Origin of the sequence: Kitasatospora indigofera (genome assembly GCF_014655955.1) — a bacterium.
Classification (GTDB): Bacteria; Actinomycetota; Actinomycetes; order Streptomycetales; family Streptomycetaceae; genus Kitasatospora; species Kitasatospora indigofera.
Window position 1 is genome coordinate 1 of record NZ_BNBO01000002.1, and the last position, 57,671, is coordinate 57,671.

The 57,671-nt window shown below is 73.6% G+C and carries 45 protein-coding genes, 1 tRNA gene and 1 pseudogene (1 of these 47 running past the window's edge); 35 read left to right on the plus strand and 12 right to left on the minus strand.

What is annotated here, in order from left to right; all coding sequences use genetic code 11:
* Nucleotides 1-383: 383 nt before the first annotated feature.
* The 22 genes from IE329_RS02030 (at nt 384) to IE329_RS02135 (ending at nt 28,029) form a co-directional block, all read left to right on the plus strand.
* Nucleotides 384-1,469 carry an alpha/beta fold hydrolase gene (locus IE329_RS02030; RefSeq protein WP_373311042.1) on the plus strand — a complete coding sequence of 362 codons (1,086 nt, stop codon included), beginning with the start codon at nt 384-386 and terminating at the stop codon, nt 1,467-1,469.
* A gap of 132 nt (nt 1,470-1,601) precedes the next feature.
* Nucleotides 1,602-2,402 (plus strand): thioesterase II family protein, encoded by an 801-nt coding sequence (locus tag IE329_RS02035; RefSeq protein WP_229927106.1) that lies wholly within the window; start codon nt 1,602-1,604, stop codon nt 2,400-2,402.
* A 5-nt stretch (nt 2,403-2,407) separates the two neighbouring features.
* A complete protein-coding gene (locus IE329_RS02040; protein ID WP_190209324.1) occupies nt 2,408-3,637 on the plus strand; it encodes a cytochrome P450 in 1,230 nt (409 codons plus the stop codon).
* A 145-nt stretch (nt 3,638-3,782) separates the two neighbouring features.
* Entirely contained in the window at nt 3,783-4,829 is a 1,047-nt protein-coding gene (locus IE329_RS02045; RefSeq protein ID WP_190209029.1) for a ketoacyl-ACP synthase III family protein, read from the plus strand.
* 92 nt (nt 4,830-4,921) lie between these two features.
* Nucleotides 4,922-6,850, plus strand: a complete 1,929-nt coding sequence (locus IE329_RS02050) for an HAD-IIIC family phosphatase (protein WP_190209030.1) — start codon at nt 4,922-4,924, stop codon at nt 6,848-6,850.
* Between the two features lie 91 nt (nt 6,851-6,941).
* Nucleotides 6,942-7,166 (plus strand): acyl carrier protein, encoded by a 225-nt coding sequence (locus IE329_RS02055; protein WP_190209031.1) that lies wholly within the window; start codon nt 6,942-6,944, stop codon nt 7,164-7,166.
* Between the two features lie 366 nt (nt 7,167-7,532).
* Nucleotides 7,533-9,749: an MMPL family transporter gene (locus IE329_RS02060; protein ID WP_190209032.1), complete on the plus strand. Its 2,217-nt coding sequence runs from the start codon at nt 7,533-7,535 to the stop codon at nt 9,747-9,749.
* Nucleotides 9,750-10,227: 478 nt separating this feature from the next.
* Entirely contained in the window at nt 10,228-10,434 is a 207-nt protein-coding gene (locus tag IE329_RS02065) for a DUF6059 family protein (RefSeq protein ID WP_190209033.1), read from the plus strand.
* Between the two features lie 173 nt (nt 10,435-10,607).
* Complete coding sequence (locus tag IE329_RS02070; protein WP_190209034.1) at nt 10,608-12,407, plus strand: fatty acyl-AMP ligase; 1,800 nt, start codon at nt 10,608-10,610, stop codon at nt 12,405-12,407.
* 1 nt (nt 12,408) lies between these two features.
* Complete coding sequence (locus IE329_RS02075) at nt 12,409-14,187, plus strand: acyl-CoA dehydrogenase (protein WP_190209035.1); 1,779 nt, start codon at nt 12,409-12,411, stop codon at nt 14,185-14,187.
* Nucleotides 14,181-15,944: an acyl-CoA dehydrogenase gene (locus IE329_RS02080; RefSeq protein WP_190209036.1), complete on the plus strand. Its 1,764-nt coding sequence runs from the start codon at nt 14,181-14,183 to the stop codon at nt 15,942-15,944. The genes IE329_RS02075 and IE329_RS02080 overlap by 7 nt, the downstream gene beginning before the upstream one ends.
* A gap of 83 nt (nt 15,945-16,027) precedes the next feature.
* A complete protein-coding gene (locus IE329_RS02085) occupies nt 16,028-16,327 on the plus strand; it encodes an acyl carrier protein (protein WP_073925013.1) in 300 nt (99 codons plus the stop codon).
* Nucleotides 16,324-19,368 (plus strand): type I polyketide synthase, encoded by a 3,045-nt coding sequence (locus tag IE329_RS02090; RefSeq protein WP_190209037.1) that lies wholly within the window; start codon nt 16,324-16,326, stop codon nt 19,366-19,368. The genes IE329_RS02085 and IE329_RS02090 overlap by 4 nt, the downstream gene beginning before the upstream one ends.
* Nucleotides 19,369-19,558: 190 nt before the next feature.
* Nucleotides 19,559-20,581 carry a 3-oxoacyl-ACP synthase III family protein gene (locus IE329_RS02095; protein ID WP_190209038.1) on the plus strand — a complete coding sequence of 341 codons (1,023 nt, stop codon included), beginning with the start codon at nt 19,559-19,561 and terminating at the stop codon, nt 20,579-20,581.
* A 76-nt stretch (nt 20,582-20,657) separates the two neighbouring features.
* Nucleotides 20,658-20,894: an acyl carrier protein gene (locus tag IE329_RS02100; RefSeq protein WP_229912177.1), complete on the plus strand. Its 237-nt coding sequence runs from the start codon at nt 20,658-20,660 to the stop codon at nt 20,892-20,894.
* A complete protein-coding gene (locus IE329_RS02105; protein WP_190209039.1) occupies nt 20,891-21,766 on the plus strand; it encodes a 2-oxo acid dehydrogenase subunit E2 in 876 nt (291 codons plus the stop codon). The genes IE329_RS02100 and IE329_RS02105 overlap by 4 nt, the downstream gene beginning before the upstream one ends.
* Nucleotides 21,678-22,553, plus strand: a complete 876-nt coding sequence (locus tag IE329_RS02110) for a 4'-phosphopantetheinyl transferase family protein (RefSeq protein WP_190209040.1) — start codon at nt 21,678-21,680, stop codon at nt 22,551-22,553. The genes IE329_RS02105 and IE329_RS02110 overlap by 89 nt, the downstream gene beginning before the upstream one ends.
* 195 nt (nt 22,554-22,748) lie before the next feature.
* Nucleotides 22,749-23,999, plus strand: a complete 1,251-nt coding sequence (locus IE329_RS02115) for an FAD-dependent oxidoreductase (RefSeq protein WP_229927107.1) — start codon at nt 22,749-22,751, stop codon at nt 23,997-23,999.
* A gap of 28 nt (nt 24,000-24,027) precedes the next feature.
* A complete protein-coding gene (locus tag IE329_RS02120; RefSeq protein ID WP_079197913.1) occupies nt 24,028-24,501 on the plus strand; it encodes a DUF4260 family protein in 474 nt (157 codons plus the stop codon).
* A gap of 69 nt (nt 24,502-24,570) precedes the next feature.
* Nucleotides 24,571-25,686, plus strand: coding sequence for an alpha/beta hydrolase (locus IE329_RS02125; RefSeq protein WP_190209042.1), 1,116 nt, complete (start codon nt 24,571-24,573; stop codon nt 25,684-25,686).
* A 167-nt stretch (nt 25,687-25,853) separates the two neighbouring features.
* Nucleotides 25,854-26,204: a hypothetical protein gene (locus IE329_RS02130; RefSeq protein ID WP_073925018.1), complete on the plus strand. Its 351-nt coding sequence runs from the start codon at nt 25,854-25,856 to the stop codon at nt 26,202-26,204.
* A gap of 283 nt (nt 26,205-26,487) precedes the next feature.
* Nucleotides 26,488-28,029 carry a DHA2 family efflux MFS transporter permease subunit gene (locus IE329_RS02135; protein ID WP_190209043.1) on the plus strand — a complete coding sequence of 514 codons (1,542 nt, stop codon included), beginning with the start codon at nt 26,488-26,490 and terminating at the stop codon, nt 28,027-28,029.
* 91 nt (nt 28,030-28,120) lie between these two features.
* Here IE329_RS02135 and IE329_RS02140 read toward each other — a convergent pair whose 3' ends face one another.
* Both IE329_RS02140 and IE329_RS02145 read right to left on the minus strand, forming a co-directional pair.
* Nucleotides 28,121-29,080, minus strand: coding sequence for a hypothetical protein (locus IE329_RS02140; RefSeq protein WP_190209044.1), 960 nt, complete (start codon nt 29,078-29,080; stop codon nt 28,121-28,123).
* Nucleotides 29,077-29,598, minus strand: a complete 522-nt coding sequence (locus tag IE329_RS02145; RefSeq protein WP_190209045.1) for a SigE family RNA polymerase sigma factor — start codon at nt 29,596-29,598, stop codon at nt 29,077-29,079. The genes IE329_RS02140 and IE329_RS02145 overlap by 4 nt, the downstream gene beginning before the upstream one ends.
* 269 nt (nt 29,599-29,867) lie before the next feature.
* Between IE329_RS02145 and hrpA the strand changes: the two genes are divergently transcribed.
* Together hrpA and IE329_RS02155 are read left to right on the plus strand one after the other, a co-directional pair.
* A complete protein-coding gene (hrpA, locus tag IE329_RS02150) occupies nt 29,868-33,920 on the plus strand; it encodes an ATP-dependent RNA helicase HrpA (protein WP_190209046.1) in 4,053 nt (1,350 codons plus the stop codon).
* A gap of 102 nt (nt 33,921-34,022) precedes the next feature.
* Nucleotides 34,023-34,096: transfer RNA gene (locus IE329_RS02155), tRNA-Asp, on the plus strand.
* A gap of 482 nt (nt 34,097-34,578) precedes the next feature.
* Here the strand turns inward: IE329_RS02155 and bldC are convergent.
* Together bldC and IE329_RS02165 are read right to left on the minus strand one after the other, a co-directional pair.
* Nucleotides 34,579-34,785: a developmental transcriptional regulator BldC gene (gene bldC, locus IE329_RS02160; RefSeq protein ID WP_014137253.1), complete on the minus strand. Its 207-nt coding sequence runs from the start codon at nt 34,783-34,785 to the stop codon at nt 34,579-34,581.
* Nucleotides 34,786-35,413: 628 nt separating this feature from the next.
* Nucleotides 35,414-36,322 (minus strand): hypothetical protein, encoded by a 909-nt coding sequence (locus IE329_RS02165; protein ID WP_190209047.1) that lies wholly within the window; start codon nt 36,320-36,322, stop codon nt 35,414-35,416.
* Between the two features lie 209 nt (nt 36,323-36,531).
* Here IE329_RS02165 and IE329_RS02170 point away from each other — a divergent pair, with 209 nt between their 5' ends.
* On the plus strand, nt 36,532-37,692 hold the full coding sequence (locus IE329_RS02170; protein WP_373311044.1) for a Glu/Leu/Phe/Val dehydrogenase dimerization domain-containing protein: 1,161 nt from the start codon (nt 36,532-36,534) through the stop codon (nt 37,690-37,692).
* A gap of 380 nt (nt 37,693-38,072) precedes the next feature.
* Nucleotides 38,073-38,327, plus strand: a complete 255-nt coding sequence (locus IE329_RS02175) for a DUF3073 domain-containing protein (protein WP_190209048.1) — start codon at nt 38,073-38,075, stop codon at nt 38,325-38,327.
* 197 nt (nt 38,328-38,524) lie between these two features.
* On the opposite strand, the gene purM is transcribed toward IE329_RS02175, so the two are convergent.
* The 3 genes from purM to IE329_RS02190 form a co-directional block, all read right to left on the minus strand.
* On the minus strand, nt 38,525-39,610 hold the full coding sequence (gene purM / locus IE329_RS02180) for a phosphoribosylformylglycinamidine cyclo-ligase (RefSeq protein WP_190209049.1): 1,086 nt from the start codon (nt 39,608-39,610) through the stop codon (nt 38,525-38,527).
* 71 nt (nt 39,611-39,681) lie between these two features.
* On the minus strand, nt 39,682-41,265 hold the full coding sequence (gene purF, locus IE329_RS02185; protein ID WP_190209050.1) for an amidophosphoribosyltransferase: 1,584 nt from the start codon (nt 41,263-41,265) through the stop codon (nt 39,682-39,684).
* A 328-nt stretch (nt 41,266-41,593) separates the two neighbouring features.
* Nucleotides 41,594-42,445, minus strand: a complete 852-nt coding sequence (locus tag IE329_RS02190) for a diacylglycerol kinase family protein (protein WP_308438322.1) — start codon at nt 42,443-42,445, stop codon at nt 41,594-41,596.
* Between the two features lie 126 nt (nt 42,446-42,571).
* On the opposite strand from IE329_RS02190, the gene IE329_RS02195 reads away from it, so the two are divergent.
* Nucleotides 42,572-43,855 carry an adenylosuccinate synthase gene (locus IE329_RS02195; protein WP_190209051.1) on the plus strand — a complete coding sequence of 428 codons (1,284 nt, stop codon included), beginning with the start codon at nt 42,572-42,574 and terminating at the stop codon, nt 43,853-43,855.
* A 145-nt stretch (nt 43,856-44,000) separates the two neighbouring features.
* Entirely contained in the window at nt 44,001-44,603 is a 603-nt protein-coding gene (locus IE329_RS02200) for a GNAT family N-acetyltransferase (protein ID WP_190209052.1), read from the plus strand.
* A 183-nt stretch (nt 44,604-44,786) separates the two neighbouring features.
* Here IE329_RS02200 and IE329_RS02205 read toward each other — a convergent pair whose 3' ends face one another.
* Nucleotides 44,787-45,209, minus strand: coding sequence for a DUF350 domain-containing protein (locus tag IE329_RS02205; RefSeq protein ID WP_190209053.1), 423 nt, complete (start codon nt 45,207-45,209; stop codon nt 44,787-44,789).
* Nucleotides 45,210-45,389: 180 nt separating this feature from the next.
* Complete coding sequence (locus IE329_RS02210) at nt 45,390-45,878, minus strand: LURP-one-related/scramblase family protein (protein ID WP_190209054.1); 489 nt, start codon at nt 45,876-45,878, stop codon at nt 45,390-45,392.
* 91 nt (nt 45,879-45,969) lie between these two features.
* Here IE329_RS02210 and IE329_RS02215 point away from each other — a divergent pair, with 91 nt between their 5' ends.
* Nucleotides 45,970-46,491, plus strand: coding sequence for a GNAT family N-acetyltransferase (locus IE329_RS02215; RefSeq protein WP_190209055.1), 522 nt, complete (start codon nt 45,970-45,972; stop codon nt 46,489-46,491).
* A gap of 68 nt (nt 46,492-46,559) precedes the next feature.
* Complete coding sequence (locus IE329_RS02220; RefSeq protein ID WP_190209056.1) at nt 46,560-48,395, plus strand: NHL domain-containing thioredoxin family protein; 1,836 nt, start codon at nt 46,560-46,562, stop codon at nt 48,393-48,395.
* A gap of 71 nt (nt 48,396-48,466) precedes the next feature.
* Here IE329_RS02220 and IE329_RS02225 read toward each other — a convergent pair whose 3' ends face one another.
* Complete coding sequence (locus tag IE329_RS02225; RefSeq protein WP_073925032.1) at nt 48,467-49,777, minus strand: M18 family aminopeptidase; 1,311 nt, start codon at nt 49,775-49,777, stop codon at nt 48,467-48,469.
* A gap of 405 nt (nt 49,778-50,182) precedes the next feature.
* Between IE329_RS02225 and IE329_RS02230 the strand changes: the two genes are divergently transcribed.
* Genes IE329_RS02230 through IE329_RS02240 form a run of 3 tightly spaced genes read left to right on the plus strand, consistent with a single transcriptional unit; the run spans nt 50,183 to nt 53,780 of the window.
* The gene (locus IE329_RS02230) at nt 50,183-51,796 is read left to right on the plus strand and encodes a peptidoglycan-binding protein (protein ID WP_190209368.1); all 1,614 of its coding nucleotides are present in this window, start codon (nt 50,183-50,185) and stop codon (nt 51,794-51,796) included.
* Nucleotides 51,793-52,533, plus strand: coding sequence for an ABC transporter ATP-binding protein (locus IE329_RS02235; RefSeq protein ID WP_190209057.1), 741 nt, complete (start codon nt 51,793-51,795; stop codon nt 52,531-52,533). The genes IE329_RS02230 and IE329_RS02235 overlap by 4 nt, the downstream gene beginning before the upstream one ends.
* The gene (locus IE329_RS02240; protein WP_190209058.1) at nt 52,533-53,780 is read left to right on the plus strand and encodes an ABC transporter permease; all 1,248 of its coding nucleotides are present in this window, start codon (nt 52,533-52,535) and stop codon (nt 53,778-53,780) included. Before IE329_RS02235 ends, IE329_RS02240 begins: the two co-directional genes overlap by 1 nt.
* A gap of 169 nt (nt 53,781-53,949) precedes the next feature.
* Here the strand turns inward: IE329_RS02240 and IE329_RS02245 are convergent, their stop codons facing one another.
* Nucleotides 53,950-55,779, minus strand: a complete 1,830-nt coding sequence (locus IE329_RS02245; RefSeq protein ID WP_190209059.1) for an acyl-CoA dehydrogenase — start codon at nt 55,777-55,779, stop codon at nt 53,950-53,952.
* Between the two features lie 253 nt (nt 55,780-56,032).
* Between IE329_RS02245 and IE329_RS02250 the strand changes: the two genes are divergently transcribed.
* A complete protein-coding gene (locus IE329_RS02250) occupies nt 56,033-56,536 on the plus strand; it encodes an SseB family protein (protein WP_073925035.1) in 504 nt (167 codons plus the stop codon).
* A 120-nt stretch (nt 56,537-56,656) separates the two neighbouring features.
* Nucleotides 56,657-57,497: pseudogene (locus IE329_RS02255) on the plus strand (pirin family protein).
* Between the two features lie 103 nt (nt 57,498-57,600).
* Here IE329_RS02255 and IE329_RS02260 read toward each other — a convergent pair.
* A protein-coding gene (locus IE329_RS02260) for a protein phosphatase 2C domain-containing protein (protein ID WP_190209060.1) crosses the window boundary here: on the minus strand, nt 57,601-57,671 show its 3' end. The gene runs 751 nt beyond the window's last position; only the last 71 of its 822 coding nucleotides appear in the window; its start codon lies beyond the right edge, outside the window; it ends in the stop codon at nt 57,601-57,603.

The following is a 57,671-nucleotide window of genomic DNA, read 5'->3' on the forward strand; positions in this document are numbered from 1 at the left end:
AACCGGTCACCCGTCAGCTGCATCCCGTCACCCGAGTCACCCGCGAAACGGATGACCACCCGGTCCAGCTGCTTCACCGGCTTGGCGGGCGCAACGGCCCGTACCGCCTCTGTAGTCATGCTCGAAGACCCGCTCTCCGCTCGGCACTTCCGGTCGTCACGTCCCGGTCGCGTGCTTCCTCCGGCCTGGGCACGGAGCAAACAGCCGCACCCCTGTCGGCCACTTGTGCGGCACTGAGCGCGCACTAAAGCCCGGCGCCGGAGCCCCCGTTGCTTTAGGGGGCCGCAAGCCTGCGGCAACACCCTGGGCCGGCGGCGCCCGGCAACCCAGCCGACCCGGCCGGCCGCAGGAGGCTCCGACCGGGGGCCAGGAACGGAGGCGACGTGGCAACCAGGATCACGGCCGGCACGACGACGGCCACCCGGACGGGGCCGGGGACGGGCCAGGCCGCCCGGCTGCGCTACCGCACCATCCACGGCTACCGGCGGGCGTTCCGGATGGCGGGCAAGGGGCCGGCCGTCCTGCTGATCCACGGCATCGGCGACTCCTCCGAGACCTGGAACGACATCGTCCCGGGCCTCGCGCAGCGCCACCGGGTGATCGTGCCCGACCTGCTCGGCCACGGCGCCTCGGACAAGCCGCGCGCGGACTACTCGGTCGGCGGCTACGCCAACGGGATGCGCGACCTGCTGTCGGTGCTCGGCGTCGAGCGGGTCACCCTGGTCGGCCACTCGCTGGGCGGCGGGGTCGCGATGCAGTTCGCGTACCAGTTCCCCGAGCGGACCGAGCGGCTGGTGCTGGTGAGCAGCGGCGGGGTCGGCCGGCAGGTCACCCCGGTGCTCCGGGCCGCCTCCCTGCCGGGTGCCGAACTCGCGCTCGCGGCGCTGCGGCTGCCCACCATGCGCTGGCAGCTCGGGGCCTTCGTGAAGGTCATGCAGACCCTGGACACCGGGCTCGGCCTGGACGCCCCCGACCTGCTGCGGGTGGTGGACGCGCTGCCCGACGCCCGGGCCCGCAGTGCCTTCATCCGCACCCTGCGGGCGGTGGTCGACTGGCGCGGCCAGGTCGGGACGCTGATGGACCGCTGCTACCTCGCCCAGGGCATGCCGAGCATGCTCGTCTGGGGCGAGCGGGACCAGGTGGTGCCGGCCATCCACGGCGGGATGGCGCACGTGTCGATGCCCGGCAGCCGGCTCGAACTCTTCGAGAACGCGGGGCACTTCCCGTTCCGCACCGACCCGCAGCGGTTCGTGTCGGTGCTGCACGACTTCATCGCCTCCACCGAGCCGGCGCACTTCAGCGCGGAGGAGTGGCGCCAGATGCTGCGCACCCGCCGCCCGCACGCCCGGGTGAGCGGCGCACGGCCAACCCCGGCGCCGGCCGCGGCCCCCGCCGCAGCGTCCGCCGCCGCACCCGCCGCGGCCCCGGCGGCCGGCACCCGGCTGCCGGCACCGCCCGCCGCCGCCTGAACCACCGCCGCCCGGACCACCGGGCCGCCGGCCCGCGACCGGGCCGGCGGCCCCGCACGCACAGACGAACGACAGCGACAGGAAGCAACCACAGCACAGGGGCCCCGGCCCCGGGTTAGAGGGGGAGCACCAATGACGCGCTATCTGTCGGACCGGCACATCGACCTGCCCACGGGCGCCCTGCGGATGTTCTGCTTCCCCTTCGCGGGCGGCGGCGCATCCTCCTACGTCGGCTGGCAGCGCAGGCTCGGGCCCGAGGTGCAGGTCGTCCCGGTGCGGCTGCCCGGCCGGGAGGACCGGCTCGCCGAGCCGCGGTTCACCGACCTGGACGCCCTGGTGACCGAGCTGGACGAGCAACTCGGCCCCGAACTGGACCATCCGCACGTCTTCTTCGGCCACAGCATGGGCGCGCTGATCGCCTTCTCGCTCGCCGAGCGCCGGCACGCCCGGGGGCAGGAGCTGCCGGAGGCGCTGCTGCTCAGCGGCTACCGGGCCCGGCACCTGCCGGCCCCGCGGATCGCCGACCGGAACGCCTCCGACGAGGAGCTGGCCGCGGTGCTGGCCGCGCTCGGCGGCATCCCGCAGCGGCTGCTGGAGCACCCCGAGTGGCTCTCCGCGCTGCTGCCGGTCGCCCGCGACGACCTGCTGCTCTGCGCCGGCCCGCTGAGCCGGGCGATCGCCCCGCTGCCGGTGCCGCTGTACGTCTTCGCGGGCTCCGAGGACCGGCTGGTGGCACCGGAGGCGATCCGGCTCTGGGAGCAGCACACCACCGGCCCGTTCGAGATGGACACCTTCGCCGGTGGCCACTTCTTCATCCGGGACTGCGACACCGAGTTCCTCGCCCGGGTGGCGCAGCTGCTGCGCCGCCACGGAGCGGCGGGCACGGCGTCCGGGGCCCGGCCGCCGCGACTGCTGGAAGGCGTCTCCTCGTGACCGACATGCTGCCCGTGGACACCGTCACCGCGCCCGGACCGGAGCCCGAGGAGCCGCCCGCGCTGCCCTTCCACCGGCCCGGGCCGCTGGAGCCCGCCCCCGAGTACGCCCGGATGCGCGCCGGGTGCCCGGTCGCGCCGGTCCGGCTGCCGAGCGGCGACCGGGCGTACCTGGCCGCCTCCTACGAGGCCGCGAGGACGGTGCTCTCGGACCCGCGGTTCAGCCGGGCCGCGACCACCAGGCCGGGCGCGCCCCGGGTGGGGCCCGCGCCGCAGACCTTCCCCAGCCTGCTCAACATGGACCCGCCCGAGCACACCAGGGTCCGCCGGATCATCTCCCGGGAGTTCACCGCCCGCCGGGTGGAGGCGCTGCGCCCGCTGATCCAGCAGCACACCGACGCGCTGCTGGACCGGCTGGACACCCGCAACCCGCCGGTGGACCTGGTGCCGGAGTTCACCCTGCGGCTGCCCGTCCTGGTGATCTGCGACCTGCTCGGCGTCCCCAGCTCCGACCAGGACCGCTTCGCCGCGTTCTCCAGCGGCTGGCTGTCCACCGGCGCCGGTTCGGCCGCGGAGATGCTGGCCGCCCAGGCCGGGCTGCGCGGCTACCTGGTGGAGCTGGTGGCGGCCAAGCGGGAGCGGCCGGGCGACGACCTGCTGTCGGCGCTGGTCGCCGTCGGCGACGCCGAGGACGGCCGGCTGTCGGAGGAGGAGCTGCTCTTCCTCGGCGTGAGCCTGCTGGTCAACGGCCACGAGACGACCGCCAAGCAGATCGCCAACGGCCTGCTGGCGCTGCTCACCCACCCGCGCGGGAAGGACTGGGCCGCACAGGGGCCCGAGGTGCTGAACCGGACGGTCGAGGAGCTGCTGCGGCTCTACCCGCCGGGCGACGAGGGGCTGCTGCGGATCGCCCTGGAGGACGTCGAGCTGGACGGCACCCGGATCCCGGCCGGCAGTGCGGTGCTGCCGGGCATCGGCTCGGCCAACCGGGACGGCTGCCCGTTCCCGAGCCCGGAGCAGCTCGACCCGGAGCGCCCGGCCAACCCGCACCTGACCTTCGGGCACGGCGCCCACTACTGCCTGGGCGGCTCGCTGGCCCGGGCCGAGCTGCAGATCGCGCTGGGTTCGCTGCTGCGGCGGTTCCCGGGGCTGCGGCTGACCGTGCCGCCGGCCGAGATCCCCCGGGCCGCCGGGCTGCTGGTGCACGGCGTCAGCGCGCTGCCGGTGACCTGGTGAGGTCGGCGACGGCGGGCGCGGGCCGGCCGCCCGGTGGCCGGCCCGGGGCCGGGACGCGCCCGGAAGCCAGCACAAGAAGGCCTTTAGCGCCGGCTGGAAACCTCGGCAGGGAAGTCAAAATCGTTTCTCATCAGGGGAGTTGAAGATGCGCTGGGACAATCTGTACCTGGCGGGCCTGGGGGCCTACCTGCCCGAGGCCGTCGAGACCGCCGAGCAGGCGATCGAGGCCGGCCGCTACACCCTGGACGAGCACCTCGCCAACGGCATCCGCGGCGTGCACGTCGCCCGCCTGGAGGACGAGAGCCCGGTGCAGATGGCCTCGGCCGCCGCCCGGCAGGCCTTCGAGCGCTCGGGCCACACCACCGAGGAGATCGGCCTGGTCGTCCACGGCCACAACAGCCACCAGGGCCAGGAGTTCTGGACCCCGGCCTCCTACGTCCAGAACAACTCGGTCGGCGGCAACGGCGCCACCGCCGAGATCCGCCAGGGCTCCAACAGCGGCCTGGCCGCCTTCGAGCTGGCGGCCTCCTGGGTGGCGGCCCGGACCGACACCGCCGCGCTGGTCAGCGCCGGCGACTCCTTCCACCTGCCGTACTTCGACCGCTGGAACACCGACGACCAGCAGGTCTTCGGCGACGGCGCCGGCGCGCTGATCCTGTCCAGCCGGACCGGCTTCGCCAAGGTGGTCGCCAGCGCCTCCTTCTCGGACTCCACCCTGGAGCCGATCTACCGCGGCGGCGCCTGGACGACCGGCCCGTTCGCGGAGGGCAAGACCGTCTCCCTGCGGGCCCGCAAGCGCGCCTACCTGCAGACCGGCGAGAACCTCTACGAGGAGACCGTCGAGCGGATGACCAAGAGCCTGTTCGCGGTGGTCGGCCAGGTCTTCGACGACGCCGGCACCGACATCAGCAAGATCAAGTACCTGATCCACGCCAACACCGGCCAGACCATCGTCGACTGGGGCTTCTACCACCCGCTGGGCGTGGACGTCTCGCAGACCGTCTACGACTGGGGCCGCGACTACGGCCACATGGGCGCCGCCGACCACCTGGTCAACCTGAACCACCTGGTGGAGACCCGGCCGCTGAGCCCGGGCGACAAGGTCCTGACCATCGGCGTCGGCACCGGCTTCATGTGGACCGCCTTCATCATCGAGATCCTCGAAACCCCCTCCTGGAACACCGCCTCCTGACCCCCGCGCCCCCGCGCACCGCGCAGCACCCCACCCGCGCCCGCGCCCGCCCGGCCGTACCGGTGAACGGACCCCCCGAGGAGAGAAGAACGATGTCCACGGTCGTGAACACCCCGCGCCCCCAGGGCGTGGCAGGCCCGTCGGGGCCGGCCGCGCCGCTGGACCGGCTGCGCGCCCTGCAGTCCGAGGGCCGGCTCGTCACCGAGTACCCGTCCGTCGCGCCGCTGCTCGCCGAGCTCCCGTACGGCGACAAGGGCGCGGCCGACCTCGTCCGGGCCGGGCAGCTGCTGTCCCGGCTCGACCCCGACGAGGTCGCCGCCGCCAACCCCGGGACGCTCACCGTGTCGGTGGCGGTGGCCGGCCACTCCACCGTCGGGGCGCTGGCCGCCCCGCTGACCGCCGAACTGGCCCGGCACGGCATCCTGCTCCGGCTCACCCTCGGCGACTTCGACGGCTACCTGCGCGAGCTGCAGGACACCGGCAGCCAGCTCTACGCCCCCGGGCTGGACCTGGCGCTGGTCGTCCTGGACGCGCAGGCGGTCTTCGACGAACTGCCCGTCGTCTGGCGGGTGGAGGACCTGGAGAAGGCGGCCGCCACCAAGCTCGCCCAGCTCGGCAAGCTGGTCGAGCGGTACGTCGGGCACGGCACCGGCACCCTGGTGCTGAACACCCTGCCGCTGCACCGGCTGCACACCCACCAGCTGGTCGACCTCCGCTCGCGGGCCGCGCTCGGCGTCGCCTGGCGCGAGTTCAACGCCGGCCTGCTCCGGCTGGCGGCCGCCCACGAGCGGGTCGTGGTGATCGACCTGGACCCGCTGGTGGCCCTCGGCGGGGCGCTCAACGAGCCCCGGATGGCGTCCTACGCCAAGGCCAACCTGGGTGACGAGCTGCTGGGCCGCTACGCCCGGGAGATCGGCCACCTGGCCCGCACCCTGCGTGGGCGGGCCAAGAAGGTCCTGGTGCTGGACCTCGACAACACCCTCTGGGACGGCGTCCTCGGCGACGACGGCGCGGACGGCATCGCCGCCGCGACCACCTTCCGCGGCGAGGCCTTCGGGAACTTCCAGAAGATCGCGAAGCAGATCGGCTCGCAGGGCGTGCTGCTCGCCGTGAGCAGCAAGAACGACCAGGAGCCGGTGCTCGAAGTCCTGCGCACCCACCCGGACATGGTGCTCCGCGACACCGACTTCGTCCGGGTGAACGCCAACTGGAACCCCAAGGACGGCAACCTGCGGGACATCGCGGCGAAGCTCAACCTCGGGGTGGACAGCTTCGTGTTCGCCGACGACTCGCCCTTCGAGACGGGCCTGGTGGCGGCCGGCCTGCCCGAGGTCGCGGTGGTCCGCCTCGACGAGGAGCCGGCCCTGCACGTCGAGCGGCTGCTCGCCGACGGCTGGTTCGACGTCCGCGAGCTGACCGCGGAGGACCGCGCCCGGGCCGCGCTCTACCGGGTCGAGTCCGACCGGCAGGACCTGCTGGACAGCAGCGGGTCGCTGGAGGAGTACCTGGAGCAGCTGGGCGTCCAGGTGAAGGTGGCCGCCGTGGGCGAGGCCGACCTCGCCCGGGTCGCCCAACTGACCCTGCGGACGAACCAGTTCAACCTGACCACCGAGCGGCTGCAGCCGGCCGAGGTCCGGGAGCGGATCGAGGACCCGGACCACCTGGTGCTCTCCGTCCGCTCCGGCGACCGGTTCGGCGACAACGGGGTGGTCGGCGCCCTGTTCGCCCACCGCACCCCGCAGGGCCTGCACATCGACAACCTGCTGCTGAGCTGCCGGGTGTTCTCCCGCGGCATCGAGCAGGCGGCGGTGACCTCGGTGCTGGCGTACGCCGTCGCCCAGGGCCTGGGGCCGGTGACGGCCGCGTACCGCCCGACCAAGAAGAACCACCGGGTCCGGGACTTCTGGCCCTCGCTGGGCTTCGAGCCGAGCGGCGGCGACGAGGAGGAGCTCTCCTTCTCGCACCCGCTGGCCGAGCTGCCCGCCGTCCCGTCCCACCTCCGGCTCGACACCGACTTCTGAGCCGCCCCGCGGGGCCCGGACCTCCCGGGCGGGCCCCGCGGCCGGCGCCCCACCGCGACGCGAACCCCGACACCCGAAAGAGGCCCCAGGCATGATCACCGAGACCGCCTTCATCCAGATCGTCCGCGACGAGCTCGCCCTCCCGCTGGCCGAGACCGACCTTGAGAACGACTTCGACAAGGTCGTCTCCTGGGACTCCCTGCACCTGCTGCGCCTGATCGCCGCGGTGGAGAAGGAGACCGGCAAGCGGGTGTCGGTCGGCAAGCTGCTCTCCGAGCGCAGCCTGCGCGGCATCTACACGCTGCTGGCCGCCTGAGACCGGCCCGGGTGTGCGGCGCTCCCCCTCGCCGCGCACCCGGGCCCGTACGTCCCCGCCGCGCCGCCGCTCCCCGGAGCCCGGCCGGCCACCGTCGGCCGGCCCCGCCACCCCCGGGCCGGCCGGCCGGCTGCCGTTGCGGGCCGCGGCTCCCCCCGACTGTCATGCACCGAACATCAACTGCCCCGGGAAGCCCCACCCTTCCCACGCCCCGCACCACCAGCCCGCCGCCGGGCGCCACCCCCCGGGACCCGGCACCCGGACCCGGTCACCTCCCCGGAGCCCGGCAGCCCGCACCGCAGCGTCGCGGCCGGCCTGCCGCACCACCGCCGGACCACCAGACCCACCGACGAAAGCGCTGAGGCCATGTTCAAAGCACTCGCATCCCTCCTCCACCAGAGGCGGCGGCTGGTCCTGCTGGCATCACTGGTGCTGCTGGTCGTCGCTGGAGCCATCGGTTCCTCGCTCCAGCAGCACCTGACCAACGGGGCCTCCGACTACGACGACCCCGGAGGCGGCAACGTCACCGCCCGCAAGGTGATCCAGCAGGCCACCGGGATCGACCCGCAGCAGGGCTACGTCCTGCTGGTCCGGACCGACGCGCCGCTGACCGCCGACGCGCCCGTCCCGCCGGAGGTCACCGCCGCGGTCAACCTGCTCAAGGCCAGGTCCGAGGTCAAGCGGGTGCTGGACTACTCCGGCGCCCACCTGCCCGCGCTGATCGCCGAGGACGGCCGCAGCACCGTCGTGCTGGCCGACCTGGGCACCCTCAGCTCGCCCTCCGACGTCGACGCGGTGAAGGCGCTGGAGCACGACGTCGCCGCCGACCCGCTGCTGAAGGACCGCACGCTGCTCGGCGGCGCGACCGTCGGCCACGTCCAGGTCGGCGAGGTGTCCGAGAAGGACCTGGGGATGGCCGAGACGCTCTCGCTGCCGATCCTGCTGGTCCTGCTGGTGATCGTCTTCCGCGGCCTGATCGCCGGCCTGATCCCGCTGCTCGGCGGCGTCTTCGCGATGATGCTGGCGATGCTCGGCACCCGGGTGCTCACGCTGTTCACCAACGTCTCCACCAGCGCGATGAACCTGATCTTCGCGCTCGGGCTCGGGCTCTGCATCGACTTCAGCCTGCTGATGGTCTCGCGCTTCCGCGAGGAGTACGCGGCCGGCGTCGAGGCCGGGGCCGAGGGCACCGCCCGGGCCGTTCGCCGCACGGTGCTGACCGCCGGGCGCACCGTCGCGTTCAGCGCCTTCACCGTCGCAGTGGCGCTCTCCGCGCTGCTCATCTTCCCGTTGCCGTACCTGCGTTCGCTCGGCAGCTCGGGCATCCTCACCGTGCTGTCGGCCGCCTTCTTCGCGCTGGTCGTGCTGCCCGCCGTGCTCGCGGTGCTCGGCCCGAAGATCGACGCGCTGTCCTTCCGCCGCGGCCGCGCCGAGGGCGCGGCCCGGGTGGTCCGCCGCTGGGAGCGCCTGGCGTACGGCGTGATGCGCCGGCCGATGCTGTACGCGGTGGCCGGCGTGGTCGTCCTGCTCGGCATCGCGGCCCCGGTGACCGGCATCAAGTTCACCGGCGTCGACCAGTCGGTGCTGCCGCGCTCGGTCTCCGCCGGGCAGGTCGCCGAGGAGCTCGGCACCAAGTACGCCCAGCAGCCCGCCTCGGTGCGGATCGTGCTGGACGCCCCGGCCGACGCCGGCGCCGCGCTCGGCGAGTACGGCACCCGGGTCGGCCAGGTACCCGGCGTCCAGCGCGTCGGCGCCCCCGTCCAACTGGACGCCGGCCACTGGCAGATCGACGCCTCGGTGGCGGGCGAGCCGCTGCAGGCCGCGGCCCTGGACACGGTCCAGCAGGTGCAGCGGACGGCGGCGCCGTTCCAGGCCCGGTTCACCGGCGCCAGCGCCGACTTCCTGGCCCAGCGCGCCAGCATCGGCGACCACCTGCTGCCGGCCGGCCTGGTGCTGGCCGGACTGACCGTCCTGCTGCTCTTCCTGTTCACCGGCTCCGTCTGGCTGGCCTTCCAGGGCCTGCTGATGAACGCGCTGTCGGTCGCCGCCGCGTTCGGCATGCTGGTCTGGGTCTTCCAGCAGGGCCACCTCTCCGGCCTGCTGGACTTCACCGCCACCGGCGCGCTGGAGGAGACCTCGCCGGTGGTGCTGTTCGCGCTCGCCTTCGGGCTCTCCACCGACTACAACGTCTTCCTGCTGGGCCGGATCAAGGAGGCCCGCGGCACCGGCCTGGACGAGCGCTCGGCCGTCGCGGTCGGCATCTCCCGCACCGGCGGCATCGTCACCTCGGCCGCCCTGCTGTTCTTCGTCGCGATCGGCGCGCTCGGCCTGTCCCGGCTGGCCTTCATCAAGGAGCTCGGCCTGGGCGCCGCCTTCGCGGTGCTGATCGACGCGGCCGTGGTGCGCACCCTGCTCGTCCCGGCCGTGATGGCCATGCTCGGCAAGGCCGCCTGGTGGGCCCCGGGCCCGCTGAAGCGGCTGCACGAGCGGTTCGGCGTGGACGAGGGCGGCGCCGGGGACGAGGAGGAGCCGGCCCCGGGCGGCGCCCGGGCGGCGGCACCGAAGCTGGTCACCACCGCCTGACCCGCGGCGCGGCACCACCGGCCCGGTCGGCGACGACCGGGCCCGGACAACCGAGCAGTACGCGGACCGGGACCTCCCGGGGCGGCGTCCCGCCGGGCCACCACGGCCCGGCGGGACGCCCTGCCTCGTTCCCCGGGCCGATCCGCGGGCTCCCCGGCCTGGCCGGCCTCCGTCCCCGTTCCCCCGGCCGGGCGCTCATGGAACGGCGCCCGGAGGCCGACAGCCAGGACGGGCGGACGGACGGGCGGAGGTCCGGGGCCGCGCCACCCGAAAAGCGCCCGGCAGCGCCGGGCAACACCCGGCAACACCCGGCAGCCCCAGCAGCACCCAGCAGCACCCAGCAGCACCCAGCAGCACCCAGCAGCACCCGACGAGCAGTGCCCGGCGGAACGCGCGTACGGAACACCCACGGATCAAGCGGGAGGACGAGATGGCCGATCGGCTGTGGTGGCGGGTACCCAGATTGCTCCACCTGTTGATGCATCAGATCTGGGCGGGCCTGGTGGCGACGGGCAGCATGGCCGGGCTGGTGCCGCCGGCCCGCGCCCTGGAGCTCATCATCGAGGGCGAACGCCCGCCGGAGCTGCCCACCGGGCACCCCGAACGGCTCGTCCCCGACCTGCCGCCGACCGCCCAGGAGGCGGAACTGTGGCGGCAGTTGGAGTTCCTCGACCGCCTGGTCTGACTCCGTCCGGCCTCGCCCGGCCTCGCCCCGTCGCCCCCGGGCACCCCGGGCGGCCCCGCCCGGGGGCGCACCGGCGGCGCGCAAGAGCCGCTAAAGCGCCCCCGGTCACGATGGCCTCATCCCATCGACCGGCCCCTCGGGTCCAGGTCCACGATCGAGGCGAGGGAAAGACGTTGACGAGGTTCGAGACCTTCACGGAACTGGTTCTCGCGCGCACCGGCGCCCTGGGGGCCAAGGACGCGTTCATCTTCCTGCGGGACGGCGCGACCGGCTCCGAGGCCGACCACCTGACCTACGCCGACCTCGACACCGAGGCCAAGCGGGTGGCGTCCTGGCTGCAGAGCAAGGGCACCTTCGGCAAGCAGGTGCTGCTGCTGTTCCCGTCCAGCATGGCGTTCGTCAAGGCGTTCGTCGGCTGCCTGTACGCCGGCGCGGTGGCCGTTCCCGCGCCGCTGCCCGGCGACCAGGGCCACCACTTCCAGCGGGTGGCCGGCATCCTGCACGACGCCGAGGTGCGCGCGGTGCTCACCGACGCCGCCAACGAGCCGCAGATCTCGGCCTGGCTGGCCGCCGAGGGGCTCGACCACATCTCCTGCCTCGCCGTCGACGGCGTGGACGAGCACGGCGAGCCGGCCTACGGCGACCCCGAGGCGTGGACCAGGCCGAGCTTCGGCCCCGACCACCTGGCCTTCCTGCAGTACACCTCCGGCTCGACCAGCGCCCCCAAGGGCGTGATGGTCTCGCACCGCAACCTGCTCGCCAACGAGGCCGCCATCCAGCGCTCGGTCGGCTCCGACTCCGAGTCCCGGTTCGGCGGTTGGCTGCCCTTCTACCACGACATGGGCCTGATCGGGCACATCCTGCAGCCGCTCTGGCTGGGCGGCTCGGCGGTGCTGATGTCCCCGGTGTCCTTCCTGAAGCGGCCGTTCCGCTGGCTGCAGATGATCGACCAGTACAAGGTCACCGTCGGCGGCGGCCCCAACTTCGCCTACGACCTCTGCCTGCGCCGGGTCACCGACGAGCAGCTCGCCACCCTGGACCTCTCCAGCTGGGTGGCCGCCTGCAACGGCGCCGAGCCGATCCGGGCCGAGACCCTGCGCGCCTTCGCCGAGCGCTTCGCCCCGGCCGGGTTCCGCGCCGAGTCCTTCTTCCCCTGCTACGGCATGGCGGAGACCACCCTGCTGGTCTCCGGGACCCCGCTCGGCCAGGCCCCGGTCGAACGGACCGCCGACGCGGTGGCGCTGGAGCGCGGCGAGCTGCTCGCCGCCGGCCCGGACGCCCCGGCCCGCACCCTGGTCAGCAGCGGGATCATCGAGGACTTCGACGTCCGGATCGTCGAGCCGCAGTCGCTCGCCCAGCAGCCGGACGGCCACGTCGGCGAGATCTGGATCAAGGGCGACAGCGTGGCCCCCGGCTACTGGGCCCGCCCGGAGACCAACAAGGAGATCTTCGACGCCGGCATCGCGGGCACCGAGGGCCCGGACGCCGCCGGCTGGCTGCGCACCGGCGACCTGGGCGTGCTCGACGAGGGCCAGCTCTACGTCACCGGCCGGCTCAAGGAAATGGTCATCATCAACGGCCGCAACCTCTACCCGCACGACGTGGAGCGCGCCGTCCAGGCGATGGACCCGGCGCTGGGCGCCGGCGCCGGCTCGGTCTTCGCGGTGGACACCGACCGCGAGCACCTGGTGGTCGTCCAGGAGGTGCGCGCCACCGCCGTGAGCACCGACCTGCCGACCCTGCTGGCCGGCATCCGGCAGCTGGTCGGCAAGGAGTTCAACGTCCCGGCGGGCAACGTGCTGCTGGTGCGCCCCGGCACCATCCGCAAGACCACCTCCGGCAAGATCCAGCGGACCCTGATGCGCAAGCTGTTCCTGGACGGCGCCATCACCGCGCTGCACTCCTCGCTGGACACCGAGGTCGCCGCGCTGCTCCGGGCCTCCGCCGAGCCCGTGCTGGAACCGGTGGCCTGACATGGACCACGCCCCCTACCGGCTCGCCGAGCGCCTGGAGGCCCACCTCGGCGACCCGGCCGACCCCGCCACCCTGTTCTCCGCGGCCCGCTGCGTGGAGCTGGACGAGCGGGAGCAGTTCCCGGCCGAGCTGTGCGAGCAGCTGGAGGCCTGGGGCATCCAGGACTACTACGTCCCCGTCGCGCACGGCGGCCGGCTGGAGAGCTACGAGCAACTGCTCCAGCTGATCCGCACGGTCGCCCGGCGCGACCTCACGGTGGCGATCGGGCACGGCAAGACGTACCTCGGGGGCGTCTGCGTCTGGACCTCCGGCTCGGCCGGCCAGGCCGCCGCGCTCGCGGCGGACATCGAGGCCTGCGTCCCCGTCTCGCTCGGCCTGACCGAACGCGCGCACGGGAGCGACCTGCTGGCCGGCGAGCTGGTGGCCGAGCCGGACGGCGCCGGCGGCTACCTGGTCTCGGGCGAGAAGTGGCTGATCAACAACGCCACCCGGGGCAGCGTGCTGTCCCTGCTCACCCGGACCGCCGAGGCCGGCGGCCCGCGCGGGTTCAGCGTGCTGCTGGTCGACAAGCGGACCCTCGGCCCGGAGCACTACCGCTGCCTGGACAAGATCCCCACCCACGGCATCCGGGGCGCCGACATCAGCGGCATCGCCTTCGACCGCGCCCCGGTGCCCGCCTCGGCCGTGGTCGGCACCGTGGGCGGCGGCGTGGAGACCGTCCTCAAGGCGCTCCAGCTGACCCGGACGATGTGCGCCGCGCTCTCGCTCGGCGCCGCCGACCACGCGCTCACCCTGGCGCTGGACTTCGCCGAGCAGCGCGAGCTGTACGGCCGCCGGCTGATCGACCTGCCCAAGGCCCGCCGCACCCTGGCGGACGCCGCCGCCGACGTCCTGGTCGGCGAGGCGCTCGCGCTGGTCGCCTCCCGCTCGGTGCACACCCTGACCGGCGAGCTGAGCATCACCGCGGCGGTCACCAAGTACCTGGTGCCGACCGGCACCGAGGGCGTGATCGCCGAGCTGACCAAGCTGCTCGGCGCCCGGGCCTTCCTCAAGGACGTGTACGCGGGCGGCATGTTCCAGAAGATCGACCGCGACCACCGGATCGTCGGCCTGTTCGACGGCAACACCCTGGTCAACCTGAACTCGCTGATCAGCCAGTTCCGTTCGCTGGTCCGGGCGTACCGCCGCGGGCTCGGCGACCCGGCCGGCGCCGAGGCCGCCTTCCGGCTGGCCGCCCCGCAGCCCGAGCTGGACCCGGGGCGCCTCTCGCTGGTCGCCCGGCACGGCAGCTCGGTGATCGCCTCGCTGCCCGGCACCGTGGCGGCGCTGCGCGCGGCCGCCGCCACCGAGCCCGCGCTGAAGGCCGCGCTGGCCACGGCCGAGCGGCTGCTGGCCCGCACCGCCGAGGTGCACGACGCCATGGAGCTGCACCAGAACGCCGTCGGCGACGTCCCGGTGGAGGCCTTCGAGACGGCGAAGCGGTACGCGCTCTGCTTCGCCGGCGCGGCCTGCCTCGGCCTGTGGGCGCACAACCGCGAGCAGGGCGCGGCCGGCCGCACCGGCCGGCTCTGGCAGGACGGCCGCTGGCTGCGGCCCGCGCTGGACCGGGTGCTGCGCCGGCTCGGCGAGACCACCCCGGACGACCCCGAGGGCTACGAGGAACTCCTCGTCCTGCTCCGGGAGTCGAGAGCGGGCGGCGAACTCTTCTCGCTGCTCCCGCTCGCCCTGGCCGGGGCCCGCACCACCGCCGGTACCACCACTGAGGGGGCGTCATGCTGAGCGAGACCGTCGACCCGGCCCGGCCGGCCACGGCGGCCACCGGCCAGGAGCAGGAGGCCCGGGCCCGGGTCGCCGAGCTGGAGGCCCGGTTCGGGGACCCGTACGACCCGGCCAACCCGATGGGCCAGCACCAGTTGCTGGCCGCCGACGAGGCGGGCGAGATCTCGGCGGCCGGCGAGGCCGTGCTGGACGGGCTCAACCTCAACGCGGACTTCGTGCCGCGCGCGCTCGGCGGCCGGCTGGACCGGCTGGACACGCTGGTCCGGGTGATGCGCCAGGTCTTCCGCCGGGACGTCACCCTCGGGCTCGGCTACGGCGCCACCACCTTCATGGCCGCCGTCAACGTCTGGACCACCGGCGACGCCGGGCAGCAGCGCCGGCTCGCCGAGGTGCTGCTCGCCAACCGCAAGGCCGCGGTGGCGTACCACGAGCTGGCGCACGGCAACGACTTCGTCCGCAACGAGTTCGCGGCCACCCCGGACGGCGCCGGCGGGTTCCGGCTGAACGGCAGCAAGCAGGTGATCAACAACGCCGGACGGGCGGACGTGCTCACCCTCTTCAGCCGCACCTCCGACGCGCCCGGCAGCCGCAGCCACTCCGTCCTGATGGTCGAGCGCGAACTCCTCGACCAGGCCCGGGTGGAGGTGCTGCCCCGCTACAGCAGCGTCGGCGTGCGCGGCTGCCACCTGGCCGGGCTCTCGTTCACCGACTGCCCGGTGCCCGGCTCCGCGCTGGTCGGCGAACTCGGCCAGGGCGTCGAACTCGCCCTGCGGTCCTTCCAGATGACCCGCAGCGCGGTCCCCGGGATGGCGATGGGGGCGGCCGACACCGCCCTGCGCACGGTGGTGCGCTTCGCGCTCGGCCGGCAGCTCTACAAGCGCTCGGTGATGGACATCCCGCACGCCCGGGAGACCCTGTCGGCGGCCTTCCTGGACCTGCTGATCTCCGACAGCCTCTCGCTGACCGCGACCCGCGCCGTGCACCTGCTGCCCGAGGAGACCAGCGTCTACGCCTCCGCGGTGAAGTACCTGGTGCCGCGGATGCTCAACGACGCGATGCACGACCTGTCGATCGTGCTGGGCGCCCGGTTCTACGTCCGCGAGGGCGAGTTCGGCGTCTTCCAGAAGCACGTCCGGGACCTCCCGGTGCTGAGCCTCGGCCACGCCGGGTCGGCCGCCTGCCAGGCGACCATCATCCCGCAGCTGCCCCGGCTGGCCCGGCGGGCCTGGTTCAGCGGCGACCCCGCCCCGGACACCCTGTTCCGCCCCGGCGACGACCTGCCCGAGCTGCCCTTCGGCCGGCTCACCCTGGCCAGCGGCCGGGACGGCCTGAGCGCCTCGCTGGTCGCCGCCGTGGACCAGCTCCCGAGCGGCACCCCGGTGGAGCTCTCGGTGCACGGCGCCGCCCTGCGCTTCATGGACGAGCTGCGCCAGCTGCAGGAGGACGCCCTGTCGCTCTCCCCGCAGGACCGCACCGCGCTCGCCAGCCCGGCCAGCTTCGCGCTCGCCGACCGCTACGCCGTGCTGCTCGCCGCCGCCTCCGTGATCGGGGTCTGGCGGCAGGCCCGCGGCGGCGAGGACTCCTTCCTGGCGGACCCGTCCTGGGCCGCCGCCGCCCTGCACCGGCTCGGCCGGCGGCTCGGCATGCGCCAGCCGGACCTGCCGGACGGCTGCGAGGAGCGGGTGCGCGAGGAGGTGCTCCGGCGCTTCCACGACCGGCGCAGCTACGACCTGTACGACAGCCCGCTCGCGGGCTGAGGGCCCAGCCCCTCGCGGGCCGGCGGCCCGCCGAGGCGCCCCGGCCCCGAACCGTCCCGACCACTGTTCACGAGGAGTCAGCCATGACCACCGAGATCCACGACCTCCCGGCCGAGTCGGCCGTGCACACCTCCGAGAGCCTCACCGTCTGGCTCGTCGACCGGATCGCCGTGTACCTGCGCCGCTCGCCGGGCGAGATCGACCCGACGGTGCCGCTCGCCGAGTACGGCCTGGACTCGGTCGCCGCGCTCAGCCTCTGCGGTGACGTCGAGGAGGACTTCGACCTGGTGCTGGAGCCCACCGTCGCGTGGGACTACCCGACCGTCGAGGCCCTCGCCGCGCACCTGCTGGAGGATCTGGCCGGGGAGGTCGGCCGTCGATGAAGCCGATCGCCATCGTCGGCCTGGACTGCCGGTTCCCCGGCGCGCCCGACCCGGGCGCGTACTGGGACCTGCTCACCAGGTCGGCCGACGGAGTCCGGCAGGTGCCGGAACTGCGCTGGAGAGCCTCCGACTTCTACGACCGGGCGGGCGGTGAGGGACGCAGCAACACCACCCAGGGCGGCTTCATCGACGACGTGGACGCCTTCGACAACGAGTTCTTCACCGTCTCGCCGCGCGAGGCCGCCGCCCTGGACCCGCAGCAGCGGCTGCTGCTGCAGACCTCCTGGCGGGCCCTGGAGGACGCCGGGATCTCCCCCAAGCAGCTGGCCGGCAGCAACACCGGCGTGTTCGTCGGCATCATGGGCAACGAGTGGGCCCAGGTGCACATGACCGACTACCCGAACGTCACCGCCCAGGTCGGCTCCGGCAACGGCTACTGCATGACCGCCAACCGGGTGTCCTACCACCTCGACCTCAAGGGCCCCAGCCTGGCGGTCGACACCGCCTGCTCGTCCTCGCTGGTCGCCGTCCACCTGGCCTGCAACGCGCTGCTCGCCGAGGAGTGCGACTACGCGTTGGCGGGCGGCGTCAACGTGGCCGTCACGCCGGGGCTGAGCATCTTCTACACCCAGGCCGGGCTCTCCGCGCCGGACGGCCGCTGCAAGCCGTTCAGCGCGGACGCCGACGGCATCGGCCGGGCCGAGGGCGTCGGCGTGGTGGTGCTGCGCCGGCTGGAGGACGCGATAGCCGACGGCCAGCAGGTGTACGCGGTGATCCGCGGCAGCGCCGTCAACCAGGACGGGCGCAGCAACGGCATCACCGCGCCCAACCGCTGGTCCCAGCAGGAGGTGCTGGCCGCCGCCTACCGCCGGGCCGGCGTGGAGCCGGCCGAGGTCTCCTTCATGGAGGCGCACGGCACCGGCACGGCGCTCGGCGACATGATCGAGGTCAAGGCGCTCGGGCACCTGCACGCGGGCCGGACCGGGCAGCCGCTGGCGATCGGCTCGGTCAAGGGCAACCTGGGCCACGCCGAGGGCGCGGCGGGCATCGCCGGCCTGATCAAGGTCGCGCTGTCGCTGCACCACCGGGTGGTGCCGGCCAGCCGGTTCGCCGCCAAGGAGAACCCCAAGCTGCAGCTGGCCAGGAACGGCCTGCGGCTGCTCAAGGCCCCGCTGCGGCTGCCCGCCGGGGCCACCGTGGCCGGGCTGAGCAGCTTCGGCATGGGCGGCACCAATGTGCACACCGTGCTGGAGTCCGCTCCCGGCTCGGGCGCCCGGACGGCCGCCGGGCGCGGCCGGGGCGCGGCGCACGGCGGCGGCGTCTTCACGCTGACCGCGCCCTCCCCGGAGGCGCTGCGCCGCAACCTGCTCGCGCAGGCCGGCGCGCTGCCGCGCGGGCGCGGCCCGGCGGCGGGCCTGTGCCGGGCCAGCAACCAGGTGAAGACCGGCCACCGGTACCGGTTCGCGCTGCCCGCCCGGGACGTGCGGGAGCTGGAGGAGGGCCTGCGCTCCGCGGTGGCCGACGGCGAGCTGCTCGCCGGGCTGGCCGAGGAGCCGGTGGCCCGTCCGCGGATCGCCTTCCTGTTCACCGGCCAGGGCGCCCAGTTCGAGGGCATGACGGCCGGCCTGTACCGGGACTGGCCGCTGTACCGCCGGTTCCTGGACGAGGCGGACGAGGCCCTGGCGCCGCACCTCGGCGAGTCGATCCGGGACCTGGTCCTCGGCGGTGACCCGCGGATCCACCGCACCGCCTTCGCCCAGCCGGCCCTGTTCGCGGTCGGCTACGCGCAGGCCCGCGCCCTGGACGTGCTCGGGGTCCGGCCGGACGTCCTGCTCGGCCACAGCGTCGGGGAGTTCGCCGCGGCCGTGGTCGCGGGCGTGCTCAGCCTGGCCGACGCCGCCCGGCTGATCACCGCCCGCGGCGCGCTGATGCAGGAGCTCCCGGCCGGCGGCGGCATGCTGTCCGCCCGGGCCACCCCGCAGGAGCTGGCGGAACTGCTGGCGGCCGAGCCGCTGGTCGGCGTGGCGGCCCTGAACGGCCCCCGGGCCACCGTGCTCTCCGGTGACCTGGCGGCGCTCGGGCGGATCGCCGACACACTGGCGGGCCGCGGCACGGCGGTGCGCCGGCTGCAGGTCTCGCACGCCTTCCACTCGCCGCTGATGGCGCCGATGCTGGACCGCTTCGCCGAGGTGGCGCGGCAGGCCGCGACGGGCCGGGCCGGCGTCCCGCTGCTCTCCACGGTGACCGGCGGCGAGCCGGCCACGCTGGACGCCGACTACTGGGTGCGGCACGTGAGCGCCCCGGTGCGGTTCGCCGAGGCCGCCGAACGGCTGATCGCGAGCGGCCCGACCCACCTGGTGGAGATCGGCCCGCGGCCGGTGCTGACCTCGCTGGTACGGCGGCTGCGTCCGCCGGCCGGGGTCCGCTCGGTGCACCTGACGCCGACCGAGGAGAGCGGCGGCCCCGAGCTGGACGCGGCGGTCGCCGAGCTGTTCCGCGGCGGCGTCGACCCGGTCTGGGAGGCGCTGTACGAGGGCCGGGAGCCGGCTCCGCAGCGGCTCTCCCCGTACGCCTTCTCCACCGCGCACCGCTACTGGAGCCGCAACCCGGTGGCCGCTCCCGGGCAGGCCGCACCGGCCCGCCCCGCGGTCTCCGCGGTCGCGGCGGCCGCGACGGCCGACCCGGCGCCCGCGCCGGAGGGCAGCGCCCGCGTGGTCGACATCGACCGCTCGGCGAAGACGCCGGACGCGCTCGCGCACGCGGTGCTGGGCGCGGTCGCCGGGGTGGGCGGGTACCCGCCCGAGGAGATCTCGGTGCGCTCCCGGCTCTACCAGGACCTGGGCTTCGACTCCGTGATGGTGATGGAGCTGAAGAGCCGGATCGAGGCCCAGCTGCCGGCCGTCGGCGAACTGTCCGTGCAGGAGTTGCTGCCCCGGCTGTCGACCGTCGGCGAGCTGGTCGGCCACCTGCGGGAGCTGGCCGGCGGCGCGTGCGGCCCGGCCGCCGTGGCCGAGGAGCAGCGGCGGATGACCTCCGCCTGAGCCGGCCGGGGGCCGGTCCCACCCCCGGCCCCGCCGGCCGCCCGGCCGGTGCACCCCACCCGTACCGCCCGCACCGCCCGCACCGCCCGCACCGCCCGCACTGCACCGCACTGCACCGCCCGCAGCACTCGTACCGCCCGAGCCGCACCGCCCGAGAACCGCGTCCGACGAGCGCACCCAAGGAGTAGAGATGGCATCGACCGAGGCGTACCTCACGGGAGTCGGCACCTTCCTGCCCGGCCCGCCCGTGGACAACGCGACGCTGGCCAAGATGCTCGGCGTCAGCGAGGAGTGGATCGAGGTCTTCATCGGCACCCGGACCAGGCACTTCGCCCGCGACGTCGGCACCGGCGAGATCCAGTGGTCGCTGGCCGACCTGTGCGCCCAGGCGGCGGAGCAGGCGCTGGCGGACGCGGGGGTGGACCGGTCCGAGATCGAGTTCATCGTGATGGGCACGGCCACCCCCGACACCCTGATGCCGGCCACCGTCAACCACGTCGCCGACCAGCTCGGCCTCAACCACCTGCCCACCTACCAGCTGCAGTCCGGCTGCGCGGGCGCCGTCCAGGCCCTCGACCTGGGCCGCACCCTCGTGCTGGCCGGCCGCCACCGCACCGGCCTGGTGATCGGCGGGGACGTCAGCAGCAAGCACCTCGACCCCAGCCTGGACTTCAGCGGCAAGGCCCCCAGCGAGCTGGTCAACTTCGTCCTCTTCGGGGACGGCGCGGGCGCCGCCGTGATCAGCGCCGAGCCGGCCGGGCGCCGGCTGGCGCTGGTCCGGGTGCTGAACCAGCTGACCGGCCTCGGCCGGGAGCCGGGCCAGGTGATCGAGTGGTTCGGCATGGCCGACCGGGACAGCGACCGGCAGGCCCTGGTGGAGGACTACAAGGCGATCGAGGAGGGCGTCCCGGTGATGGCCGTGGAGATCCTCTGGGAGCTGCTCGGCGACCTCGGCTGGTCGGCCGAGGACCTGGACTTCCTGCTGCCGCCGCAGCTCTCCGGCCGGATGACCGCCAAGATCACCGCACAGCTGGACGTCCCCGGCGCCGAGGAGATCTCCTGCGTCGCCGAGACCGGCAACAACGGGAACGCGCTGCCGTTCCTGCAGCTGGAGCGGCTCGCCGAGCGGATCGAACCGGGCCAGCGCGCACTCGCCGTCGCGGTCGAGTCCAGCAAGTGGATCAAGGCCGGCTTCGCCGTCGAGGCCTTCTGACCCGCCCTCGCCCCGTCCTGCCCGCGCCGCCGCGCAGCAGCGCCACCTCACCGATCAGATACCGGAAGGGCCCCTCATGACCGCCGTGCTGACCCTGGAAGACTTCACCGTCCTGGTCCGCGACGAGCTCGGACTGCCGCTCACCGACAGCGAGCTCGACCACGACCTGGACCGCGTCCCCGGCTGGGACTCGCTGCAACTGCTCCGACTGGTCAGCGCGCTGGAGCGGCACACCGGGCAGCGGGTGGCGCTCGGCAGCCTGCTGGAGGCCCGCAGCCTGAGCGCGATCCACCGGCTGGCGGCGCAATCATGACCAAGGCACCCGACCTGCCCGGCGCCACCGTCCTGGTCGAGCGCCGCCGCCGGCACACCCTGTACTTCCTGGAGTACGCCGAGGCGCTGCGCCCGGTCCACCTGGACACCGAGATCGACATGACCCGGGTGCTGGCCCACCGCGCCGCGGCCCGCGAGCGGGGCGTGCGCTACTCGGTGGTCAGCTACCTGCTGCACAGCGCCGGCCGGGCGCTGGCCCGCCACCCCGAGGCCAACGCCGTCACCCTGCCGAGCTGGCCGAGCCGGTGGCGGGCCCCGCGCACCGCCCGCTTCGACGGCGTCACCGCCAAACTGGCCCTGGACCGCACGGTGGACGGCGAGCGCACCGTGCTCTCCGCCCTGCTGCCCGGCCTCCAGGACGCCGCGATGGACGACATCCAGCGGCAGATCGACCGCTACCGCGACGGCGACCTCTCGGACCTGCCGGAGTTCCGCGGCCCGCGGCTGCTCGGCCGGCTGCCCGTCCCGCTCGGCCGGCTGCTGTTCGGCGCCGTGCTGCGCAGCCCGGCCCGCCGGCCGGGGATCTTCGGCACGGTGTCGGTCAGCTCGCTCGGCCACCGGCCGGTGGACGGCTTCTACTCCACCGGCGGCACCGCGGTGACGCTCTGCCTCGGCCGGATCACCGACCGCGCGGTGGTCCGCGACGGCGCGGTCGCCGTGGCGCCGGTGATGCGGCTCAGCCTGACGTTCGACCACCGGGTGATCGACGGCGGGACCGCCGCCGACCTGCTCGGAGAGCTCAAAAAGACCTTGGAGGGTTTCGATGACGGGGAAGGCAGTGCGGGGTCCGACCTACGGGGAGCTGATCAGGATCTCCGAACGGGACGGCCGGTGGCAGCAGGTACGCGTTGACCTGACCCGCCACGGCGTCGCCGTGCTCTACGCCAGGCTCGCGGACTGGCGGCCCGACCGTGCCGCCGGTCCGCGCCTGCGCGCGCTGCTGGGCCGGGACTGGGCCCGCTACCTGGACCTCACCCACCCCGACGTCCGCCGCCGCTTCGCGGCCTCCCGGGTGCTGCTCAAGTACGCGGCCGGCCAGGTGCTGGACGTCTCCCCGGACAGCGTCGAGCTGGGCTACGGCGCCACCGGGCGGCCGTACCTGCGCGGCTACGACGCCGTCGACATCAGCCTCAGCCACACCGACGACCTGCTGCTGGTGGGCCTGACCACCCGCGGCGTGATCGGCGTGGACGCCGAGCGCGCCGACCGGCCGATGTACTCCAGCGGCCTCGGCAAGCACGTCTGCACCCCGCACGAACTCGACCTCCTGGAGGGCCTGGACCCGGCCGAGCGCGACGACGCGCTGGTCCGGGTCTGGACCCTCAAGGAGGCGTACAGCAAGGCCCGCGGGCTCGGCATGCAGTTCCGCTTCACCGAGTTCGGCTTCCGGCCCGGCTCCGACCCGACCGGCCTGGACCGGCCGGACGGCGAGCCGGGCACCGGCACCGAATGGTCGTTCCGCACCTACGTCGTCGACGAGGACTACATCGTCAGCGTCGCGGTCGGCGACGCCGGCTTCGGCGGCACCGACGACACCGCCGCCAGCTCCATGCTGGACGGCGGCTTCGTCGACATGCTCACCGAGGTGCTGGGCGGGGACGACCCGCAGGACGAGGAGGACCCCTGGGACACCTGGTGATCCCACCGGACCGGCGGGCCCGAGCACGCGACCGGACGCGTGCGCGGGCCCCGCACGCGTGCCCGCGCGCGGGCCGCCCGGCCGCAAGCCGGACTTAAGCGGCAACGCCCACGCTGGTGCGGTACGACGGGCCACCCGCATCGGCAGGCGGCCCGTGGCCGGCTTCGGGCGCAAGGGGAGATGATGGCTGAGGAATTGTCCGCTCAGGTGTGCGTGGTCGGCGGTGGCCCGGCCGGCCTGACACTGGGTCTGGAACTCGCCCGCCGCGGCACCCGGGTGGTGGTGGTCGAGCAGAGCGGCCACTTCAACCGCTCGTTCCGCGGCGAGTCGGTCTCGCCGGACTCCGTCTGGCTGCTGGACCAGCTCGGACTGCTCGACCAACTGCGCGGCTCCTTCCTGGAGATGCGCAACATGGAGATCACCGACGGCGGCCGCACGGTACTGACCGCCGACTTCTCCACCTTCCCCTACCCCCACCCGTACCCGGTCGAGCTGCCGCAGCCGGCGCTGCTCACCGTGCTGGCCGAGGAGGGCGCCCGGCACGAGGGCTTCACCCTGCTGCGCCGCGCCACCGCCGTCGAGCTGCTGCGCGACGGCGACACCGTGACCGGGGTGCGCTGCTCGGGCCCGGACGGGCCGGTCGACATCCACGCGGCGCTCACCGTCGCGGCCGACGGCCGGTTCAGCAAGGTCCGCGAGATGTCCGGCCTCAGCTACACCAAGATCCCGCTCGACCGGGACGTGGTCTGGCTCAAGCTGCCGTTCCCCGCGGAGTGGGACGACACCACCTACCGGGTCCGGATCAAGGGCGAGCACCACGGCCTGTTCATCCCCACCCACCCCGACGACGTCCGGGTGGGCTTCAACATTCCCAAGGGCGGGCTCAAGGCGCTGCGCGCCGAGGGCATCGGCGCCCTGCACCGCCGGCTGGACGAGCTGGCGCCCGAACTCTCCGACGCCGTCCGGGCCGAGATCCGCGGCTGGTCCGACACCTCGATGCTGGACATCTTCACCACCCTCGTCCCCGAGTGGTCGATGCCGGGCCTGCTGCTGATCGGCGACTCCGCGCACACCCTGTCGCCGATCCTCGGCCAGGGCGTCAACCACGCCATCATCGACGCCGTCACCCTCGCCCCGATGATCGCCCCGGTGCTCGGCGACGGCCCGGCCGACCACGCCGCGCTGATGCCCGTGCTGCGGGACTTCCAGCAGCGCCGGGAAGGCTCGATAGCCCGCTCGCGCGGCCTCCAGCTGCGCCAGGAGCGGATGTTCGCCCTCTCCGGCACGATGGCCGTGGCCGGCCGCCGCGCCCTCTACCGGCTCGTCGACCGCAGCCCCGCGCTCAAGCAGAAGATCCTGGCCGGCGCCTACTTCCAGCTGCAGGAGCCGCTCACCGCATCCGGCCGCCCCGCCGACCGGCCGACGCCCACCAAGGCCGGGGTCTGAGCCCCTCCCGTACGGAAGGAACACGCGCATGCCCGAGTACTCCGCCACGCGCACGGCGCCCCGCCCCGACCCGGTCGACCGGCTGCTGGACGAGGCATTCCCGCCGGCGCCGGCCCCCGACCGGCTGCCCTGGGACTCCTGGACCTGGCGGCACCCGGTCGGCCGGGTGCTGAGCGCCGGCCTCGGGCTGGGCGCCCTCGCCCTGGGCGCCGCCCTGGGCGGGCTGACCACCTGGACGTACTGGGTGGCCCTGCTCGCCCCCGACACCGCGCTCTTCTACGACCTGGCCAACGCCGGGCCGGAGATGGGCCAGTTGAGCCCCAAGGCGGCCCGGCTCTACAACCTGCTGCACCACCCGGCGCTGCCCGCGGCGGTCATCACGCTGGGTGTCACCACCTTCGGGCAGCCGCTGGTCGTCGGCGGGCTGGCCTGGCTCGCGCACGTCGCCCTCGACCGGTCCTTCGGCTACGGCAAGCGGCTGCCCGACGGCCGCCGCTGCTGATCCGCCGACCACCCGGAAGACCTGCCGCCCGGCGGACCGGCCGGCCACCCCGACTTGGAGAAGCCCGACGTGGAACACCTCGAAGAACTCAAGGAGTTCGCCCGGCTGCACGCGCGCGGCCAAGGCCTCGCCGAGGGCCCGGTGGCCGCCCTGCTCGCCCGGATCGGCAACGACGACCCCGGCGCGGCCGGCTCCTGGGCCAAGGTCTGGAACGCGCAGGCCGACGCCCTGCTCGCCCGCGGCCGCCCGCTGGAGGCCTGCCGGCACTACGCGCTGGCCCGCTTCCCGCACCCGGGCGGCTCCGAGCCGGACCCGGAGCGCCTGCGCGCGCAGACCGCCTCGGTGGCCGCCTTCGACCGCTGGCGGCGCACCCAGCCGGGCATCGAGCGCCTCGAACTCACCCACCCCGAAGGCACCCTGGCCTGCTGGACGATCGGCCTGGACGCCCCCGAGCCCAAGCCTCTGCTGGTGGTGATGGGCGGCATCGTCAGCGTCAAGGAGCAGTGGGCGCAGCTGCTGCCGAAGTTCGCCAAGCTCGGCTTCGCCGCGGTGGTCACCGAACTTCCCGGCGTCGGCGAGAACACCGTGCCGTACGACGAGCGGTCCTGGCGGCTGCTGCCCCACCTGCTGGACCGGCTCACCGGCCGGGCCCGGGTGGACGACACCTCGCTGCTCACGCTCAGCTTCAGCGGCCACCTCGCGCTGCGCGCGGCGGTCGAGGACACCCGGATCCGCAGCATCCACACGGTCGGGGCGCCGGTCTCCCGGTTCTTCACCGACGCGGCCTGGTGGGAGCGGGTGCCGACGGTCACCAAGGAGACCCTGCGCCGCCTCACCGGCACGGCCGGCCACGACGAACTCTTCGCCCGGCTGCGGAGTTGGGCGCTCACCCCGGAGCAGCTCTCCGCGGTGAAGGTCCCGGTCGGCTACGTGGTCAGCACCCGGGACGAGATCATCCCGCCCGCCGAGCGGGCGCTGCTCGGCGCGAACCTGGGCAAGGTCCGGTTCAAGGAGTTCGACGACGTGCACGGCTCCCCGGCCCACCTCGGGGAGATGCGGCTGTGGCTGCTGCACGGCCTGCTGCGGGCCCGGGGCGTGGACGACAGACGCACCGCGGCGCTGGGCCTGGTGCTCGGCGTGCAGGGTGTGGTCTCCCGGTTGCGGAAGACGCCCGTCCACCACTGACCGAAATGACGTGAGGGAACCCCATGAAGTGGGTACGTTTCGCCAAGTTGCCGTCCGGCCGGGGGATTTCGCTGTTGCGTGCCGCCGGAGCAGGGCGTCCGTCGCTGGCCGCGCCGCTGCGGTCGGCGGTTGTCCGGGCCTCGCGCCCGCGCGCTGAGAGGAAGACCGTGACCGCCCTGATCTGGATCCTGTCGATCCTGCTGATCCTTGAGTTCGTGTTCGCCCCCGTCAATCTGATCACCGGTCGCAACGCGCCGCTGTTCACCGAGTTCACCGGCATCGAGAGCCGCACCGCGATGCTCGTGGTGGCGGGCCTGGACGCGCTGGGCGCCCTGCTGGTGGCCATCGGCCTGTTCGCGCCCAAGGTGAGCGTGGCGGGCGCCGTGCTGCTCACCGCCCTGTGCGGCTGGTACATCGTGATGATGGTCCTGAACGGGCACTTCGGGATGGGCATGATCGGCTTCCTGCTGTTCGGCAGCTGGGCGGTCGGGCTGCTCTGGGCCCAGCTGGCCCGCTGAGCCCGGGCAGGCCTGCGTCTCGCACCCGCTCGACCCCTACGTCCCCCGTCCCCGCACAGCGACCTGCCCCGGCGGCCCGTCCGCCGGGGCCGGCGCGTTTCCCGGCCCCGGCCGCCGCGCAACCCACGCGCGGCCCCGCCGGCGACCCGGGCGGCCGGCGGCAGGCCTCCCACCTCGGACCCAACCGAGCCTTAAGCGCCCCCCGCCACCGTCGAGGCGGGGGACGCGCCCCCGGCCGGATCTCGGAACCCACGCTCGATTCGGTAGGCGAAAGGATGGAGACATGGCAGACGAGACTCTGCTGAGTGGCGCCGGGGAGACCCGCGGCGACCCGACGCGCACCGCGGTGATGACCGGCGCCGCCCTGTTCATGGTGTCCCTGGACAACCTGGTCGTCACCACGGCACTGCCCAAGATCCGCGAGTCGCTGCACACCGGCCTTTCCGGGCTGGAGTGGACTGTCAACTCCTACACCCTCACCTTCGCGGTGCTGCTGCTCACCGCCTCCGCGGTGGCCGACCGGTTCGGCCGGCGCAAGCTGTTCGGCATCGGCATGGCGATCTTCACGCTGGCCTCGGCCGCCGCCGCCCTGGCGCCCGGCATCGGAACCCTGATCGCCGCCCGGGCCGCCCAGGGGCTGGGCGCGGCGATCGTGATGCCGCTGACCCTGACCATGCTCTCGGCGGCCTTCCCGCCCGAGAAGCGCGGCGCGGCGCTCGGCATCTGGGGCACCATCGGCGGCCTCGCGGTCGCGCTCGGCCCGGTGGCCGGCGGCATCGTGATCGACTCGGTGTCCTGGCAGTGGATCTTCTGGATCAACGTGCCGATCGGCGTGCTGCTGCTGGTCCTGCTGCCGGGCTGGCTGGCCGAGAGCAAGGGCGCCTCGACAAGGCTGGACATCACCGGCACGGTCCTGGCCAGCGCCGGCCTGTTCGGCCTGGTGCTCGGCCTGATCCGGGGCAACACCGCGGGCTGGACCAGCGCCGAGGTGGTGCTGAGCCTGATCGCCGGCGCCGGCCTGCTGGCCCTCTTCCTGGTCTGGGAGTCCCGGACGCCGACGCCGATGCTGCCGCTGCGGCTGTTCCGCTCGGTGAGCTTCTCGGCGGTCAACGCGGTCGCGATGCTGATGTACTTCGGGATGTTCGGCGCGATCTTCCTGCTGACCCAGTTCATCCAGAACGTCCAGGGCGTCTCTCCGCTGGGCGCCGGTGTCCGGCTGCTCGCCTGGACGGCACTGACCCTGGTCGGCGCGCCGATCGGCGGCATCCTCTCGGACAAGATCGGCGGCAAGCCGATCGTCTTCGTCGGCATGGCGCTGCAGGCGCTCGGCCTGGCCTGGATCGCGGTGGTGCTCTCCGAGACCACCACCTTCCCCGACCTGTTGCCGGCCTTCCTGGTCAGCGGCCTGGGCATGGGCCTCTACTTCGGCCCGGCGGCGAACCTGGCGCTCGGCTCGGTGAGCCGCTCCGAGGAGGGCATCGCCTCCGGCGCCAACAACGCGATCCGCGAGATCGGCGGGGTCTTCGGCGTCGCGGTGCTGAGCGCGATGTTCTCGGCGAGCGGCGGCTACGAGTCCAAGCACGCCATGGTGACCGGCATGCAGCCGGCCATGTGGGTCGGCGCGGCGGTGGTCGGGCTCGGCGCGCTGGCGGCGCTGCTGATCCGCGGCGGGAACCCGCAGCCGGCGGACGGCCCCCGGGCCGACCTCGGGGCGGACGCGCAGAGCGGGTCCCAGCCCGCGGCCAAGGCCGCCCCCCAGGCCGTCCTGGCCCGCAAGACGTCCGGCCCGGTGAAGTCGGCCGACCAGGCGGCGGCGGTGCTCTGAAACCCGCCACCCCCCGGAGGCCGGCTCACGGCCGGACCGGTCCGCCCCCGCCAGGACGCCTGGCGGGGGCGGACCGCTGCCGTGCCGGGGGTCAGCGCATCCAGTCGGTGCTGGTGTGCAGCAGGGCGCCGTCGGCGCCGTACAGCTTGACCGTGTCGGCGGCGGCGCCGGGCTTGCGGGGCACCGCGAACCAGCGCGGGACGCTGCCGGCCACCGTCACCGGCGTGACCTCGGTGGTGGTCCCGTCCGACCAGGCCACCCGGACCGAGGCGACGTCCGGGCCGACCGAGGCGATCAGCACCGGGGTGCGTCCCAGCTCGCCGCCCTTGAAGCCGAGCAGGGCGCCGTCCGGCCCGCGGGTGCGGTCGGTGGCGGGCGGGGGGCCGGCGGCGGGCGGCGGGACGTCGTGGAAGGTGTCGTCGACGGCCCGCCGGCCGTCCACGGTGAGGTAGAGGTTGGCCCAGTCCTTGCCCGACCGCAGCCGCTGCTCCGCGTAGCCGTCGTCCTCCCGGGGCAGCCCGGGGATGACGAGGTGCCGCTCCTCCCAGATCCGGTCCAGCTGTGCGCGTGCCTGCCCCCGGTCGGCCACGGCCGGCCAGATCGCCACCCAGGCCTGCCACTCCCGGCCGTCCGGCGTCCGCCCCTGCCCGACCACCGCCCGGACGGGCGTCAGCGGGTCGCGGCCGGCCGGCGCGGTGGTCGTGGCGGCCGGGGTCACCGGCGCCGGGACCACCGCCGAGGGGGACGCCGCCGGGGTGCCGGCGCCGGCCGCCGCGGCCCCCACCGGGGAGCCCGTCCCGTGCCCGGTGGCGGCGACCACCGCGCCGGCGCCGATCACGACCGCCGTGGCGAGCGCCGTGGCCGCCGCCGCGGCCAGGCCCCGGCGGCGGTGCCGCGCCCGGCCGCCGGCCAGCACCCGCTCGTACGGGACGGGCCCGATCTCCAGCCCCTCCGCGAGCCCGGCCAGCTCCCTGGCCACCAGCGGCGCCCCGGCGTCGGGGCCGTCGGGGTCCTCCGGGGGCCGTCCGTCCGCAGCCCTGCTGCCGTTCATACCGATCCTCCGACTCTCGTGAGTGCGCCCAGCGCCGCGGCGGCCCGCAGCTTCGCGATGCCCTTGGACGCCTGGCTCTTCACGGTGCCCACCGAGCAGTTCATGGCGGCCGCGGCCTGGCTCTCGCTCAGGTCCTCCCAGTACCGCAGGACGACCGCCTGCCGCTGCCGGGGCGGCAGCGCGGCGAGCGCCCGCAGCAGCCCGGTCCGGTCGTCGGCCCGGTCGTAGGCGTCCGCCGCCGGGCGCTCCGGGACGGCCGGCACCAGGAACTCCGGCAGCCGCCGGCGGAACCGGCCGGCCTGCTCGTTCAGCAGGATCCGGCGCACGTACGCGTACGGGTCGTCGGTCCGCCGCACCCGCGCCCAGGCGACGTAGGTCTTCTCCAGCGTCGTCTGGACCAGGTCCTCGGCCGTGTGCCGGTCGCCCGCCAGCAGGAACGCCGTCCTGGACAGGCGTGGCCAGGCCGTGGTGACGAACACCTGGAACTCGGCGTCCCGCGCGGCCGTCCGCTCTCCCATGAGCACCTCCTCCCCTCCCTGAGTCCGTAGCGGCGCCCGACCGTTGCCCGCCGGCCCAATCCCGCCCCGCCCCATCCCGCCCCGCCGGTCCCCGGCGCGGCCCCTCCGCTCCCCGCCCGTCCCCGGCCCGGCGCTCCGCTCCCCGCCGGTCCCCGGCCCGGCCGAAGCGGTCCCCCCGGGGGTTCGCGAGTCGCACCCGGGGGCTGTGACACTGGAGGGGCTCGAAAACCGAGGTGCGCACAGCCGCACCTCCTTGCGAACCTAGAGGGATGCCCGCAGTGAGTTCTCCCGTAGCCCAGCCCGCCGACGCCCCCGCCGACGCCCCCGGGGGCGGTCTCAGCAAGGGGCCCGGCCGGGGTACCGGCATCGGCGAGCTGGCCGCCCGCCTGCCCGAGCTGTCCCTGCGCGACCAGCAGCGGATCGGCCGCCGGCTGGAGGGCGCCCGCCGGATCCGGGGGCCCGAGGCCCGGCAGAAGGCCGCCGGCGAGATCGCCGCCGAGATCGACCGGGCCGAGCTGCGGATCGAGCAGCGCCGGGCCGCCGTCCCGGAGATCAGCTATCCCGCCGAGCTGCCGGTCAGCCAGAAGAAGGACGACATCCTCGCCGCGATCCGCGACCACCAGGTGGTGATCGTGGCCGGTGAGACGGGCTCCGGGAAGACCACCCAGATCCCGAAGATCTGTCTGGAGCTGGGCCGCGGCGTCAAGGGCCTGATCGCCCACACCCAGCCGCGCCGGATCGCCGCCCGCACGGTCGCCGAGCGGGTGGCCGAGGAGCTGCGCACCCCGCTCGGCGAGGCGGTCGGCTGGAAGGTCCGCTTCACCGACCAGGTCGGCCCGGACACCCTGGTCAAGCTGATGACGGACGGCATCCTGCTGGCCGAGATCCAGACCGACCGCGAGCTGCGCCAGTACGACACCCTGATCATCGACGAGGCGCACGAGCGCAGCCTCAACATCGACTTCATCCTCGGGTACGTCAAACAGCTGCTCCCCCGCCGCCCCGACCTCAAGGTCGTCATCACCTCGGCGACCATCGACCCCGAGCGCTTCGCCAACCACTTCGGCGACGCCCCGATCATCGAGGTCTCCGGCCGCACCTACCCGGTCGAGGTCCGCTACCGGCCGATCGTGGACGAGGGCGACGAGGACGGCGAGGACGAGCGCGGCGACGTGGACCGCGACCGCGACCAGATCCAGGCGATCTGCGAGGCCGCCGAGGAGCTGCAGGCCGAGGGCCCCGGCGACATCCTGGTCTTCCTCTCCGGCGAGCGGGAGATCCGCGACACCGCCGACGCCCTCAACAAGCTCAACCTGAAGTTCACCGAGGTGCTGCCGCTGTACGCCCGGCTGAGCTCGGCCGAGCAGCACCGGGTGTTCCAGCGCTCCGGCAGCCGCCGGATCGTGCTGGCGACCAACGTCGCCGAGACCTCGCTGACCGTCCCCGGCATCAAGTACGTGATCGACCCGGGCACCGCGAGGATCTCCCGCTACAGCCACCGCACCAAGGTCCAGCGGCTGCCGATCGAGGCGGTCAGCCAGGCCAGCGCCAACCAGCGCAAGGGCCGCTGCGGCCGCACCTCGGACGGCATCTGCATCAGGCTCTACTCGGAGGAGGACTTCCTCTCCCGCCCCGAGTTCACCGACGCCGAGATCCTGCGCACCAACCTGGCCTCGGTCATCCTGCAGATGACCGCGGCCGGCCTCGGCGACATCGCGGCCTTCCCCTTCCTGGACCCGCCGGACTCGCGCAACATCAAGGACGGCGTCAACCTGCTCCACGAGCTGGGCGCCCTCGACCCCGCCGAGAAGGACCCGCGCAAGCGCCTCACCCCGCTGGGCCGGCAGCTCGCCCAGCTGCCGGTCGACCCGCGGATGGCCCGGATGGTGCTGGAGGCGGACAGGAACGGCTGCGTCCGCGACGTGATGGTGATCGCCGCCGCCCTCTCCATCCAGGACCCGCGCGAGCGCCCCACCGAGAAGCGCCAGGCCGCCGACGAACGGCACCGCCGCTTCAACTCCGAGACGTCCGACTTCCTGGCGTTCCTGTCGATGTGGCGCTACGTCAGGGAGCAGCAGAAGGAGCTCTCCTCCTCGGCCTTCCGCCGGATGTGCAAGGCCGAGTTCCTGAACTACCTCCGGATACGGGAGTGGCAGGACATCTATTCCCAGCTGCGCACCGTCGCCAAGCAGCTCGGGGTGACCATCGAGGAGCCGCATCCGGACGCCGAGCCGGACGCGGACCGGATCCACCAGTCGCTGCTGGCCGGCCTGCTCTCGCACATCGGCCTGTACGACGTGGAGAAGCGCGAGTACGGCGGCGCCCGGGGCGCCCGGTTCGCGGTCTTCCCCGGGTCCGGCCTGTTCAAGAAGCCGCCGCGCTGGGTGATGTCGGCGGAGCTGGTGGAGACCTCCCGGCTCTGGGCCCGGATCAACGCCAAGATCGAACCGGAGTGGGTGGAGCCGCTGGCCGGCCACCTGATCAAGCGCAGCTACAGCGAGCCGCACTGGGAGAAGAAGGCCGGCGCGGTGCTCGCCTTCGAGAAGGTGACCCTCTACGGGATGCCGGTGGTGGCCCAGCGCAAGGTCAACTACGGCCGGATCGACCCGGAGCTCTGCCGCGAGCTGTTCATCCGCAACGCGCTGGTCGAGGGCGACTGGGAGACCCACCACGGCTTCTTCGCGGCCAACCGCAAGATGCTCGGCGAGGTCGAGGAGCTGGAGAACCGGGCCCGCCGCCGCGACATCATGGTCGACGACCAGACCCTGTTCGACTTCTACGACGCCCGCCTGCCCGAGGACGTCGTCTCCACCCGGCACTTCGACTCCTGGTGGAAGAAGACCCGGCACGACCAGCCCGACCTGCTCAACTTCGAGAAGTCGATGCTGATCAACGACTCGGCGGGCGGGATCACCGAGGAGGACTACCCGGACTACTGGCAGCAGGGCAAGCTGCGCTTCAAGCTGACCTACCAGTTCGAGCCGGGCAGCGACGCCGACGGCGTGACGGTGCACATCCCGCTGCCGGTGCTCAACCAGGTCACCTCCGAGGGCTTCGACTGGCAGATCCCCGGCCTGCGCGAGGAGTTGGTCACCGCCTACATCCGGGCGCTGCCCAAGGCGCTGCGGCGCAACTTCGTGCCGGCCCCGGACTTCGCCCGGGCCGCGCTGCGCCAGGTGAGGGAACGCCAGGCGGCCGGGACCTTCGGGTCCGCCGAGCCGCTGCTGCCCTCGCTGGAGCACATCCTGCGCCGTCTGACGGCCGTCACCATCCCGCCGGAGGCCTGGGACGACGAGCGGGTGCCCGAGCACCTCAAGGTGACCTTCCGGGTGGTGGACGGCAAGCGGAAGCTCGCCGAGTCCAAGGACCTGGAGGAGCTGCGGCTGAAGCTGAAGCCCAAGCTGAAGGAGACCCTCTCCTCGGCCGCCTCCGGGCAGGGCATCGAGCAGAGCGGGCTGACCGCCTGGCCGGCCTCCCTCCCGGTGCTGCAGCGGACCTTCGAGCAGCGCTCCCGCGGCCACTCGCTGCGGGCCTACCCGGCACTGGTGGACGAGGGCGCCTCCGCCGGGGTGAAGCTGTTCGACACCGCCGAGGCGCAGGAGACGGCCATGTGGGCCGGTACCCGGCGGCTGCTGATGCTGACCACCAACTCCCCCGCCAAGTCGATCCAGGGCCGGCTGGGCAACCAGGCCAAGCTGGCGCTCTCGCACAACCCGCACGGGTCGGTCCCGGCGCTGTTCGAGGACATCGTGGCCTGCGCCACCGACCGCCTGATGGAGGCGGCCGGCGGCCCGGCCTGGGACGAGGCGGCCTTCGGCAAGCTCTTCGACAAGGTGCGGGCCGACCTCTACGAGGTCTCGGCGGACACCACGCTGAAGACCGCGACGGCGCTGATCGCCTTCCACAAGGCCTCGACCCGGCTGAAGACGGTGAGCAGCCCGGTGCTGCTGACGGCGGTGAACGACATCCGGCTGCACCTGGCCTCGCTGGTGCACCCCGGCTTCGTCACCGACACCGGCTGGCGCCGGCTGGGCGACCTGAAGCGCTACCTGCTCGCGGTGGACCGCCGGCTGGAGGCGCTGCCCAACCACCCGCAGCGGGACGCCCAGCAGCTGCTGAAGGTCCAGCAGGTGCAGCGGGCCTACGGCGAGCTGCTGGCGGCGGTGCCGGCCGGGCGCCGGCCCGGCCCGGAGGTCCTGCAGATCCGCTGGATGATCGAGGAGCTGCGGGTCAGTTTCTTCGCCCAGTCGCTGGGCACGCCGACCCCGGTCTCGGAGAAGCGGATCATGAAGGCGATGGAGGCGGCGCAGGCGACGCTGTGAGCTGGGAGGGGCCCCCGGGAGCCGGTTCGACCTGGGGGCCCACCATGCAGTACGATCTGTCTTGTTCGCAGCGCAAGCGAGCGGACAACAGAGTGAAAATCTGGTCCTGTGGAGCAGTTGGTTAGCTCGCCACCCTGTCAAGGTGGAGGTCGCGGGTTCAAGTCCCGTCAGGATCGCAGCAGGCAAGAGGCCCGGAACCGTGAGGTTCCGGGCCTCTTGCGTTTGACGTCCGGTCAGCGCCCGGCCGGGCGGAACCGGTCGGCCGGCCCGCCGCCGGGGCCGGGGTGGGGCGGCCTCCCGGCCCCGTGCGGCCGGCCCCTCGGGGCCACGGCGGCCCGGCGGCCGGGCCCGGTCGGCCGCCGGCCGATCTACCCCAGTCCAGGTCTAGACCACAAGCCGGGCGAGTGTGACGGTCATCACTCCGGTTTTCCTGAGACCGGACACCGGCGACCCCTCTCAGGACGCCACTAATTTAATATGTAAAATTGCACAGCCATTAGCCGGGAATCCCCCCCGCCCCACGGATATCCGATCGTTACGCGGAAGAAAGCATTCCGGGTGGCCGAATCCGTCCCCGGCCAACGCCGAAGGGACCGTCTCCCAGACCCGGCGGAGTCTGGTGAACGGTCCCTTCGGACTAAAAGTGCGTGTGGCGCTGTCAGGCCTCGGTGCGCTGGGCCGGAATACCGGCCAGCAGGGCGCGCACCTCCGCCTCACGGTACCGGCGGTGACCGCCGAGCGTGCGAATGGACGTGAGCTTGCCTGCCTTGGCCCAACGCGTCACCGTCTTCGGGTCCACGCGGAACATGGTGGCTACCTCTGCCGGCGTCAGCAGAGGCTCGGCATCAGGGGTACGAGCGGTCATGAGCGGCCTCCTCGGAGAACCGAACCAGGGCGGTTCTATCCTTCAAATTCTGCACCTTGGCCCGCGATGCCCGAAATGACATACACAGGCCGAGTCGGTTATAGGACGAACGGCTTGTCCTGGTGTCTACAACTACACCATCCGTCCAGCCCCATCGGCCATACCGGCAAAATTGACCCCTACAGGGGCCAAGAGCGACGGAAGGCGATGGACTATCCCATAACGGACAGTCACGATTTCGTGACATTCGGTGATGATGGGGCCAGACCCGCTTATTCCCTACAAAGCACGCATCAACTCCAGAACCACCCAAAAGTGGGCATGCTCGTGTGGAGGTGGGCTGGTTGTCCCATTTTTACACATAGGGGTAAGTTCACGTCAACGGTGAGTAGTGTCACGTTCGACAGGTATTGACCCGAACCGGGACCTAGGTCACAACCCCGGGGCCCGAAGCCCCCGCCCGCCCGGCCACCGTCACCGGCACTCACCCCCACCTGCCCTGACGTCGGCTCATCCGGCCCCGGCCCCGCCATGCCGCCCCCTCCCCGCTCCCCGGTCCGGCCCCCGCCGGACACGCTCCACAGCCGCCCGGCCACCGGCCGGCCCCCGCCCTGCCCCGGCAGGCCGCTCAGTTGGCCTGTCGCAGCGCCAGCACCCGCCGCCACCGCAGCGTCACCGTCTCGTAGGCCCGGACCGCCGCCGCCGTGTCACCGGCCCGCAGCGCGCCCAGGCCCTCCTCCAGCTCCCCCGCCGAGCGGTCCTCGGCCAGCCGCTCCGGGCCGAGCAGGTGCACCAGGCCCCCGTAGTCCAGCTCCACCAGCGAGCGCGGGTGGAACTCCTCCAGCCACCGCCCGACCTGCTCCGCGCCCTGGGCCGGCTCCCCCTCCGCCACCCCCGTCCGCAGCGCCCGGTAGGCCCGGGCCACCCGGCGGCGGGCCTGTGCCATCGGCGTCAGGTAGAACAGCGCGGCCGGCTCCGGTTCTTCCCCCTCGCCCGGCCCGGCCGGGGCCGGCGGCACGAAGCAGCGGTCCTCCTCGCCGAACGGCAGGAACCAGCGCACCGGCACCTCCCACCGGCTGGTCATGATCCACGGCCGGGCGTCCGGGTGCCCGGCCCGCCAGCGCTCCCGGTCGGCCTCCGCGGCGGCCCGGGTGGCGGGCGGCAGCGCGGTGTCCAGCAGCGCCACCGGGGCGCTCTCCCGGAGCTCGTCCAGGGCCTGCCAGCTGCGCAGCCGGGTGGCCCACGGACAGACGTAGGTGACGCCGTCCACGGCCCGTACGAAGGCCCGTCCGCTCTCCCGCTCGGGCAGCGCGCGCGGCGTACGCCCCACCAGGTCGGCGAGCGCCGTCCGCTGCTCCTCCAGCGCCGCCCGCGCGACCGGCTGCTCCACCGCGCCCGCGTCCGGGCCGTGCGCCGAGGCGTACGCCTGCCAGTGGGCCCGGTCCGGCTCCGGGAAGGCGGCCAGCGGCTCGTAGACCCGCAGGTGGGCGGCGTAGGGCGGGAGCACGGAGGTGCGCACGGCGGTCACGCTCTGCATCGTCGCACGCAGCACCCACAGGCCGGGAGGGCGCGCACGGGGACGGCGTGGCCCGGCCCGGCCCGCCGGACCGCCGGAGCGGCCCCGGCCCGGCCCGGACAACCTCGGCCGGACCCCGCCGAGGGGGAGATCGGCGGGCCCCCGCGGACTACGCTTCGCCCTAGGCGCCCGCACCACAGCAGCGGGCCTCGGATACTGGAGTCACCACAGTGACCGACGTACAGACCGCATCCGCGACGCACCCCGCACCCGGCGTGCTCAGCAGGATCTTCCGCACCGAGCAGGACGGCGCCCCCGGCGACGGCCACGAGCAGGTCGTGCTCTGCCACGACCGCAGCTCCGGACTCAAGGCGATCATCGCCATCCACTCCACCGCCCTGGGCCCGGCCCTCGGCGGCACCCGCTTCTTCCCGTACCCGACGGAGGAGGAGGCGCTGGAGGACGCGCTGCGCCTCTCCCGCGGCATGAGCTACAAGAACGCGCTGGCCGGGCTCGACCTGGGCGGCGGCAAGGCCGTCATCATCGGCGACCCGGGCAAGGACAAGAACGAGGCGATGCTCCGCGCCTACGGCCGGTTCGTGGAGTCCCTGCGCGGGCGCTACGTCACCGCGTGCGACGTGGGCACCTACGTCCAGGACATGGACGTGATCGCCCGCGAGACCACCTTCGTGACGGGCCGCTCGCCCGAGCACGGCGGCGCCGGCGACTCCTCCATCCTGACCGCCTTCGGCGTCTTCCAGGGGATGCGCGCCTCCGCGCAGGCCCGCTGGGGCCAGCCCACGCTGCGCGGGCGCCGGGTCGGCGTCTCCGGCGTCGGCAAGGTCGGCCACTACCTGGTCGGCCACCTGGTCGCGGACGGCGCCCACGTGGTGGTCACCGACGTCTCCGAGGCGGCCGTGAACCGCGTCCGGGCCGCCCACCCGGACGTGGAGGTGGTCGCCGACACCGCGGCCCTGCTGGCGGCCGCGCTGGACGTCTACGCCCCCTGCGCCCTGGGCGGCGCGCTGGACGACCACACGGTGGGCGCGCTGGGCGCCGCCGGCACCTCGCTGGTCTGCGGCGCGGCCAACAACCAGCTGGCCCACCCGGGCGTCGAGAAGGACCTGGCCGACCGCGGCATCCTCTACGCGCCCGACTACCTGGTGAACTCCGGCGGCGTGATCCAGGTCGCCGACGAGATCCAGGGCTTCAACTTCGAGCGGGCCAAGAACAAGGCCACGAAGATCTTCGACACCACCCTGGAGATCTTCACCCGGGCCACCGCCGACGGCGTGCCGCCGGCCGTCGCCGCGGACCGCCTGGCGGAGAAGCGGATGCGGGAGATCAGCTCGCTGCGCACGATCCTGCTGCCGGGCGCGCGGGGCAACTGACCGGGGCGTGGGGGGCGCGGCCGCCCCGCGGGGTCATCGCCCGCCCCCCACGCATCACAATGTGGAACCGGATTCTCACTTCCGCACCCGATCGGGCGATCCCGGACCCCCCTTGGGGGGATAATCGAGCCTGGAACGACGGACCTGAATCACCTCCGGACAGCTTGCTGAACCCCGGAAAACCGCCTGTGACCTGGAAAGACCGGGTCTTGGGTGCGAGCGGTGCGCGCCACGTCACACTGACGACGTACCGCCCGGCGGCAGAAACAGGTACCGTTAATGCTCCAAGGGACGGTTCTCCCCATTCGGGCAGGCCGCTCCTGATCATGAACACGTGTCAGACTCGGGGCCGTGAGCCCCATCGTTGAGGGGGTCGACCCATGGGGCGCGGCCGGGCCAAGGCCAAGCAGACGAAGGTCGCCCGCGAGCTGAAGTACAACAGCGGCGGGTTCGACGCCAACCGTCTGTCCAGCGAGCTGGGCGTTTCGCCCTCCATCCCGATCAGCCCTGAGCCGGTCGAGGAAGAGGACGAGGACGACCCCTACGCGGCGTATGCGAATCTCTACGCCGACGAGGACGACGAGGACGACACCGAGGCGGAGAGCGGCCACACCCAGGCCCGCCGCCGCGCGTAGTCACAGCCTGGCCTGACCGGCCCTGGCGCCCAGTGCGCCGGGCCGGTTTTCGCCGTTCCCGGACACCGGCCGCCCCTCGGTGGCGGCCGGCCCGGCGGACTCCGGCGACGGGCCCGCCGGCCGGGCCGCCCGACGGACGGCCCACGGACGCCGAAAGCCCTCCACCGGTCACCGGCGGAGGGCTCCCGTCCGCCCGGTCAGCCCGCGCTGAAGCCCTCGTACTCGTTGTAGAGGGCCGCGCCGTCGGCGTGCTCCGCGGTGCGGTCGACGATGTCGCCGAGCAGCCAGGCCTCCACGCCGCGGTCCTCCAGGATCGCGAGCACGGTGTCCACCGACTCCGGCGGGACGACGGCGACCATGCCGACGCCCATGTTCAGGGTCTTCTCGATCTCCAGGGTGGCCACCTTGCCGACCCGGGCGACGGTCTGGAAGACCGGCAGCGGCGTCCAGGTGCCGCGGTCCAGGCGGGCGTGCAGGCCCGCCGGGACGACCCGGGCCAGGTTGGCCGCCAGGCCGCCGCCGGTGACGTGCGAGAAGGCGTGGACCTCGGTGGCGCGGGTGAGCGCCAGGCAGTCCAGGGAGTAGATCCTGGTCGGCTCCAGCAGCTCCTCGCCCAGCGTCCGGCCGAACTCCTCGACCTTGCGGTCGAGCTTCCAGCCGGCCTCGTTCAGCAGCACGTGGCGCACCAGCGAGTAGCCGTTGGAGTGCAGGCCGGAGGCGGCCATCGCGATCACCACGTCGCCCGCGCGGACCCGCTCCGCGCCCAGCAGCGCGTCGGCCTCCACCACGCCGGTGCCGGCGCCCGCGACGTCGTAGTCGTCCGGCCCGAGCAGGCCGGGGTGCTCGGCGGTCTCGCCGCCGACCAGCGCGCAGCCGGCCAGCGCGCAGCCCTCGGCGATGCCCTTGACGATCTGGGCGACCCGCTCGGGGACGACCTTGCCGACGCAGATGTAGTCGGTCATGAAGAGCGGCTCGGCCCCGCAGACCACCAGGTCGTCGACGACCATGCCGACCAGGTCGTGGCCGATGGTGTCGTGCTTGTCCATCGCCCGGGAGATGGCGACCTTCGTCCCCACGCCGTCGGTGGCCGAGGCCAGCAGCGGCCGCTCGTAGCGCTTGAAGGCGGAGGCGTCGAAGAGCCCGGCGAAGCCGCCGATGCCACCGACCACCTCGGGGCGGTTGGCCTTCTTGACCCACTGCTTCATGAGTTCGACGGCGCGGTCGCCCGCCTCGATGTCGACACCTGCGGCGGCGTAGGTGGCACCGCTCTCGTTGCTGGTCACTGCGTGCGGCCCTCTCGGGTCAGGGGGGTGAACGACCGCGGGGCCCGGTGACGGGCCCCGCAGCGGGAAAACTACGGGCGTCGCAGCGCGTCGGCCGCGCCGCCACCGCCGAGCAGCGACTGGACACCGTCCAGGTCCGCTCCGGAGTGCGGCTTGCCGCGGACGGCCGGCGGCTGCTGGCTGCCCTTGATCTCGGCCTCCAGGAGCAGCTTGCCCAGCAGGGCCGGGTCCGGCAGCTCCATCGGGTAGACCCCGTCGAAGCAGGCCCGGCAGAGCTTGTCCTTGGGCTGCGTGGTCGCCTCGATCATGCCGTCGATCGAGATGTACGCCAGGGAGTCCGCGCCGAGCGTGCGGCCGATCTCCTCGACGGTCATCCCGTTGGCGATCAGCTCCGCGCGGGTCGCGAAGTCGATGCCGAAGAAGCAGGGCCACTTCACCGGCGGCGAGGAGATCCGGATGTGCACCTCGGCGGCGCCCGCCTCGCGCAGCATCCGCACCAGCGCGCGCTGGGTGTTGCCGCGCACGATGGAGTCGTCGACTACGACCAGGCGCTTGCCCGCGATGACTTCCTTGAGCGGGTTCAGCTTGAGCCGGATCCCGAGCTGGCGGATCGTCTGGCTCGGCTGGATGAAGGTCCGGCCGACGTAGGCGTTCTTCACCAGGCCGGAGCCGTACGGGATGCCGCTGGCCTCGGCGTAGCCGATGGCGGCCGGGGTGCCGGACTCCGGGGTCGCTATCACCAGGTCGGCCTCGACGGGCGCCTCCTTGGCCAGCTTGCGCCCCATCTCCACGCGGGAGAGGTGCACGTTGCGGCCGGCGATGGAGGTGTCGGGGCGGGCCAGGTAGACGTACTCGAAGACGCAGCCCTTGGGCTTGGCCTCGGCGAACCGGCTGCTGCGCATGCCGTTCTCGTCGATGGCGATCAGCTCGCCGGGCTCCACCTCGCGGATGTAGGAGGCGCCGCAGATGTCGAGCGCCGCCGTCTCGGAGGCGACCACCCAGCCGCGCTCCAGCCGGCCGAGGACCAGCGGGCGGATGCCCTGCGGGTCACGGGCGGCGTAGAGCGTGTGCTCGTCCATGAAGACCAGCGAGAAGGCGCCCTTGACCTTGGGCAGCACCTGCCGCGCGGTCTCCTCGATGGTGAGCTCGGGGTGGCCCGCGAGCAGGGCCGTCACCAGATCGGTGTCGTTGGTCGCGGCGCTGCGGCCGGACCGGGAGACGTGCTCCTCACCGGGCAGTCGGGCGACCATCTCCGCCAGTTCGGCGGTGTTCACCAGGTTTCCGTTGTGCCCGAGGGCCAGCGAACCGTTGACGGTCGCGCGGAAGGTCGGCTGGGCGTTCTCCCAGACCGAGGAACCGGTGGTCGAGTAGCGGGCGTGTCCGACGGCGATATGCCCGTGCAAGGACCCCAGGGAGGCCTCGTCGAAGACCTGGGAGACAAGTCCCATGTCCTTGAAGACGAGAATCTGGGAGCCGTTGCTCACTGCGATGCCCGCGGATTCCTGTCCACGGTGCTGCAGGGCATATAGGCCGAAGAACGTGAGCTTGGCGACCTCCTCGCCGGGAGCCCAGACACCGAAGACGCCGCAAGCGTCCTGGGGGCCTTTCTCGCCGGGAAGAAGATCGTGGTTGAGTCTTCCGTCACCACGTGGCACGTCTTCGAGTCTAGGGCAGTTGGCACAGCCTTCCCGAACGGGGGAGGGGGCCGAGGTCGGACGATCAACCGGCGACGCGCGTAGACAAAACCCCTTACCGTCAGCGCATTTCGGATCCGGGAATCGGCCCGACCACCCCCCCTGCCTTGTGACGCGCGCCCGTTGGCCCCGGCCGGGCCGGGCCGCCCGGGCCGCCGCGGCGGGTGAAAACGTGACCCTGCTCACCCGGGCCGCCCGACGGGGGTGACCCGGTGGCCCGGCGGCCCGGATCGACCCGGACCCGGCCCGCCCGGGCGGCCGGGCCCCGGCCCGGCAGCGGCCGGCGGGCTCAGCCCGGCAGCAGCAGCCGCCAGGAGGCCGGGTGCACCGTCCAGGTCCGGGAGCGCACCGGGCCGACCGGGTGCCCGTCGGCCTCGTAGCCGAAGCCGCGGCCGGCCACCGTGACCGACGCCGCCCGGGCCCGGACCAGCGCGCCCGGGGCGCGCACCACGATCTCCATCACGCCCTCGCCCAGCGGCAGGCTCACCTGGACCACCCGCACCGGCCGGTGGACGTCCGCCAGCAGGCGTCCGTCCGCCTCCACCCGCAGCCGCGCCTCGGGGTGCTCGCCGGACCCCTCGGGCGGCTTGCCGGTCGCCTGCTCGGCCGCAGCCAGTTTCGCCCATAGCGAACGCCAGCCACCCGTCCGGCCCAGTCCGCGACGGACCCCCGTCCCCGCGATCCGGACCGCGCCCAGCACCACCCCGCCGCCGTCGTCCACCAGCAGGTCCAGCTCGCGCGGCACCCCGGTGAGGATCGCCCGGGCCGCCCGGACCGGCTCGGCGGGCACCCCCAGCGCCCGGGCCGCGTTCAGCTCGGGAGGCCGGCCCACCGGGATCAGTCCGACCGGGTCGCTGCCCAGTTCACGCTGCCGGTACAGGGCCTGGAGGACCCGTTGCAGCGCCAGATCGGAACCGATCACCACCGGTCGGCGGCGGCCCCGGTGCGAAAGCACACGGTCCAGTTCGGACGGGGACTCCGGGTGTGCCACCTTGACGTCCGCGCCTCCGCAGAGCACATCCTTCGCGATCCGGACCGACTCTCCGTCGGTCTGCTTGGCGGCCGGGTCGAGCAGGACGAGCAGTGGCTCGCCGTTGCCGGGGGTGGCAGCGTGGGATGCGGGCGTGGACAGGGACGACACGACCGGTCCTTCCTCAGGTAATCTCTCGGTGCAAGAGCCCCTTGCGCTATTGCGCCAGGGGCTTCGTCTATCTCGGGGCAGACTGCGGCCTACGCAGGATGCCCCAACCGGAAGGGGTGTACGCCTGTGCCGGCACTCGTGCTCGTTGGCGCTCAGTGGGGGGACGAGGGCAAGGGGAAGGCGACCGACCTCCTCGGTGGCTCCGTCGACTATGTCGTCCGCTACCAGGGCGGCAACAACGCCGGTCACACGGTGGTCATCGGCGACCAGAAGTATGCCCTGCACCTGCTCCCTTCCGGCATCCTCAGCCCGAATGTGGTGCCGGTCATCGGCAACGGCGTCGTGATCGACCCGGGCGTGCTGCTCTCCGAGCTGAACGGCCTGAACGAGCGCGGCATCGACACCTCGAAGCTGCTGATCTCGGGCAACGCCCACCTGATCACGCCGTACCACCGCACCCTGGACAAGGTCACCGAGCGCTTCCTCGGCAAGCGCCGGATCGGCACCACCGGCCGCGGCATCGGCCCGACCTACGCGGACAAGATCAACCGCGTCGGCATCCGGGTCCAGGACCTCTTCGACGAGTCGATCCTGCAGCAGAAGGTCGAAGCGGCCCTGCACGACAAGAACCAGCTGCTGGTCAAGCTCTACAACCGCCGCGCCATCCCGGCCGACCTGGTCGTCCAGGAGTACCTCGGCTACGCCGACAAGCTGCGCCCCTTCCTCGCCGACACCACCCTCGTGCTGGACCAGGCCCTGAAGGCGAACAAGGTCGTCCTGCTGGAGGGCGGCCAGGGCACCCTGCTGGACGTCGACCACGGCACCTATCCCTTCGTGACCTCGTCGAACCCGACCGCCGGCGGTGCCTGCACCGGCGCCGGCATCGGCCCGACCAAGATCGACCGGGTCATCGGCATCCTGAAGGCCTACACCACCCGCGTCGGCTCGGGCCCGTTCCCGACCGAGCTGCTGGACGCCGACGGCGACGCGCTGCGCCGGATCGGCGGCGAGCGCGGTGTCACCACCGGCCGTGACCGCCGCTGCGGCTGGTTCGACGCGGTGATCGCCCGCTACGCCACCCGTGTCAACGGCCTGACCGACTTCTTCCTCACCAAGCTGGACGTGCTCACCGGCTGGGAGCAGATCCCGGTCTGCGTCGCGTACGAGATCGACGGCAAGCGCGTCGAGGAGCTCCCGTACAACCAGTCGGACTTCCACCACGCGAAGCCGATCTACGAGAACCTCCCCGGCTGGACCGAAGACATCAGCAAGGCGCAGACCTTCGCCGACCTGCCGAAGAACGCCCAGGCGTACGTGAAGGCGCTGGAGGAGATGTCGGGCGCCCCGATCTCCGCCATCGGCGTCGGCCCGGGCCGGACCGAGACGATCCAGATCAACTCGTTCGTCTAGTCCGTCCGCTCCACCCCGAAGGGCCCCGCGGTTCGCCGCGGGGCCCTTTCGCCTGCCCGGACCCGCCGCCGGCCATCCCCCCCCCCATTTGAACTAGTGCAAAATACTGTTGCATCTAGTGCAAACTCCGGCTACCTTGCCGGGCATGACCGCCAAGCTGCCCGCACCCATCACCCTGACCGGCCGGACCGTCCGCCTGGAGCCCCTGGGCCGGCACCACCTGCCCGACCTGTTCGCCGCCGGCGGCGGGGACGAGGAGGTCTGGCGCTGGATCCCGTCCGGCACCCCGCACACCGCGGACGAGCTGGGCGGCGTCATCGACCGGCGGCTGGCCGAGATCGCGGCCGGCACCGCCGTGGTCTTCGCCGTCGTCGACCGGCAGGACGACCGGGCCATCGGCATGACCGGCTACTACGACTTCGACGCCGAGAACGAACTCGTCGAGATCGGCGGCACCTGGTACGCCCGCACCGCCTGGCGGACCGCCGTGAACACCGAGGCCAAGCTGCTGCTGCTCACCCACGCCTACGAGGACCTGGGCATGGGGCGGGTGTTCTGGAAGACCGACCACCTGAACGAGCGCTCGCGCAACGCCATCCTCCGTCTGGGCGCCACCTTCGAGGGCGTCCACCGGCGGGAGCGCCGCCGCGCGGACGGCAGCTGGCGGGACAGCGTGTACTTCTCGATGCTCGCGGACGAGTGGCCCGCCGCCAGGCAGCGGCTGACGGAGCGACTGGCCCGCGGCTGACCGGTCCGGACGCACCTGAGCCGCCGCTCGCGGACGGTGGGTCGGGCCGCGGGCGGGCACAGGTGCGCGAGTGCGCTGGTCGGCCCCGGGCGGGTCAGGCCCCGGCGGACCGGCCCCGGGCGGGCCGGAAGGGGCCGGCGGTGAGCGGGCCGGCGGTGAGCGGCCGGCGGTGCGGGATCCGGGTCAGGCGATCGCCGCGGAGACGATCGCGGCCACCGCCAGGTTGCAACTGGCCGACACCCACACCGCCGGGTGCGGCTCGGGATCCACCAGGATCGCGCCGAGCCTGCCGGGGGTCAGCAGGTCCACCGCCCAGAACGCCACGGCCATCAGGACCAGGCCGAGCAGCCCGAACAGCGCGGTGGAGACCAGCCCCTTGCCGAACTCCTCGTAGGTGTAGAGGATCGCCGTGAAGACGATCCCGCCGATCCCGAGCAGCGCCGAGCTGAGCAGCACCGCCGCGTTCCGGTTGCGCTCCACCCAGATCTGCCGGCCCAGCTTTCCCGGGGTCAGCAGGTCGACCAGCCCGACCCCGAGCAGCAGCAGCACCACGCCCACCCCGCCGAAGGCCGCGGCGGCGCCCAGACCGTGCACGATGTCGTTCATGGGCGCTCCCCCAGGTCCGCCGGTGCCCGCGCCGGGGCTTCCGGGCACGGGTCAAGGATCGGCAAAACATATCCCATGACCCCCGGGGCCCGGCAGGGCCGGTCGGCATCCGCCCGCGGCTCCCTCCCGCGCCCGGCCGCCCGGCCCGGCCCCTCCCGCAGCCGGCCCGCCGGCCGGGGCTCAGTCCTCCTCGTCCACCAGGTGGTCCACGCAGGCCGCGACGGCGAGCAGCAGCCCGGCGTCGGCGCCGTCGGCGATCTCCACGCCGTAGGTGTCCCGGACCCGGAACCACTTGCGGGAGATCCGGGCGACCTCGTCGCCGTTGTCGTCCTCGATCCGGTAGTCCTTGTCGATCAGGTTCCCGTGGATCGTCAGCTCGCCCCCGGCCGCCAGCTCGACCCGGTACTTGTCGCGGAACGGCGTGAAGAGCTTCTCCCGGACGGTCGCGACCACCTCGCCCTCGGTGTTCTCGATCTTCATCGCGTCGCGGACGGTGAACGCCTTCTCCTTGATCACGGCGACCACCCGGCCCTCCGCGTCCTTCAGCTCGAAGGTGTCCCGCAGCCGCAGCACCTTGCCGTCCACCAGGTACGCCTTGCGGCCGTCCTCGTCCTCGATCCAGTAGTCGTCGCCGATCGCGAACAGCCGCTCCCTGACCAGGTACTTCATGCCGTCTCCTGAGTGCTCCGTGTCGGGCCTCCATTCGACCCGATGCCGGGCCGCATGCCCAGCACCCGCGCGGGGCGGGTTGAATCCCGGTATGCGAACCCCCGAAGCCGCCGCCCTCCGCACCGAACGCCTCGACCTGCTCCCGCTGCGGCCCGCGGACGCCGAGGAGATGGCCCTGGTCCTGGCCGACCCGGCCCTGCACGCCTTCACCGGCGGCGAGCCCGACACCCTCGACGCCCTGCGGGCCCGCTACCGCCGGCTGAGCGCGGGCTCCCCCGACCCCGGCGTCACCTGGTGCAACTGGGTCCTGCGGCTGCGCGCCGACGGCCGCGCCACCGGCTACGTCCAGGCCACCGTCACCGCGGACACCGCGGAGATCGCCTGGGTGGTCGGCGTCCCCTGGCAGGGCCGCGGCCTGGCCGGCGAGGCCGCCCGCGCCCTGGTCGCCTGGCTCCGCACCCAGGACGTCCGCACCGTCGTGGCGCACATCCACCCCGGGCACCTGGCCTCCGCCGCCGTCGCCCGCGCCGCCGGCCTCGGCCCCACCGGGGAACTCCAGGACGGGGAGGTCCGCTGGGAGGCGGAGCTGTCACCGGGTCAGCCGGCCGGCTGAACGGCCGGAGGTCACGATCAGGCCGACCGTCCGGAATGCGGAGGACAGAGGTGCGGTTTGATGGGGGTATGGCATCTCGTGCACGTGTACGCGCCCCCGAGCTGGTCGGGGCAGGCGGTTGGCTCAACACCGGCGGCAAGGATCTCGTCCTGGCGGACTTCCGCGGAAAGATCGTGATTGCCGATTTTTGGACCTTTTGCTGTGTGAATTGTCTGCACGTCCTGGACGAGCTCCGCGAGCTGGAGGAGAAGCACCGCGACACCGTGGTGATCGTGGGCGTGCACTCCCCCAAGTTCGTGCACGAGGCCGACCACCAGGCCGTGGTGGACGCGGTGTCGCGCTACGAGGTGCACCACCCGGTGCTGGACGACCCCGAGCTGGTCACCTGGAAGCAGTACGCGGTGCGGGCCTGGCCGACGCTGGTGGTGATCGACCCCGAGGGGTACGTGGTCGCGCAGCACGCCGGCGAGGGGCACGCGCACGCGATCGCCCGGCTGGTCGAGGAGCTGGAGGCCGAGCACGAGGCCAAGGGCACGCTGCGGCGCGGCGACAGCCCGTACGTGGCTCCCGAGCCGGTGGCGGGCGACCTGAAGTTCCCCGGCAAGGCCGTCCGGCTCCCGAACGGGAACTTCCTGGTCGCGGACTCGGGCCACCACTCGCTGGTGGAGCTGGCCGAGGACGGCGAGCGGGTGGTGCGGCGGATCGGCGACGGCGAGCGCGGGCTGGTGGACGGGACGTCCCCCCGCTTCAGCGAGCCGCAGGGCCTGGCGCTGGTCCCGGCCGGCCTGGACCTCGGGTACGACGTGGTGGTCGCCGACACGGTGAACCACGCGCTGCGCGGGGTGCGGCTGTCGGACGGCGAGGTCCGGACGCTGGCCGGCACCGGCAAGCAGTGGTGGCAGGGCTCCGCGACCGGGGGCCCGGCCCGCGAGGTGGACCTCTCCTCGCCGTGGGACGTCGCCTTCTTCGACGGCCGGGTCTGGATCGCGATGGCCGGGGTGCACCAGCTCTGGGCGTTCGACCCGGCCGACGGCACGGTCGGGGTGGCGGCCGGTACGACCAACGAGGGCCTGGTGGACGGGCCGGTGGCCGAGGCGTGGTTCGCCCAGCCCTCGGGCCTGGCGGTCTCGGCGGACGGCGGGAAGCTCTGGGTCGCGGACTCGGAGACCTCCGCGGTCCGCTGGGTTTCACGTGAAACGAAGACGGTGCACACCGCCGTCGGCACCGGCCTGTTCGACTTCGGGCACCGGGACGGCGCCGCCGGCCAGGCCCTGCTCCAGCACCCGCTCGGGGTGACGGTGCTGCCGGACGGCTCGGTGGCGATCGCCGACACCTACAACCACGCGCTGCGCCGGTACGTCCCGGCGGCCGAGGAGGGCGGCGAGGGCGAGGTGACCACGCTGGCCACCGACCTGCGCGAGCCCTCCGGCGCCGTCCTGGTGGACGGCGACATCGTCGTGGTGGAGTCCGCCCGGCACCGGCTGACCCGGCTGCGGCTGCCCGAGGAGGCCGTCCAGGTCGAGTCGGTGGCGCACCGCACCCGGCGCGCGGCCACCGAGGTCGCGCCCGGCGTGTTCCAGCTGGACGTGGTGTTCTCCGCGCCGAGCGGCCAGAAGCTGGACGAGCGCTACGGCCCGTCCACCCGGCTGCTGGTCTCCTCCACCCCGCCGGAGCTGCTGCTCTCCGGCGCGGGCGCGGACTCCGCGCTCAACCGGGAGCTGGTGCTCTCCGAGGAGGTCACCGAGGGCGTGCTGCACGTCTCGGCGATGGCCGCCTCCTGCGACGACGACCCGGAGATCGAGTACCCGGCCTGCCACGTGCACCAGCAGGACTGGGGCGTGCCGGTGAAGCTCACCCCGGGGGGAGTGCGCCGGCTGCCGCTGGTGCTGGCCGGCATGGAGTAACCGCCGCACCTGCCGAGGGCCCCCGGGGACCGCCGTGAGCGGTGTCCGGGGGCCCTTCGCGCGTCGCGGGGTCAGCCCTCCAGGAAGGCCTTGATCGCGCCGGCCAGCAGGAACGGGTCGTCCGCGCCGCACAGCTCGCGGGCCGAGTGCATGGACAGCGCGGCGATCCCGCAGTCCACCGTGGTGATGCCGAGCCGCGCCGCGGTGATCGGGCCGATCGTGGTGCCGCAGGGCATCGCGTTGTTGGAGACGAAGGTCTGCCACGGGACGCCGGCCCGCTCGCAGGCGGCGGCGAAGACGGCCCGGCCGACGGCGTCCGTCGCGTACCGGTTGTTGACGTTGACCTTGAGGATCGGCCCGCCGTTCGGCATCGGGTGGTGGCCCGGCTCGTGCCGCTCGCTGTAGTTGGGGTGCACGGCGTGACCCATGTCGGAGGACAGGCAGACCGTGCCGGCCAGCGCGCGGGCGCGGTCCTCCGGGCTGCCGCCGCGCGCGTGCACGCTGCGCTCCAGCACGTTGCCGAGCAGCGGGCCCTGGGCGCCGGTGTCCGACTCGCTGCCGGTCTCCTCGTGGTCGAAGGCGGCCAGCACGGGGATGTACGGCAGCTCGGCGCCCTCGGCGGCGGCCGCCGCGGTGGCGGCCAGCGCGGCGGTGGCGGCGTGCACCGAGAGCAGGTTGTCCAGCCGGGGGCCGGCCAGCAGCTCGCGGTCCCGGCCCAGGTAGGACGGCGGCTGGACGTCATGGGTCATCAGGTCCCAGCCGACGATGTCGTCCGCCGGGACACCGGCCCGCTCGGCGACGTACTCGATCAGCGATCCCTCGTCGGTCGGGCCGAGGCCCCAGATCGGCGTCAGGTGGCGCTGCTTGTCGAGCTTGAGACCGTCGTTGACCTGCCGGTCGAGGTGGATCGCCAGCTGCGGCACCCGCAGCAGCGGCTCGTCGATCTGGACCAGCCGCACGCTGCCGTCCCGCAGGGCCAGCCGGCCGGAGAGGCCGAGGTCCCGGTCGAGCCAGGTGTTCAGCGGGACCCCGCCGTAGATCTCCACCGCCACCTGCCGCCACCCCGCCGAGCCGGTGTCCGGCACCGGCTTGACCCGCAGGTTGGGCGAGTCGGTGTGGGTGCCGACCACCCGGAACGGGGTCTGCGGGCCTGCCCCCTGCGGCACGTACCAGGCGATCAGCGCACCGCCTCTGACGACGTACCGGCCGCCGGTCGTCCCGTCCCAGGCGTCGGTCTCGGAGACCTGGCGGAAGCCGACCTTCTCCAGTCGCTGCGCCGCGCTCGCCACCGCGTGGTACGGCGACGGTGAGGAACCGAGGAAGGCGATCAGGTCATCGGTGTGCGTCCGGTCGAAGAAGGCCTGGCGGGCGGCGGTCGACATGCTGCTCCTGGGTCGAGGGAGGGCCGAAACCGGATGGGGGGTCGGCTTGGCATCATTGAGCATATGCCCGTACACGGACATGACAGCCGGAACCGGTGAACGGGTACAGAACACGGACAGCCCGGTGAAAGTAACGGGGCGAACGCGCTCTGTCAGCCCTGTCGCCGGCCACCGGCAAGTGCCCTGGCACCGGCGGCGGCTGACCGTCCGTCGGGGCCGGCGCGGCGGCCCGGCCGGGCGGCCGGTCCGGCGATTCGGGACGTTTGCGGCGACCGGCCCCGGGTCTTCGCGATTTCCCGCCCGAACTGCCTCCTCTTGTTGCAGAGTTGCCCGGGGCGACCGGCGGACCGGGCCCCGGGCGGGCCGGCCGGCCGCCGCGAGGACGTGCACCGGGGATCAGGGGTCTTGGGGGAGAGCGGATTGTTCGGGCGCGCGCAGCGGAGCACCGGCGGCACCGGGGACGGAGCGCCGGACCAGCGGCCCGTCGAGGCACCCGACGCGGGACCCGGCGCGGTGGGCGCCGCCCCGACGAGTGGCGCCGGACTGTCCCGGACGGCCCGCCGGCGGCGGGTCCTGCTGGCGGTGGCCGCCGCCGCGGCGCTGGTCTCGGCCGGCGGCCTGGCGGCCTCCTCGCTGGTCCGGTCGCCCGCCGAACGGGCCGCCCGGACGGCGCCGCCGCCGGACACCGTGCTGACGGCGGCCGCGACCATGCAGGTGATCAATCCCTCGGTGGTGCTCCGCGGCACGGTGTACCCGCCGGCCCGGTACGACGTCACCCCGGCCTCGGCCTCCGCCGAGGTCACCCGGCTGTACGTGTCCGGGCTGTCGGTGCGGGCGGGCGACCAGGTGGTCGCCGGCCGGCTGCTGGCCGAGGTGTCGGGGCAGCCGTTGTTCGCCCTGGCCGGGGCCGTGCCCGCGTACCGCGACCTCAAGCCGGGCAGCACCGGCTCCGACGTCGCGGAGCTGCAGGACGCGCTGGCCGCGCTCGGCCTGCCCGCGCACGGCGACGACCGGGGTGGCTTCGGCGCCGGCACCGCGCGGGCGGTCACGGACCTCTACACCCGGCTCGGCTACCCGGTGCCGACCACCGGCGCCGTCACCCAGCAGGCGGTGGACACGGCGCGGAAGGCGGCGGACACCGCCCAGCAGAGCGTGGACGCCCTGGCCGCCCGGCGGAAGGCGGCTGCCGGCGCCACCGCGGACCCGTCCGCCGCACCCGCCGGGGCGGAGGCCGCCGCCACCGGGCCCGTCCTCGACCAGCAGCTCGCCACCGCCAGGAAGGAGCTGACCGCCGCCAGGGCCGCGCTGGCCAGGGCGGAGGCGCTGAACGGGCCGATGGTGCCGGCCGCCCACGTGGTCTTCCTGCCCGCCTTCCCCGCGACCGTCACCGCCGTCAACGCCGCGGTGGGCTCGCCCGTCTCGGGCCCGCTGCTCTCCCTCAGCAGCGGTGGTCTGTCGCTCACCGGGCAGCTCACCCAGGCACAGGCCGCCGCGGTGCGGCCCGGCATGCCGGTGCAGGTGCTCTCGGAGGCCGCGAACACCACCGTCACCGGCACGGTCGGGGCGCTGGGGGCGCCGACGACGGTGGCACCGGCGGGCCAGGTGATCCCGATCGGCGGGGCGGGCGGCGGGGCGGGCGATCCGGGCACCGGCCCCGGCGGCGGTACGGGCGGCGGGGCGGGCGGCCAGGACGGCGGTGCGGGTGGCGGGAAGGCCGGCGGCGCGCTGTACGTGCCGCTGACCGTGACGCCGGACGCCCCGCTGCCGGCCGGGCTGAACGGCCAGAACGTCCGGATCACCGTCCTCAAGGGCGCCTCCGGCCCACCGGTGCTGACCGTGCCGGTGGCCGCGGTCTTCACCACCTCGGCGGGCCGGACGTCGGTGACCCGGCTCGACGCGGCGGGCCGGCGCAGCACGCTGGCCGTCACCCTGGGCGCGAGCGACCAGGGCTTCGTGGGGGTGACCCCGGCCGACGGCGGCGAGCTCAGGGCCGGTGACCTGGTGGTGGTCGGGCGGTGACCGCCCCCACCTCGGCGACCGCCACCGGCAGCGGCCCCGGCGGCGGCCCCCTGGTGATCAGGCTCGCCGGTGTCGGCCGGACCTTCGCCGGGCCGCCGCCGGTCACCGCGCTGCACCCGTCCGACCTGGAGATCCGCCGGGGCGAGTACGTGGCGGTGACCGGCCCGTCCGGCTCCGGCAAGTCCACCCTGCTGCACCTGCTGGGCCTGCTCGACACCCCCAGCACCGGCAGCTACGAACTCGACGGGATCGACACCGCCGGGCTCGGCGACCGGGACCGCTCGACCCTGCGCGGGCAGCGGATCGGCTTCGTCTTCCAGTCCTTCCACCTGCTGGCGCACCGCACGGCCGAGGAGAACGTCCTGCTCGCCCAGCTCTACAACCGCACCCCGCGCGCCCGCCGCCGGGCCGCCGCCCGCGAGGCGCTGGCCCGGGTCGGCCTGGCGCACCGCACCCGGGCGCTGCCCGGAACGCTCTCCGGCGGCGAGCGGCAGCGGGTGGCGATCGCCCGCGCGCTGGTGAACGGTCCGAGCCTGCTGCTGTGCGACGAGCCGACCGGCAATCTGGACTCGGCCAACGCGGAGGCCGTGCTGACCCGCTTCGACGACCTGCACGCGCAGGGCCACACCCTCGTCGTCATCACCCACGACCCGGCCGTGGCGGCCCGCGCGGAGCGCTCGGTGCGGATCGGCGACGGGCGCCTGCGCGAGCCGGGCCGGCCGGCGGTGGACGGCTGATGGCCAGGAGCGTCCTGCCCGGACCGGCCTCCCGGCTCGGGCTGCGCGACCTGGTCGCCGAGGCCCTTTCGGGCACCCTGCAGCGGCCCGGCCGGACGGCGCTGACCATGCTCGGCACGGTGCTCGGCATCGGTGCCTTCGTGGCGGTGCTGGGCCTGACGGCCACCGCCTCGGGGCAGATCGGCGAGCGGTTCGACCTGACCCGGGCCACCACGGTGACGGCCGGCGACCACCCGTCCGGGGACGGCCTGCCGCCCGGGGTCGAGCCGCCGACCAGCTTCCCGCCGGACACCGACGCCCGGCTGGCCCGGATCGACGGGGTGCGCGCGGGCGGGCTCTGGTGGCCCGTCCCCGGTGCCCCGCCGCTGGCCGCCACGCCGACCGGGCCGGACGCCGGGCAGGGGCTGGCCCTGCTGGCCGCCACCCCCGGCGCGGTGGCGGCGATGGAGCCGACGATGGTCGCCGGGGTCCCCCTGGACCCGTACGTGCAGGAGTCCCGCCAGCCGGTGGCGCTGCTCAGCTCGGCGGCCGCCGAGCGGCTCGGGGTGAGCCGGCTGGACGCCCAGCCGGCGGTCTTCGTCGCCGGGATCCCGTACACCGTGATCGGGGTCTACTCGGAGGTGCGGCGGCAGCCGGGGGCGCTGCCCGGGGTGATCGTCCCGGCGTCCACGGCGCTGGAACGCTTCGGCAGCCCCCCGCCCGGCGGTGAGCGGGGCACCCAGGCGCTGGTCGCGACCCGGGTGGGGGCGGCCGGGGCGGTGGCCCGGCAGCTGCCGCTCGCCCTGCGCCCGGACGCGCCGGAGGCGTTCACCGTGGTGCCCCCGCCGGACCCGCACGGCCTCCGGGACGGGGTGGCCTCGGACCTGACCGGCCTCTTCCTGGCGCTGGCGGCTATCTGCCTGCTGGTCGGCGCGGTCGGGATCGCCAACACCACGCTGGTGGCGGTGCTGGAGCGCACCGAGGAGATCGGGCTGCGCCGCTCGCTGGGGGCCAGGAGCCGGCACGTCGCCGGGCAGTTCCTGACCGAGTCGACGGCGCTGGGCACGCTCGGCGGGCTGATCGGGACCGGGCTGGGGGTGGTGACGGTGCTGGCGGTGGCCGCCGCGCGGGACTGGACGGCGGTGCTGCAGCCGGCGGCGACCCTGCCGGCCCCGCTGATCGGCAGCGTGGTCGGTCTGCTGGCCGGCCTGTACCCGGCGCTGCGGGCGGCCCGGACGGATCCGCTGAAGGCGCTGCGCAGCGGCTGAGCAGGGTGGCCCGGCGGGGCCGGTGGCCCGGGCGGCGGCGAGCAGCACGAAGGGGGCCCGCCGGTGCGGCGGGCCCCCTTCGTGCTGAGGGTGGGTCAGGCGGTCGTTCGGGAGGTGCCGGGCGCGGCGCGCCCCGGTCCGGGGCGGTCGCGGTGACCGGCGGGCGTCCTTAGAACGCCTCCTCCGCGAGGTCCATGATCTCGTTGTCGACGCCCTCGGCGATCACCCGCTGCGGGGTGATGGTCGGCAGGATGTTGCGGGCGAAGAAACGGGCGGCGGCGACCTTGCCCTGGTAGAAGGCGACGTCCTTCTCCGAGGCGCCGGCCTCCAGCTTGGCGAGCGCGACGGCGGCCTGGCGCAGCAGCAGCCAGCCGATGACGACGTCGCCGGAGACCATCAGCAGACGGGTGCTGTTGAGGCCCACCTTGTACATGTTCTTGACGTCCTGCTCGACCGAGGACAGGTCGGCGAGCATCTTGCCGACGATCGCCTCCAGGTCGCCGGCGGCCTTGGCGAGCAGCTCGCGCTCGGTGGCGAGGGCGTCGCCGCCCTCGGCCGCGCCGAGGAACTTCTGGATCTGCTCGGAGACGGCGGTGAGGGCCTGGCCGCCGTCCTTGACGATCTTGCGGAAGAAGAAGTCGAGGCCCTGGATCGCGGTGGTGCCCTCGTAGAGGGTGTCGATCTTGGCGTCCCGGATGTACTGCTCGATCGGGTACTCCTGCAGGTAGCCGGAGCCGCCGAAGGTCTGCAGGGACTGGGCGAGCTGCTCGTACGACTTCTCCGAGCCGTAGCCCTTGACGATCGGCAGGAGCAGGTCGTTGAGGCGCTCGGCGGCCTCGTCGTGCTCGCCGCGCAGGCGGGCGGCGAGGACGTCGTCCTGGGTGGAGGCGGTGAGCAGGACGAGCGCGCGCATGCCCTCGGCGTAGGCCTTCTGGGTCATCAGCGAGCGGCGGACGTCCGGGTGGTTGGTGATGGTGACCCGGGGGGCGGCCTTGTCCAGGAAGTTGGAGATGTCGGCGCCCTGCACGCGCTCCTTGGCGTACTCCAGCGCGTTCAGGTAGCCGGTGGAGAGGGTGGCGATGGCCTTCGTGCCGACCATCATCCGGGCGAACTCGATGATCTTGAACATCTGGCGGATGCCGTCGACGGTCTCGCCGAGCAGCCAGCCCTTGGCCGGGTGCTTGGCGCCGAAGGTCATCTCGCAGGTGTTGGAGGCCTTGAGGCCCATCTTGTGCTCGACGTTGGTGGCGTAGACGCCGTTGCGCTCGCCGAGCTCGCCGGTCTCCCAGTCGAAGTCGTACTTGGGCACGATGTAGAGGCCCAGGCCCTTGGTGCCGAGCTTGCCGCCCTCGGGGCGGGCCAGCACCAGGTGGATGATGTTCTCGGACATGTCGTGCTCGCCCGAGGTGATGAAGCGCTTCACGCCCTCGATGTGCCAGGAGCCGTCCTCCTGCTTGATCGCCTTGGTGCGGCCGGCGCCGACGTCGGAGCCCGCGTCGGGCTCGGTCAGCACCATGGTGGCGCCCCACTGGCGGTCGACCATGCGCTGCGCGACCTTGGCCTGCTCCTCGGTGCCCTCCTCGTGGACGACGCCGGCGAAGGCCGGGCCGGAGGAGTACATCCAGATGGCCGGGTTCGAGCCGAGGATCTGCTCGGCGAAGGCCCAGATCAGCGAGGACGGGGTGACCTGGCCGCCGATGGCCTCCGGGATGCCCAGGCGCCACCACTCGGCGTCCATGAAGGTCTGGTAGCTCTTCTTGAAGGAGGCCGGCACCGGCGCGGTGTTGGTCTCCGGGTCGAAGACCGGCGGGTTGCGGTCGGCGTCGACGAAGGACGCGGCGAGGTCGTTCTCGGCGAGGCGTGCGATCTCGCTGAGGATGTTCTTCGCGGTCTCGACGTCCATGTCGGCGAACGGACCGGTGCCGTACACCTGGTCGCGGCCGAACACCTCGAAGAGGTTGAACTCCACATCCCGCAGGTTGGACTTGTAGTGACCCATGGCCGTTTTCTCCGGTTCGTCGCTTCCGGGGGTTCGCCGCGCCGGGCACCCCACTTACCCACCAGTAGACATCATGATGCTACCCGGCGGTAACTTGTTCAAGCCCTTCGCGGCGAATCAGTGGCGAATCAGCTATGAACGTTGTCACGTCACGGGGGCGCGGGCCCGTGGCAACCTTCCACAACGCCGGACGGGTAGTCCTTGTCAGGATCGACCGCCCCACAGGGGAGCGCGCTCCCGATAGCCTGTCCGTGTGTACGGCTATGACCAGACCGCATACCCGAGCGACCCCTACCAGCAGGCGGGGCCGCAGCCGGGGATGAACGGCATGCCCGGCCCCGGCCCGTACGGCGAGCAGCCGCAGGCCGCGCCGCAGCAGTCCCTGTACCCGGAGCCCTCCCCGCCCTCGCTGGCGGACGCGGTCCGGGCCTTCACCACCGGCTCGATGGCGGTGGAGGACTTCCAGGCCATCTTCATCACCTCCAAGGTGCACTGCCCGCGCGGCGACCGCCCCGGCTTCCTCGCCCTGCACAACACCCCGACGCCGGTGATCCCGATGTTCAGCTCGCTGAAGGAGCTGCGCCGCTACGCCGGCAAGGAGTCCAAGCACTTCAGCGTCTCCGGCGCCGAGGTGCTGGACCTGCTGCCGACGGGCTACGGCTTCGCCCTGGACATGGAGGGCGAGCACCGGATGGTGTTCGACGCCAAGGCCGTGGAGCAGATGGTGGACTTCACCATGCGGCGAATGTACGGCTGACCCGGCGGGCGGTGCCCGGCGGGCATCGGTTCACCCATTTAGTTCAACCTTCAACTTGCCCTTGGTTGAGAATTGAACTAATCTGTTGGACGTAGGCCAGACACCCCGAAGGAGGCCGACATGTCCGCCGTGACCGTCGACAACCCACTGACCCTCCCGCGCGTCGCCACCCCCGACCCCGCGGCCAACACACCGCGACCGGTCCGCACGGTGGTCACCGCCCCCGAGGGCTTCGAGGGCGAGGGCTTCCCCGTCCGCCGCGCCTTCGCGAAGATCAACACCAAGTCTGATCGACGGCGAGTTCATCCACAAGGACTCGCACGGCGGCGGCGGCCACCTCGGCGGCGGTGACACCCAGTGGATGACGGCCGGCTCCGGCATCCTCCACATCGAGACCCCGCCGGAGTCCCTGGTCGCCACCGGCGGCCTGTTCCACGGCATCCAGCTCTGGGTCAACCTGCCGGCCTCCGACAAGATGACCGCCCCGCGCTACCAGGACATCCACGGCGGGCACGTCAAGCTGCTCTCCACCCCCGACGGCGGCGCGATCCTGCGCCTGATCGCCGGCGAGCTGGACGGACACCAGGGCCCGGGGGCCACCCACACCCCGATCACCCTGCTGCACGCCTCGATCACCCCCGGCGCGCAGGTCACCATCCCCTGGCGGCAGGACTTCAACGCCCTGGCGTACGTCCTGAACGGCAACGGCAAGGTGGGCGCCGAGGGCCGCCCGGTGCACACCGGACAGGCGACGGTCTTCGGCGAGGGCGACACCCTCACCATCTCCGCCGACACCAAGCAGGACTCCCGGCACCCCAACCTGGACGTGATCGTCCTGGGCGGGCAGCCGATCCGGGAGCCGGTGGCCTGGTACGGGCCGTTCGTGATGAACAGCCACCGCGAGCTGGAGCAGGCCATGAAGGACTTCCAGTCCGGCTCCTTCGGCCACCCGATCGACTGAGAACCCCGGACGACCGAGCGCCCCGGACGACGCCCGACGATGCCCGGCCCCCCGGCCGGGCATCGGCCGTGACCGGCCGGGCAGCGCCCGGCCGGTGGCCTCCTCAGATCCTGGCGTAGAGGGCCGAGGCGTCGTCGTGCGCCTTGCCGCGCGGCCAGCGCTCGCACCCGGCGT

Excerpts from the sequence above, each read along its gene's own strand:
- IE329_RS02210 (WP_190209054.1), bottom strand. The coding sequence starts at position 45,878 with ATGAAGTACCTGGTCAGGGAGCGGCTGTTCGCGATCGGCGACGACTAC.
- IE329_RS02055 (WP_190209031.1), top strand. The coding sequence starts at position 6,942 with ATGATCACCGAGACCGCCTTCATCCAGATCGTCCGCGACGAGCTCGCC.
- IE329_RS02175 (WP_190209048.1), top strand. The coding sequence starts at position 38,073 with ATGGGGCGCGGCCGGGCCAAGGCCAAGCAGACGAAGGTCGCCCGCGAG.
- IE329_RS02145 (WP_190209045.1), bottom strand. The coding sequence starts at position 29,598 with ATGGGAGAGCGGACGGCCGCGCGGGACGCCGAGTTCCAGGTGTTCGTC.
- IE329_RS02040 (WP_190209324.1), top strand. The coding sequence starts at position 2,408 with ATGCTGCCCGTGGACACCGTCACCGCGCCCGGACCGGAGCCCGAGGAG.
- IE329_RS02075 (WP_190209035.1), top strand. The coding sequence starts at position 12,409 with ATGGACCACGCCCCCTACCGGCTCGCCGAGCGCCTGGAGGCCCACCTC.
- IE329_RS02065 (WP_190209033.1), top strand. The coding sequence starts at position 10,228 with ATGCATCAGATCTGGGCGGGCCTGGTGGCGACGGGCAGCATGGCCGGG.
- IE329_RS02090 (WP_190209037.1), top strand. The coding sequence starts at position 16,324 with ATGAAGCCGATCGCCATCGTCGGCCTGGACTGCCGGTTCCCCGGCGCG.
- IE329_RS02060 (WP_190209032.1), top strand. The coding sequence starts at position 7,533 with ATGTTCAAAGCACTCGCATCCCTCCTCCACCAGAGGCGGCGGCTGGTC.
- IE329_RS02085 (WP_073925013.1), top strand. The coding sequence starts at position 16,028 with ATGACCACCGAGATCCACGACCTCCCGGCCGAGTCGGCCGTGCACACC.
- IE329_RS02110 (WP_190209040.1), top strand. The coding sequence starts at position 21,678 with ATGACGGGGAAGGCAGTGCGGGGTCCGACCTACGGGGAGCTGATCAGG.
- IE329_RS02165 (WP_190209047.1), bottom strand. The coding sequence starts at position 36,322 with ATGCAGAGCGTGACCGCCGTGCGCACCTCCGTGCTCCCGCCCTACGCC.
- bldC (WP_014137253.1), bottom strand. The coding sequence starts at position 34,785 with ATGACCGCTCGTACCCCTGATGCCGAGCCTCTGCTGACGCCGGCAGAG.
- IE329_RS02105 (WP_190209039.1), top strand. The coding sequence starts at position 20,891 with ATGACCAAGGCACCCGACCTGCCCGGCGCCACCGTCCTGGTCGAGCGC.
- IE329_RS02080 (WP_190209036.1), top strand. The coding sequence starts at position 14,181 with ATGCTGAGCGAGACCGTCGACCCGGCCCGGCCGGCCACGGCGGCCACC.
- IE329_RS02220 (WP_190209056.1), top strand. The coding sequence starts at position 46,560 with ATGGCATCTCGTGCACGTGTACGCGCCCCCGAGCTGGTCGGGGCAGGC.
- IE329_RS02245 (WP_190209059.1), bottom strand. The coding sequence starts at position 55,779 with ATGGGTCACTACAAGTCCAACCTGCGGGATGTGGAGTTCAACCTCTTC.
- IE329_RS02200 (WP_190209052.1), top strand. The coding sequence starts at position 44,001 with ATGACCGCCAAGCTGCCCGCACCCATCACCCTGACCGGCCGGACCGTC.
- IE329_RS02095 (WP_190209038.1), top strand. The coding sequence starts at position 19,559 with ATGGCATCGACCGAGGCGTACCTCACGGGAGTCGGCACCTTCCTGCCC.
- IE329_RS02240 (WP_190209058.1), top strand. The coding sequence starts at position 52,533 with ATGGCCAGGAGCGTCCTGCCCGGACCGGCCTCCCGGCTCGGGCTGCGC.
- IE329_RS02035 (WP_229927106.1), top strand. The coding sequence starts at position 1,602 with ATGACGCGCTATCTGTCGGACCGGCACATCGACCTGCCCACGGGCGCC.
- IE329_RS02100 (WP_229912177.1), top strand. The coding sequence starts at position 20,658 with ATGACCGCCGTGCTGACCCTGGAAGACTTCACCGTCCTGGTCCGCGAC.
- IE329_RS02215 (WP_190209055.1), top strand. The coding sequence starts at position 45,970 with ATGCGAACCCCCGAAGCCGCCGCCCTCCGCACCGAACGCCTCGACCTG.
- IE329_RS02120 (WP_079197913.1), top strand. The coding sequence starts at position 24,028 with ATGCCCGAGTACTCCGCCACGCGCACGGCGCCCCGCCCCGACCCGGTC.
- IE329_RS02205 (WP_190209053.1), bottom strand. The coding sequence starts at position 45,209 with ATGAACGACATCGTGCACGGTCTGGGCGCCGCCGCGGCCTTCGGCGGG.
- IE329_RS02135 (WP_190209043.1), top strand. The coding sequence starts at position 26,488 with ATGGCAGACGAGACTCTGCTGAGTGGCGCCGGGGAGACCCGCGGCGAC.
- IE329_RS02225 (WP_073925032.1), bottom strand. The coding sequence starts at position 49,777 with ATGTCGACCGCCGCCCGCCAGGCCTTCTTCGACCGGACGCACACCGAT.
- IE329_RS02140 (WP_190209044.1), bottom strand. The coding sequence starts at position 29,080 with ATGAACGGCAGCAGGGCTGCGGACGGACGGCCCCCGGAGGACCCCGAC.
- IE329_RS02050 (WP_190209030.1), top strand. The coding sequence starts at position 4,922 with ATGTCCACGGTCGTGAACACCCCGCGCCCCCAGGGCGTGGCAGGCCCG.
- IE329_RS02045 (WP_190209029.1), top strand. The coding sequence starts at position 3,783 with ATGCGCTGGGACAATCTGTACCTGGCGGGCCTGGGGGCCTACCTGCCC.
- hrpA (WP_190209046.1), top strand. The coding sequence starts at position 29,868 with ATGCCCGCAGTGAGTTCTCCCGTAGCCCAGCCCGCCGACGCCCCCGCC.